Origin of the sequence: Modicisalibacter tunisiensis, assembly GCF_020148005.1 — a bacterium.
GTDB lineage: Bacteria > Pseudomonadota > Gammaproteobacteria > Pseudomonadales > Halomonadaceae > Modicisalibacter > Modicisalibacter tunisiensis.
The window spans coordinates 858,883-914,824 of record NZ_JAGXFD010000001.1; the positions used below are offsets into that span (position 1 = coordinate 858,883).

Annotated in this window: 50 protein-coding genes and 1 other RNA gene (1 of these 51 cut by a window edge); 24 read left to right on the top strand and 27 right to left on the bottom strand. The window is 68.2% G+C overall.

Annotation, left to right across the window (positions count from 1 at the left end):
- Together KGQ91_RS03935 and uraH are read right to left on the bottom strand one after the other, a co-directional pair.
- Window positions 1-1,055 carry the 5' portion of a urate hydroxylase PuuD gene (locus tag KGQ91_RS03935; RefSeq protein WP_224416195.1) on the bottom strand. It extends 238 nt beyond the left edge of the window, so the window shows 1,055 of its 1,293 coding nt (coding positions 1-1,055); its start codon is at window positions 1,053-1,055; its stop codon lies off the left edge, out of view.
- Window positions 1,056-1,108: 53 nt separating this feature from the next.
- Window positions 1,109-1,462, bottom strand: coding sequence for a hydroxyisourate hydrolase (gene uraH / locus KGQ91_RS03940; protein ID WP_224416194.1), 354 nt, complete (start codon window positions 1,460-1,462; stop codon window positions 1,109-1,111).
- Between the two features lie 191 nt (window positions 1,463-1,653).
- Between uraH and uraD the strand changes: the two genes are divergently transcribed.
- Window positions 1,654-2,181 carry a 2-oxo-4-hydroxy-4-carboxy-5-ureidoimidazoline decarboxylase gene (gene uraD / locus KGQ91_RS03945; protein ID WP_224416193.1) on the top strand — a complete coding sequence of 176 codons (528 nt, stop codon included), beginning with the start codon at window positions 1,654-1,656 and terminating at the stop codon, window positions 2,179-2,181.
- A gap of 111 nt (window positions 2,182-2,292) precedes the next feature.
- Window positions 2,293-3,132: an IclR family transcriptional regulator domain-containing protein gene (locus KGQ91_RS03950; RefSeq protein ID WP_224416192.1), complete on the top strand. Its 840-nt coding sequence runs from the start codon at window positions 2,293-2,295 to the stop codon at window positions 3,130-3,132.
- Here the strand turns inward: KGQ91_RS03950 and KGQ91_RS03955 are convergent, their stop codons facing one another.
- Window positions 3,133-4,008, bottom strand: a complete 876-nt coding sequence (locus KGQ91_RS03955) for an SDR family oxidoreductase (RefSeq protein WP_263478939.1) — start codon at window positions 4,006-4,008, stop codon at window positions 3,133-3,135.
- 139 nt (window positions 4,009-4,147) lie between these two features.
- On the opposite strand from KGQ91_RS03955, the gene pyrB reads away from it, so the two are divergent.
- Window positions 4,148-5,179 (top strand): aspartate carbamoyltransferase, encoded by a 1,032-nt coding sequence (gene pyrB / locus KGQ91_RS03960; RefSeq protein WP_224420314.1) that lies wholly within the window; start codon window positions 4,148-4,150, stop codon window positions 5,177-5,179.
- An 84-nt stretch (window positions 5,180-5,263) separates the two neighbouring features.
- Here the strand turns inward: pyrB and ruvX are convergent, their stop codons facing one another.
- The 8 genes from ruvX to KGQ91_RS04000 all read right to left on the bottom strand — a co-directional run bounded on the left by ruvX (window position 5,264) and on the right by KGQ91_RS04000 (window position 11,306).
- On the bottom strand, window positions 5,264-5,710 hold the full coding sequence (gene ruvX, locus KGQ91_RS03965; RefSeq protein ID WP_224416189.1) for a Holliday junction resolvase RuvX: 447 nt from the start codon (window positions 5,708-5,710) through the stop codon (window positions 5,264-5,266).
- Entirely contained in the window at window positions 5,707-6,264 is a 558-nt protein-coding gene (locus KGQ91_RS03970) for a YqgE/AlgH family protein (RefSeq protein WP_163650217.1), read from the bottom strand. Before KGQ91_RS03970 ends, ruvX begins: the two co-directional genes overlap by 4 nt.
- Window positions 6,265-6,278: 14 nt before the next feature.
- Entirely contained in the window at window positions 6,279-7,205 is a 927-nt protein-coding gene (locus KGQ91_RS16790; RefSeq protein WP_224420315.1) for a cell envelope integrity TolA family protein, read from the bottom strand.
- A 15-nt stretch (window positions 7,206-7,220) separates the two neighbouring features.
- On the bottom strand, window positions 7,221-8,189 hold the full coding sequence (gene gshB, locus KGQ91_RS03980; RefSeq protein WP_224420316.1) for a glutathione synthase: 969 nt from the start codon (window positions 8,187-8,189) through the stop codon (window positions 7,221-7,223).
- 282 nt (window positions 8,190-8,471) lie between these two features.
- On the bottom strand, window positions 8,472-9,212 hold the full coding sequence (locus tag KGQ91_RS03985; protein WP_224420317.1) for a CvfB family protein: 741 nt from the start codon (window positions 9,210-9,212) through the stop codon (window positions 8,472-8,474).
- Between the two features lie 314 nt (window positions 9,213-9,526).
- Complete coding sequence (locus tag KGQ91_RS03990) at window positions 9,527-10,255, bottom strand: 16S rRNA (uracil(1498)-N(3))-methyltransferase (RefSeq protein WP_224420318.1); 729 nt, start codon at window positions 10,253-10,255, stop codon at window positions 9,527-9,529.
- A gap of 98 nt (window positions 10,256-10,353) precedes the next feature.
- The gene (secB, locus tag KGQ91_RS03995; protein ID WP_163650212.1) at window positions 10,354-10,839 is read right to left on the bottom strand and encodes a protein-export chaperone SecB; all 486 of its coding nucleotides are present in this window, start codon (window positions 10,837-10,839) and stop codon (window positions 10,354-10,356) included.
- A gap of 47 nt (window positions 10,840-10,886) precedes the next feature.
- Window positions 10,887-11,306, bottom strand: a complete 420-nt coding sequence (locus KGQ91_RS04000) for a rhodanese-like domain-containing protein (protein ID WP_163650211.1) — start codon at window positions 11,304-11,306, stop codon at window positions 10,887-10,889.
- A 232-nt stretch (window positions 11,307-11,538) separates the two neighbouring features.
- Here KGQ91_RS04000 and gpmI point away from each other — a divergent pair, with 232 nt between their 5' ends.
- From gpmI to KGQ91_RS04015, 3 genes are all read left to right on the top strand, one after another.
- A complete protein-coding gene (gene gpmI, locus KGQ91_RS04005; protein ID WP_224420319.1) occupies window positions 11,539-13,113 on the top strand; it encodes a 2,3-bisphosphoglycerate-independent phosphoglycerate mutase in 1,575 nt (524 codons plus the stop codon).
- 7 nt (window positions 13,114-13,120) lie between these two features.
- Window positions 13,121-14,281 (top strand): murein hydrolase activator EnvC family protein, encoded by a 1,161-nt coding sequence (locus tag KGQ91_RS04010; RefSeq protein WP_224420320.1) that lies wholly within the window; start codon window positions 13,121-13,123, stop codon window positions 14,279-14,281.
- 237 nt (window positions 14,282-14,518) lie between these two features.
- Complete coding sequence (locus KGQ91_RS04015) at window positions 14,519-15,850, top strand: S41 family peptidase (RefSeq protein WP_224420321.1); 1,332 nt, start codon at window positions 14,519-14,521, stop codon at window positions 15,848-15,850.
- A 117-nt stretch (window positions 15,851-15,967) separates the two neighbouring features.
- On the opposite strand, the gene KGQ91_RS04020 is transcribed toward KGQ91_RS04015, so the two are convergent.
- The 4 genes from KGQ91_RS04020 to KGQ91_RS04035 all read right to left on the bottom strand — a co-directional run bounded on the left by KGQ91_RS04020 (window position 15,968) and on the right by KGQ91_RS04035 (window position 20,479).
- Entirely contained in the window at window positions 15,968-17,206 is a 1,239-nt protein-coding gene (locus tag KGQ91_RS04020; protein WP_224420322.1) for a UbiH/UbiF/VisC/COQ6 family ubiquinone biosynthesis hydroxylase, read from the bottom strand.
- A 26-nt stretch (window positions 17,207-17,232) separates the two neighbouring features.
- Window positions 17,233-18,435 carry a 2-octaprenyl-6-methoxyphenyl hydroxylase gene (gene ubiH / locus KGQ91_RS04025; RefSeq protein ID WP_224420323.1) on the bottom strand — a complete coding sequence of 401 codons (1,203 nt, stop codon included), beginning with the start codon at window positions 18,433-18,435 and terminating at the stop codon, window positions 17,233-17,235.
- A 75-nt stretch (window positions 18,436-18,510) separates the two neighbouring features.
- Window positions 18,511-19,848, bottom strand: coding sequence for a Xaa-Pro aminopeptidase (pepP, locus tag KGQ91_RS04030; protein WP_224416176.1), 1,338 nt, complete (start codon window positions 19,846-19,848; stop codon window positions 18,511-18,513).
- Between the two features lie 37 nt (window positions 19,849-19,885).
- Window positions 19,886-20,479 (bottom strand): UPF0149 family protein, encoded by a 594-nt coding sequence (locus KGQ91_RS04035; protein WP_163650205.1) that lies wholly within the window; start codon window positions 20,477-20,479, stop codon window positions 19,886-19,888.
- Window positions 20,480-20,617: 138 nt separating this feature from the next.
- Between KGQ91_RS04035 and KGQ91_RS04040 the strand changes: the two genes are divergently transcribed.
- The 3 genes from KGQ91_RS04040 to KGQ91_RS04050 all read left to right on the top strand — a co-directional run bounded on the left by KGQ91_RS04040 (window position 20,618) and on the right by KGQ91_RS04050 (window position 21,822).
- Complete coding sequence (locus KGQ91_RS04040; protein ID WP_224416175.1) at window positions 20,618-20,920, top strand: cell division protein ZapA; 303 nt, start codon at window positions 20,618-20,620, stop codon at window positions 20,918-20,920.
- A gap of 67 nt (window positions 20,921-20,987) precedes the next feature.
- Window positions 20,988-21,172: non-coding RNA, 6S RNA (gene ssrS / locus KGQ91_RS04045), on the top strand.
- A gap of 29 nt (window positions 21,173-21,201) precedes the next feature.
- Complete coding sequence (locus KGQ91_RS04050; protein WP_224416174.1) at window positions 21,202-21,822, top strand: 5-formyltetrahydrofolate cyclo-ligase; 621 nt, start codon at window positions 21,202-21,204, stop codon at window positions 21,820-21,822.
- A gap of 359 nt (window positions 21,823-22,181) precedes the next feature.
- Here the strand turns inward: KGQ91_RS04050 and ilvA are convergent, their stop codons facing one another.
- Window positions 22,182-23,984 (bottom strand): threonine ammonia-lyase, biosynthetic, encoded by a 1,803-nt coding sequence (ilvA, locus tag KGQ91_RS04055; protein ID WP_318010243.1) that lies wholly within the window; start codon window positions 23,982-23,984, stop codon window positions 22,182-22,184.
- On the opposite strand from ilvA, the gene rpiA reads away from it, so the two are divergent.
- On the top strand, window positions 23,866-24,537 hold the full coding sequence (gene rpiA / locus KGQ91_RS04060; RefSeq protein ID WP_224420324.1) for a ribose-5-phosphate isomerase RpiA: 672 nt from the start codon (window positions 23,866-23,868) through the stop codon (window positions 24,535-24,537). The two genes, ilvA and rpiA, sit on opposite strands and share 119 nt — an antisense overlap.
- A gap of 1 nt (window position 24,538) precedes the next feature.
- Here the strand turns inward: rpiA and waaA are convergent, their stop codons facing one another.
- Genes waaA through KGQ91_RS04075 form a run of 3 tightly spaced genes read right to left on the bottom strand, consistent with a single transcriptional unit; the run spans window position 24,539 to window position 28,347 of the window.
- Window positions 24,539-25,831, bottom strand: a complete 1,293-nt coding sequence (waaA, locus tag KGQ91_RS04065; protein ID WP_224420325.1) for a lipid IV(A) 3-deoxy-D-manno-octulosonic acid transferase — start codon at window positions 25,829-25,831, stop codon at window positions 24,539-24,541.
- A 3-nt stretch (window positions 25,832-25,834) separates the two neighbouring features.
- A complete protein-coding gene (gene hldE, locus KGQ91_RS04070) occupies window positions 25,835-27,265 on the bottom strand; it encodes a bifunctional D-glycero-beta-D-manno-heptose-7-phosphate kinase/D-glycero-beta-D-manno-heptose 1-phosphate adenylyltransferase HldE (protein WP_224420326.1) in 1,431 nt (476 codons plus the stop codon).
- A complete protein-coding gene (locus KGQ91_RS04075) occupies window positions 27,262-28,347 on the bottom strand; it encodes a glycosyltransferase family 9 protein (RefSeq protein ID WP_224420327.1) in 1,086 nt (361 codons plus the stop codon). Before KGQ91_RS04075 ends, hldE begins: the two co-directional genes overlap by 4 nt.
- A 19-nt stretch (window positions 28,348-28,366) precedes the next feature.
- Here KGQ91_RS04075 and KGQ91_RS04080 point away from each other — a divergent pair, with 19 nt between their 5' ends.
- On the top strand, window positions 28,367-29,077 hold the full coding sequence (locus tag KGQ91_RS04080; protein ID WP_224416169.1) for a 3-deoxy-D-manno-octulosonic acid kinase: 711 nt from the start codon (window positions 28,367-28,369) through the stop codon (window positions 29,075-29,077).
- Between the two features lie 14 nt (window positions 29,078-29,091).
- Here KGQ91_RS04080 and KGQ91_RS04085 read toward each other — a convergent pair whose 3' ends face one another.
- Window positions 29,092-29,694, bottom strand: coding sequence for a YrbL family protein (locus tag KGQ91_RS04085; protein ID WP_224416168.1), 603 nt, complete (start codon window positions 29,692-29,694; stop codon window positions 29,092-29,094).
- A 357-nt stretch (window positions 29,695-30,051) separates the two neighbouring features.
- On the opposite strand from KGQ91_RS04085, the gene KGQ91_RS04090 reads away from it, so the two are divergent.
- On the top strand, window positions 30,052-31,035 hold the full coding sequence (locus tag KGQ91_RS04090) for a glycosyltransferase family 9 protein (protein ID WP_224416167.1): 984 nt from the start codon (window positions 30,052-30,054) through the stop codon (window positions 31,033-31,035).
- Between the two features lie 115 nt (window positions 31,036-31,150).
- Here the strand turns inward: KGQ91_RS04090 and KGQ91_RS04095 are convergent, their stop codons facing one another.
- Window positions 31,151-32,200, bottom strand: coding sequence for a glycosyltransferase (locus tag KGQ91_RS04095; RefSeq protein WP_224416166.1), 1,050 nt, complete (start codon window positions 32,198-32,200; stop codon window positions 31,151-31,153).
- Between the two features lie 118 nt (window positions 32,201-32,318).
- Here KGQ91_RS04095 and KGQ91_RS04100 point away from each other — a divergent pair, with 118 nt between their 5' ends.
- Both KGQ91_RS04100 and KGQ91_RS04105 read left to right on the top strand, forming a co-directional pair.
- On the top strand, window positions 32,319-33,092 hold the full coding sequence (locus tag KGQ91_RS04100) for a glycosyltransferase family 2 protein (RefSeq protein ID WP_224416165.1): 774 nt from the start codon (window positions 32,319-32,321) through the stop codon (window positions 33,090-33,092).
- A gap of 74 nt (window positions 33,093-33,166) precedes the next feature.
- The gene (locus KGQ91_RS04105; RefSeq protein WP_224416164.1) at window positions 33,167-34,744 is read left to right on the top strand and encodes a sulfatase-like hydrolase/transferase; all 1,578 of its coding nucleotides are present in this window, start codon (window positions 33,167-33,169) and stop codon (window positions 34,742-34,744) included.
- Between the two features lie 47 nt (window positions 34,745-34,791).
- Here the strand turns inward: KGQ91_RS04105 and waaF are convergent, their stop codons facing one another.
- Together waaF and rfaD are read right to left on the bottom strand one after the other, a co-directional pair.
- A complete protein-coding gene (gene waaF, locus KGQ91_RS04110; RefSeq protein ID WP_224416163.1) occupies window positions 34,792-35,838 on the bottom strand; it encodes a lipopolysaccharide heptosyltransferase II in 1,047 nt (348 codons plus the stop codon).
- Complete coding sequence (gene rfaD, locus KGQ91_RS04115) at window positions 35,831-36,802, bottom strand: ADP-glyceromanno-heptose 6-epimerase (protein WP_224416162.1); 972 nt, start codon at window positions 36,800-36,802, stop codon at window positions 35,831-35,833. The genes waaF and rfaD overlap by 8 nt, the downstream gene beginning before the upstream one ends.
- Window positions 36,803-36,932: 130 nt before the next feature.
- Between rfaD and glyQ the strand changes: the two genes are divergently transcribed.
- The 5 genes from glyQ (at window position 36,933) to KGQ91_RS04140 (ending at window position 44,044) form a co-directional block, all read left to right on the top strand.
- Window positions 36,933-37,880, top strand: coding sequence for a glycine--tRNA ligase subunit alpha (gene glyQ / locus KGQ91_RS04120; protein ID WP_224416161.1), 948 nt, complete (start codon window positions 36,933-36,935; stop codon window positions 37,878-37,880).
- A gap of 2 nt (window positions 37,881-37,882) precedes the next feature.
- Window positions 37,883-39,949 (top strand): glycine--tRNA ligase subunit beta, encoded by a 2,067-nt coding sequence (gene glyS / locus KGQ91_RS04125; protein ID WP_224420328.1) that lies wholly within the window; start codon window positions 37,883-37,885, stop codon window positions 39,947-39,949.
- 169 nt (window positions 39,950-40,118) lie between these two features.
- Complete coding sequence (gene gmhB, locus KGQ91_RS04130) at window positions 40,119-40,685, top strand: D-glycero-beta-D-manno-heptose 1,7-bisphosphate 7-phosphatase (protein WP_224420329.1); 567 nt, start codon at window positions 40,119-40,121, stop codon at window positions 40,683-40,685.
- A gap of 12 nt (window positions 40,686-40,697) precedes the next feature.
- Window positions 40,698-41,576 (top strand): LysR family transcriptional regulator, encoded by an 879-nt coding sequence (locus KGQ91_RS04135; RefSeq protein ID WP_224420330.1) that lies wholly within the window; start codon window positions 40,698-40,700, stop codon window positions 41,574-41,576.
- A 95-nt stretch (window positions 41,577-41,671) separates the two neighbouring features.
- Window positions 41,672-44,044, top strand: a complete 2,373-nt coding sequence (locus KGQ91_RS04140) for an FdhF/YdeP family oxidoreductase (protein ID WP_224420331.1) — start codon at window positions 41,672-41,674, stop codon at window positions 44,042-44,044.
- Window positions 44,045-44,156: 112 nt separating this feature from the next.
- Here KGQ91_RS04140 and gyrB read toward each other — a convergent pair whose 3' ends face one another.
- From gyrB to dnaA, 4 genes are all read right to left on the bottom strand, one after another.
- On the bottom strand, window positions 44,157-46,577 hold the full coding sequence (gene gyrB / locus KGQ91_RS04145) for a DNA topoisomerase (ATP-hydrolyzing) subunit B (RefSeq protein WP_224420332.1): 2,421 nt from the start codon (window positions 46,575-46,577) through the stop codon (window positions 44,157-44,159).
- A 19-nt stretch (window positions 46,578-46,596) separates the two neighbouring features.
- Window positions 46,597-47,688 carry a DNA replication/repair protein RecF gene (gene recF, locus KGQ91_RS04150; protein ID WP_224420333.1) on the bottom strand — a complete coding sequence of 364 codons (1,092 nt, stop codon included), beginning with the start codon at window positions 47,686-47,688 and terminating at the stop codon, window positions 46,597-46,599.
- A 46-nt stretch (window positions 47,689-47,734) separates the two neighbouring features.
- Window positions 47,735-48,838 (bottom strand): DNA polymerase III subunit beta, encoded by a 1,104-nt coding sequence (dnaN, locus tag KGQ91_RS04155; protein WP_224416155.1) that lies wholly within the window; start codon window positions 48,836-48,838, stop codon window positions 47,735-47,737.
- 71 nt (window positions 48,839-48,909) lie between these two features.
- Window positions 48,910-50,382, bottom strand: a complete 1,473-nt coding sequence (gene dnaA, locus KGQ91_RS04160) for a chromosomal replication initiator protein DnaA (protein ID WP_224416154.1) — start codon at window positions 50,380-50,382, stop codon at window positions 48,910-48,912.
- A 607-nt stretch (window positions 50,383-50,989) separates the two neighbouring features.
- Between dnaA and rpmH the strand changes: the two genes are divergently transcribed.
- The 5 genes from rpmH to KGQ91_RS04185 all read left to right on the top strand — a co-directional run.
- Entirely contained in the window at window positions 50,990-51,124 is a 135-nt protein-coding gene (rpmH, locus tag KGQ91_RS04165; RefSeq protein WP_163650180.1) for a 50S ribosomal protein L34, read from the top strand.
- 10 nt (window positions 51,125-51,134) lie between these two features.
- The gene (gene rnpA / locus KGQ91_RS04170) at window positions 51,135-51,518 is read left to right on the top strand and encodes a ribonuclease P protein component (protein WP_224420334.1); all 384 of its coding nucleotides are present in this window, start codon (window positions 51,135-51,137) and stop codon (window positions 51,516-51,518) included.
- Window positions 51,519-51,579: 61 nt separating this feature from the next.
- On the top strand, window positions 51,580-53,265 hold the full coding sequence (gene yidC / locus KGQ91_RS04175; protein ID WP_224420335.1) for a membrane protein insertase YidC: 1,686 nt from the start codon (window positions 51,580-51,582) through the stop codon (window positions 53,263-53,265).
- Between the two features lie 106 nt (window positions 53,266-53,371).
- On the top strand, window positions 53,372-54,748 hold the full coding sequence (gene mnmE / locus KGQ91_RS04180; protein WP_224420336.1) for a tRNA uridine-5-carboxymethylaminomethyl(34) synthesis GTPase MnmE: 1,377 nt from the start codon (window positions 53,372-53,374) through the stop codon (window positions 54,746-54,748).
- Between the two features lie 213 nt (window positions 54,749-54,961).
- On the top strand, window positions 54,962-55,942 hold a 981-nt coding region (locus KGQ91_RS04185; protein WP_224420337.1), incomplete at its 3' end, for an IS481 family transposase.

The following is a 55,942-nucleotide window of genomic DNA, read 5'->3' on the forward strand; positions in this document are numbered from 1 at the left end:
CCCTGCCCCTCTGCCGAGGCGGACGAGCCGGCGGAGGCGCTGGATGCCGCGGCATCGGCTGACGCCGGTGCCTCGCTCGCGGCCCGGGCACTGCCGGTGTCGGCCGCCCCCTTGTCGACCGGCGCCGACGACGGCGCGGCGAACCAGATGGCCACCAGGATCAGCGCCACGCCGGCGGCCGGATAGGCCGGACGGATGCGCCCGGCATGCATCAGCACGAAGAACTGACGGATCAGCGCCCCGGAGAAGATGAACAGCACCATGATCACCCAGGCATGGGGATGCGAGTAGGTGAAGGAATAGTGGTTGCTGAGCATCAGGAACACGACCGGCAGCGTGAAGTAGGTGTTGTGCACCGAGCGCTGCTTGCCGCGCTTGCCGTCGAGCGGGTCCGGCGTCTCGCCGGCCTTCATCGCCTTCACCATGCGCCGCTGGCCGGGGATGATCCAGAAGAACACGTTGGCCGACATGGCGGTGGCCATCACCGCCCCGGTCAGCAGGAAGGCGGCACGCCCCGAGAAGATCTGCGTGCTCAGGTAGGCGACGATCACCATCATCACCGCCACGGCGATGCTCAGCAGCCCGTCCCGGGTCATGTCGGGGCTGATGCGCTTGCACAGCTCGTTGTAGACCAGCCAGCCGCCGAACAGGAAGGCCAGCGCCAGCAGGTTGGCCTGCCAGCCGGCCAGGCTGGCCGCCCAGGCCCAGTCGCTGGAGTGGTTGATCAGGTAGAAGTCCGGCTTGGCGAGATACAGCAGCAGGAACAGGCCGAACCCGGACAGCCAGGTGGTGTAGGCCTTCCAGAATGACCAGTGCAGGTCCGCGGGCAGCTTGGCCGGCGCGCTGGCGTATTTCTGGTTATGGTAGAAACCGCCGCCGTGCACCGCCCACATCTCGCCGAAGACCCCCTTGCTCTGGTCCTCGGCGGCCTTGGGCGGACGCAGGCTGTTGTCCAGCATGACGAAGTAGATCGATTCGCCGATCCAGGCGATCGCCGCGATGACGTGCAGCCAGCGCAGCAGCAGGTTTCCGAAGTCGATGAGGTACGCTTCCATCAGCCAATACTCGTGTTATGCGTTGTTATTGCTTGCCGGCCCCGTGGCGGGCGTCAACTGCCGCGATAGGTCGAGTACCCATACGGCGACAGCAGCAGCGGCACGTGGTAGTGCGCCTCGGCGTCGGCCACGCCGAAGCGCAGCGGAATGCGGTCCAGGAAGCGCGGTGAGGCGCCCGGCGCCCGGCACGCGTCCAGATACTCGCCGGCATGGAACAGCAGCTCGTATTCACCGGCCGTGAAAGCCTCACCCTCCAGCAGTGGCGCATCACAGCGGCCGTCGTCGTTGGTGTGCACTTCCCCCAGGCGGGTGCGCGTGTCGCCCTCCAGGCGGAAGATCTCGATACGCAGGTTGCTGCCCGGGGTGCCCCGGGCGGTGTCCAGCACATGGGTGGTCAGACGTCCCATCGGTCAGCTCTCCTGAAAGTCGACAAGTCGGCAGGGGCGCGATGCACGCCCAGCAGGCATGCAGACAGTTTTAGCGCGACAAAGAGTACATTTCAAAATTTTTTTGTATACAGTTTAATGGTTAACCTGTTCTACACTGGGGGCGTCGCACCGACTCACCCCGTTTGTCATCGCTATCAGGAGCCTCCTTAATGACCGACGCGCTTCTCGACCCTCGCCCCAGCACCCTGGATCGTGCCGCCTTCGTCCGCCAGTTCGGCGACGTCTACGAGCACTCGCCGTGGATCGCCGAGCAGGCCTGGGACATCGGCCTGGACGCCCGCCACGACACCCCGGCGGGGCTCGCCGACGCACTGGCCGCGGTGCTCGACGCCGCCGACACCGAGCGGCAACTGGCGGTGATTCGCGCCCACCCCGACCTGGCCGGGAAGGCCGCCAAGAGCGGCGCCCTGACCGCCGACTCGACCCGCGAGCAGGCCGGCGCCGGGCTTGATCAGTGCAGCGAGGCCGAATACGAACGCTTTCACCGCTATAACGATGCCTACAAGGCACGTTTCGGCTTTCCCTTCGTGATGGCCGTGAAGGGCAGCGACCGTCACCGGATCCTGGCCGCTTTCGAGCAGCGCCTCGAGCATACCCCCGACGAAGAGCGGCGGACCGCCATCGAACAGATCCACCGCATCGCCCTGCTGCGCCTGAACGACCGCGTCACCCGCTAGCGCCGCATTGCGACCCGGAAAATGGAAGCCGTTTCCGTTGGCGGCGGACAGCCCCGGCGGGAGTGTGTATCCTTGTGCGCCAATAGACCGAGTCGCAATGGAGAACGGGGCGTGACAGTAGAGAATCGACGCAAGCCGGTCGGTCGGCCGGCCGGGTCCGGCAAGAGCAGCGGCGGCCACAGCCAGTCGCTGGTGCGTGGCCTGAACATTCTCGAGGGCCTGGCGGCGGCACCCGGCGGGCTGGGCCTGTCCGATATCGCGCAGATCGTCGGGCTGGCCCCCTCGACCACCCATCGTCTGCTGCAGGCCCTGCACAAGCAGGGTTTCATCACGCACGATGCCGAGCTGGGCCTGTGGAAGGTCGGCGTCAAGACCTTCCAGATCGGCAATACCTTCCTCGAGGCCCGCGACTTCGTCGCCACCACCCGCCCCTTCCTGCGCAGCCTCACCCAGGACAGCGGCGAGACCGCCAACCTGGCGATCCGCGACGACGGTCTGGCGGTGTTCCTGGCCCAGAGCGAGTCCTCGCAGATGATGCGCATGATCACGCGCCTCGGCTCGCGGGCCCCCCTGCATGCCTCCGGCGTGGGCAAGGCGCTGCTCGCCTGGCTGCCGGACAAGGAGGTCGAGCGCATCCTGCAGAACCGCGGCCTCAACCGGGTGACGCCCAACACCCTGGACACCCCGGCCCGGCTGCGCGAGAGCCTGGCCGAGATTCGCCGCCAGGGCTACGCCTGCGACCGCGAGGAGCATGCCATCGGCCTCAACTGCGTGGCCGCCTCGCTGCACGACGAGCACGGTGCCCCGCTGGCGGCGATCTCGGTATCCGGGCCGGTGGCGCGCATCCCCGAGTCGCGCCTGGCGGAACTGGGCGGCATGGTCAGCCGGGCGGCCCGCGAGATCACCACCCAGATCGGCGGTCAGATGCCGCGCGTCGAGGACTGGTCCTGATCAAGTATTGAGGATGACGCCGCCGTTGAGGTGCAGCGTCTGCCCGGTCATGTACGAGGACTCCTCGCTGGCCAGGTAGACGTAGGCCGGCCCCATCTCCGCGGGCTGGCCGGGGCGGTCCATGGGCACCTGGGCGCCGAAGCCGGCGACCTTCTCCTCATCGAAGCTGGCGGGGATCAGCGGCGTCCACACCGGCCCCGGGGCCACCGCGTTGACGCGAATGCCGCGCCCCACCAGCGACTGCGCCAGCGAGCGCACCAGCCCCTGAATGGCCCCCTTGGTCGCCGAGTAGTCGATCAGCGTATTGTTGCCCTTGAAGGCATTGACCGACGAGGTGGCGATGATGGTGTCGCCCTCGCCCATGAGCGGCACCACCTGCTTGGCCAGGTAGAAATGGCTGAAGATGTTGGTCTGGAAGGTACGCGTGAGCTGATCGTCGGGGATCTGGGTGACATCGTCCCAGTCGTGCTGCTCGGCGGCGTTGTTGACCAGGATGTTGACGCCGCCGAACACCGCTCGGGCGCGCTCGACGATCTCGCGACAGAAACCGGGGTCGCCGACGTCGCCACGCATCAGTTCGCAGCGCCGCCCCTCGGCATGTACCCGCGTGCGGGTTTCCTCGGCGTCCTGTTCCTCGTCGAGATAGGCGAGCACGCAATCCGCGCCCTCGCGGGCGAAGTGCAGCGCCACGGCGCGGCCGATGCCGCTATCGCCGCCGGTGATGATCGCCATCCTGCCGGCGAGCTTGCCGGTGCCCTGGTAGCTGTCGCGGATGAACAGCGGCTCGGGACGCATCGCGGCCTCGACGCCGGGCTGCCGGTCCTGCTCCTGCGGGGGTTGCTTGCGTTCGCTCATGGCCGTCACTCCTGTGTGCATGGCGCGCCGTCTCCCTGGCGCGGCCGGTCACTGCAAGGTAGATGCGCCCCGGCGCCGACTCAAGCGGCCGGCGCGTGCCGAGACGCCTTGCGGCCGCTACACTAGCGCCCGACATTTTGCCGACCGCGAGGCCCTGCCGATGACGTCCCACCTGCTTTCCGTCGATTCCCTCTCCCGCGACCACGTCGACCACCTGCTGCGCGTCGCCGGTCGCATGGAGCCCATCGCCCAGCGCCGCAAGGTCACCCGCGTGCTGGAAGGCGCGGTACTCGGCAACCTGTTCTTCGAGGCCAGCACCCGCACCCGGGTGAGCTTCAACGCCGCCTTCTGCCGGCTGGGCGGCAGTGTCTGCGACACCACCGGCTTCACCTTCTCGTCGATGGCCAAGGGCGAGTCGCTCTACGACACCAGCCGAGTGCTGGGCGGCTACTGCGATGCCCTGGTCATGCGCCATCCCGACCAGGGTTCGGTGGCCGAGTTCGCCGACGCGATCAACGTGCCGGTGATCAACGGCGGCGACGGCCCGGGCGAGCACCCCAGCCAGGCGCTGCTCGACCTCTACACCATCGACAAGGAATTCACCCGCCTCGGCAAGCACCTGGCCGGCGCCCACATCCTGCTCACCGGCGATCTGCGCCACGGGCGCACCGTGCACTCGCTGATCAAGCTGCTGTCGCTCTACGACCCGCTGCGCATCACCCTGGTGTCGCCGCCGGGGCTGGAGATGCCGCGCGCGCTGATCGACCTGGCGGCCTCGCGCGGCCACCGGGTCGAGGAACGCGAGAGCCTCGACAGCGACTTCAGCGACCTCGACGTGGTTTACACCACGCGCATCCAGAAGGAACGTTTCACCGAGGAGTTTTCCGAGAGCTTCGCCGGGGTCTCCCGGGACTTCCACGTCGACAAGGCGTTTCTCGACCGCCACTGCAGCGCCACCACCGTGGTCATGCACCCGCTGCCGCGCGACAGCCGGCCCGGCACCAACGACCTCGACGTCGACCTCAACGGCGACCCGCGCCTGGCGATCTTCCGCCAGACTGACAACGGCATCCCCGTGCGCATGGCGATCTTCGCCACCCTGCTCAAGGTCGAGGAGCTGATCGAGCAGGACCTGCGCGACGTGCGCTGGTTCGTGCCGAAGACCGTCGGCGTCGACGACCGCACGCTCTGACGGCGGTCCAGAACGACGCACGGCCGGCCCTTTCAGGCCGGCCGTCTTGCTTTCTGGGCAGGGGAAGTGGAAAGGCGCGCGGGATCAGCCGAGCGGGCGCGCCGGCAGCCCCTCCCCGGCGGCAAACCAGCTTTCGAGGATCAGCTGCGCGGCCAGGCCGTCGACGCTTTCCTCACGATAGTTGCCGCGATGCCCCCGCTCGCGGGCGATGCTCTTGGCCTCGCGGGTCGAGCCGCGCTCGTCGACCATCTCCCAGGGCTTGCCGTAGCGGCCGTAGAGGCGCTTGCCGAACTTGCGCGCGCGCGTGCTCATGGTCGTCTCGCTGCCGTCGTTGTCGATCGGCAGGCCGACCACGAACAGGTCCGGGCGCCACTCCTCGACCAGCCGCGTCACCACGGCCCAGTCGGGAATGCCGTCGCGGGCCGGCAGCGGCTCCAGTGCCGTGGCGCGGCGGATCAGCTCGTTGCCCACCGCCACGCCGATGCGCCGGGTGCCGAAATCGAAGGCCAGGATCAGGCGTTCGCCGCTCAACTGTGGCCTGCCTCGCCGGTCAGCAGGTTGAGGTCGATGCCGAGGATCCCGGCGGCGGCGTTGAGGCGCTGTTCCGGCGGCAGGTCGAAGATCACGCCGGGCTGGGCCTCGACGGTCAGCCAGGTGTTCTCCTTGAGCTCGCTCTCCAGCTGGCCGGCCTCCCAGCCACAGCAGCCCAGGCAGACGATGAACTGCTCCGGGCCCTCGCCGCGGGCCAGCGCCTTGAGCATGTCCATCGACGTGGTCAGGGCGATGTCGTCGGCGACCTGGATGCTCGAGTCCCAGGGCTCGGCGCTGCCGCGATGCAGGATGAAGCCGCGGTCGCGATGCACCGGCCCGCCGTAGTAGACCGGCTGGTCCCGCGCCGGGCAGGCATCGGCATCGATGTCGAGCTGCTCGAGCAGGGCGTCCAGCGTCAGCTCCAGCGGATGGTTGACGATCACGCCCATGGTGCCGTCATCGTCGTGATCGCACAGATAGCTCAGGCTGCCGGCGAAGTTGGGATCCTCGAGATGAGGCATCGCCAGCAGGAAATGGTTGCGCAAGCTTTGCATGGGCCTCCCGGGCGTCAGCGCACGCCGAAATTGTTGCCTTTGCCGTACCGCCAGACCCGCGTGATGGTGAGGCTGTCGCGCGCACCCATGCCCTTGTCGAAGGGCCGGTAGGGCGCGGCGCCTCGCACGGTGTCGAGGGCGGCCTGGTCGAGTCGGGGCTTTCCGGAGGATTGTATCACCTCTGCCTGGCGCAGCTGACCGTCGCGGCCGATGACCACGCGGATGCGCAGCTGGCCGTCGAGATCCGGCGGCGCCGGGTAGAAGCGGTTGCCGTAGGTTTCCACGCGCCGCGTCCAGTCCTCCTCGTAGCGCGCCTCGGCGGCCTTGCGGGCGGCGCGCTGGCTGGCATCGCCCTCGCCGCCGCCGGCCGGGGCGGCGTCGAAGCCGCGCTCGCGGACGCTGGACGTGGCCTGGGCCAGCAGGTCCCGGCCGCTCGCCGCCGACGCATCGCGCCGCGGTTTCGGTGGCTCGTCAGGAGACGGCGGCGTCGGTGCTGAATCCGGTGCCGGCGCGGGCTCGGGCGCCGGAGCCGGGGGGGGCTCGGAAGGCGCCGCCGGTTCATCGGGGGCGGTCGGCTCGGGCGGCGGTGCCGGCGAGTCGGTCGCCGCGGGCGGCGGCGGGGACGACGCCGATTCCGGCGCAGGCGGCGAAGACGGCGAAGACGGCGCGGCGGGCGTGTCGTGACCGGCCGACGCCGGCCCCGAGGCCGTCTGCGCGGCCTCGGCGATGGCCCGGGCCGCCTGCGGGTCAACCGCGGGCTGGCGAGTCAGCACCACGTCGATCGCCGGCGGTGGCTCGGGGGGCGGCGGCGACCACGTCAGCCCGGCGACCCCCGCCAGCACCAGCGCATGCAGCGCCAGCGCCGACGCGCCGGCCAGCCACTGCCGATAGCGGCGGCTGACTGGGGCGTAGTCGTGCGGGTCGCTCACCGGCGCCGTCACGGCCGCGTTCCCGGCTCAGTGACGACGCTCGGCGAGCCGCCGCTCGATGGCGTCTATCAGCTCGCCGGCGATGTCGGTGCCGCGCTGGTCGTCGATCTCGCGCACGCAGGTCGGGCTGGTGACGTTGATCTCGGTGATGTAGTCGCCGATCACGTCGAGCCCCACGAACATCAGCCGCTTCTCGCGGATCACCGGCTGCACCTGCCCGATCAGCCAGTGATCGCGCTCGGTGAGCTCGCGACTCACCCCGCGACCGCCGGCGGCCAGGTTGCCGCGGGTCTCGCCGGCCAGCGGCACCCGCGCCAGCCCGTAGGGAATCGGCTCGCCATCGACCAGCAGGATGCGGGTGTCGCCGTCCTTGATCTCCGGGATGTAGCGCTGGGCCATGATCTGGCGCCGGCCACGCTCGGTGAGCATCTCGAGGATGGAACCCAGGTTGCGCCCCTCGGGGCGGACGTGGAAGATTCCCGAGCCGCCCATGCCGTCCAGCGGCTTGAAGATCACGTCGCCGTGCTCGGCGTGGAAGGCGCGCAGCACCCTGGCGTCGCAGGAGACCACGCTGGGCGGGATGCACTGCGGGAACTGCTGGGCGAAGAGCTTCTCGTTGCACTCGAGCAGCGCCCGGGTGGGGTTGACCACCAGCACGCCTTCCCGCTCGGCGAAGCCCAGCAGGTACACGGCATTGAGGAAGTGGCCGTCGACCGGCGGATCCTTGCGCATCAGGATCACGTCGAGCTCGGCCAGCGGCGTGGCCTCGGGCTCGTCCAGGGCGTACCAGCACTCGGGGTCGCGATACACCTCCAGCTCGCGCAGTCGGCCCATGGCGCGGCCGTCGCGCAGGTAGAGGTCCTCCTGTTCCAGATAGTACAGCGAGGCCCCCCGGTCCTGGGCGGCCCAGAGCATGGCCAGGGTGGTATCCTTCTTGTAGGCGATCGCGGCGATGGGGTCCATCACCACGCCGATCTTGAGGGGGCGTTGGCTCATCGGTCTACTCGTCGGCGCCGGATCGGTCCGGCGGGAAATGATGGCTTGCAGTATGCCGCAGGCCGGCGGCGGACTCCAAGGCACCCGCCGCCGTCACTCGGGTTATCACAGACAGCGGCCGTATGACTCAGGCCGGCCCGGGCAACAGGTCCACGGGGGCGCTATGAACCCCTCCATGGGCGCTACTTTGGCCATCCATGGCCCAAACCCCTCTACGACCTGTTCCCGGCTCCGTCGAAATGGGCCAACTGCAATAGCCCGGCTACCGGCCCACCACGGGCTTCACCGGGCGTCGCCGGATGGAGTCCCGTCGTCGACGCGGTGGATACCGTCGGCCTCGAGCCGGATGCGGCGCTGCTTGTAGAGTCCGCCGATCGCCTCCTTGAAGGCGCTCTTGCTGACCCCCAGCCGGGCCTTGACCACCGCCGCCGGGCTCTTGTCGGTGAGCGCCAGGAAGCCGTCGCCCTCGTCCAGCGCGGCCAGCACCCGCTCGCGGGCCTGGTCGCGCCGCGCCCCGCCCAGCGGCGCCAGCGACAGGTCGAGCCGCCCGTCCTCGCGGACCCGGCGGACATAGCCGTCGAGCCGCTCGCCGCGCCGCAGGGCCCGGGGCAGGTCGTCCTGATAGAGCAGCCCCCAGACGCGATGCTCGACCACCGCCTTGACGCCCAGCGGTGTACGGTCGGCAACGACCAGCGTCACCGCATCGCCCGGCGCCAGGTCGTCGCCGGTGTCGGCGATGAAGCGATTGAGGCGCATCGAGGCCACCGGGCGGCTGCGTTCGTCGACGTTGATCTTCACCAGCACATGGCGCCCCGCCTCGGGCCGGCCGACCTGCTCGCCGAAGGGCAGCAGCAGGTCCTTGGGACGCCCCCAGTCGAGAAAGGCGCCGCTGTCGTTGACGCTGACCACGCGCAGCCAGGCGACCTCGCCGATCGCCGGGTGCGGCGCTCGGGAGTCGGCATCGGCATGTCGCGGGGTGTCGGCAGCGGCGGAAGGCGGGCGCGAAGGGGCGCGTCGGGACATGACGGAGTACCTGCAAAGCAAGGGAAGGATGGCAATGGCCATTATGCGGCCGGGCAGCGCCCGCGGGCAAAGGGCGTTGACGGCGGCGGCCCGGTGGCGAGCTCATCGCGACCGAAGTCGCTCCCACAGCATCCGGCCGCAACGACCCTGACCAGGCCGGTCAGCCTGGTGGGTAGACTTGTGGGAGGGGATTCATCCCCGACGGCGGTGCCCGGCGGCCGGTTCATCGCGACTGAAGTCGCTCCCACGGCCAGGCGCCGGATGAGCGACCTGCCGAGAGATCACGGCCAGCGCAGTCGTTTGCAGGCGCCCTCTCAGAGATCGCCGAAGTAATGCTGCAACAACGTCAGCGCCACCACCGGCGCGGTCTCGGTGCGCAGCACGCGCGGGCCCAGGGTCAGCGGCGCGAAACCGGCGTCGGTGGCGGCGGCCACCTCGGCCTCGGCGAGCCCGCCCTCGGGACCGATCAGCAGGGTCGCCGTGTCGATGCCGTCGCGTGCCTGCCAGGCGGTCGGGGTGGCCGGGTGCAGCACCAGGCGCAGCGTCTCGTCGCGCACGGCGAGCCAGGCGGCGAGCGTCATCGGCGGATGCACCGGCGGCACGGTGGCACGCCCGCACTGCTCGCAGGCACTCGCCGCCACGCCGCGCCAGTGGGCCAGCTTCTTCGCCTCGCGCTCGCCCTTGAGGCGCACGTCGCCGTGATCGGTGTAGAGCGGGGTGATCGCCGCCACGCCCAGCTCGACGGCCTTCTGGATGGCGTAGTCCATGCGATCGCCCTTGGAGATCGCCTGACCCAGGTGCACGGCCAGCGGCGACTCGCCGGCTCCCGGCGCGACCGTGTCGACCCGCGCCACGACCCGCTTGCGGCCGACCTCGACGAGCTCGGCGGCGGCCTCGAGCCCCCGGCCGTCGAACAGCGTCAGCCGCGCGCCCTCGCGCAGGCGCAGTACCGCCGCCACGTGGCGTGCCGCACTGTCGGGCAGGGTCAGGGCATCACCGGGGTGCAGCGTGGCATCGACATGAATTCGCGGGCCGGGCGTCACGACGCGGGCTCTCCATCGGCTGGCGCTCGGTGAGCGGCGTCACCGGGGCGGTGAAGGGACGGCGTCGCGGGGGCCGGGCGCCCCCGCGAACGAGGCGCTTACTGGGTGGTTTCGCTGCCCTGCGCTTCGCGCTGCTTCTTCTGGGCGTACATCGCCTCGAAGTTGACCGGCGCCAGCATCAGCGGCGGGAAGCTGCCGCGGTTGACCAGGCTGTCGATGCACTCGCGGGCGTAGGGGAACAGCACGTTGGGGCAGAACGCGCCCAGGGTGTGGTCGAGCTGGTCACCCTCGAGGCCGGCGATGCGGAACAGGCCGGCCTGCTCGACCTCGACCAGGAAGGAGGTGCTGCCGCTGTCGGCGTGGGACACCTGGGCGGTGACCTTGACCACGACCTCGTAGAGGTTCTCGCCGACCTCCTCGTGGGTGGTGTTCAGGTCCAGGCCGACCTTCGGCTTGAACGGCTGCTGGAACACCGCCGGCGCGTTGGGCGACTCGAAGGAGATGTCCTTGACGTAGATCCGCTGCAGGGAGAACTGCAGCTGCTGCTCCTGGCCCTGAGCGGCCTGATTGTTGTCTTCTGCCATCTTGTAGGTTCCTCAAGCTGCATTGGCGACGACCGCGAGGCCGTCGTTCATTTCTTGACCACCGGCAGGTTGTCGGCCTGCCACTGCGCCATGCCGCCCTTGAGCTTGGTGGCCCGGGTGAACCCGGCCTTGCTCAGCTTGGCGACCACGGCGCCGGCCGACTGGCCATGGCGGCAGACCACGACGACCGGCTTGTCCTTGAACTTGTCGAGCTCGGCCAGACGGTCGTCGAGCCGGTTCTGGGGGATGTTGCGGGCCCCGGCGATATGCCCGGCCTTGAACTCCTTGGACTCGCGGATATCGACGATGATGCCGTCATCGCGATTGACGAGCGAGGTGGCCTCACTGGTGCTGACACCGTGATTGCCGGTCATGAATTCGTAGGCCAGCCAGGCGATGAGCACCACGACGAAGGCGCCCACCAGCAGCGGATGATTCTGCACGAATTCGAACAACTGATCGATCATGGTCCGGATAACTCTGCTGGGAAATCGGGGTTGGAAATCGGTGCACCGCACCACCCGAGAATCGGGCGGGCGCCCAGTATACACAAGCCGCCTTGCGGCGTCCGTGGCCGGGCCGCGACTGTGACGGCCCCTGCCGCGCTGCGGTATGATGCCATCCGGAGACGTGAGTCGCGAGGACCCGGCGCGCCGACGGCCCGCCGGGAGTCGCCATCACCAACGACGAGGCCCCTTCATGTCAGATGCCACGGTTACCCGGCCGCGCCCGGTCGCGCTGATCATCCTCGATGGCTACGGCCACAACGAGTCGCCCGAGAACAACGCCATCCTGGCTGCCGACACGCCGGTCATGGACGGCCTGAAGCAGCGCTACCCGCATGCGCTGGTGCATACCGACGGCCGCTTCGTGGGGCTGCCCGACGGCCAGATGGGCAACTCCGAGGTCGGACACATGAACCTCGGCGCCGGCCGCGTCGTCTACCAGGACTTCACCCGCATCACCAAGGCCATCGCCGACGACGAGCTGGGCAATATCGCCGCCCTGACCACGCCGATCGACGCCGCGGTGGCCGCCGGCAAGGCGGTGCACCTGCTCGGCCTGCTCTCGCCCGGCGGCGTGCACAGTCACGAGAATCACATCCTGGCCATGGCCGAGCTGGCCGCCCGGCGCGGCGCCGAGCGCATCTACATTCATGCCTTCCTCGACGGCCGCGACACCCCGCCCAGGAGCGCCCGGGCCTCCCTCGAGCGCGCCGACGCCCGGCTCGCCGAACTGGTCGGCGCCGACCACGGCTTCGTCGCCTCGCTGATCGGCCGCTACTACGCCATGGACCGCGACAACCGCTGGGACCGGGTCGAGCAGGCCTACCGGCTGATCACCGAGGGCGTCGGCGAGCATGTCGCCGAGTCCGCCGTGGCGGGGCTCGAGGCTGCCTACGCGCGTGACGAGAGCGACGAGTTCGTCACCGCCACCAGCGTGCGCCCGGCAGGCGAGGCGATCGCCATGGCCGACGGCGACGCGGCGATCTTCATGAACTTCCGCGCCGACCGGGCCCGCGAGCTGACCCGCGCCTTCGCCGAGGACGACTTCACCGGCTTCACCCGTCAGGCACGCCCCCGGCTCGCCGGCGACGGCCTGGTGATGCTCACCGAGTACGCCGCCGACATCCCGGCGAGCTGCGCCTTCCCTCCGGCGGATCTGGTCAACACCCTGGGCGAGGTGGTCGCCGAACGCGGCATGACCCAGCTGCGCATCGCCGAGACCGAGAAGTACGCCCACGTGACCTTCTTCTTCTCCGGCGGCCGCGAGGCCGGGTTCGCGGGCGAGACCCGCGAGCTGATTCCCTCGCCGCAGGACGTCAGGACCTATGACGAGAAGCCGGAGATGAGCGCCGTCGAGGTCACCGACAGGCTGGTCGCGGCGATCGAGTCCGGCACCTACGACCTGATCGTCTGCAACTACGCCAACGGCGACATGGTCGGCCACACCGGCGACTTCGCGGCCGCCGTGAAGGCCATCGAGACGCTCGATGCCTGTGTCGGCCGCGTGGTCGAGGCCCTCGAGCGCGTCGGCGGCGAGTGCCTGATCACCGCCGATCACGGCAACGCCGAGCAGATGGTCCACCCCGAGACCGGCGCGCCGCAGACCGCCCACACCACCTTCGAGGTGCCGCTGATCTACGTCACGCCGCGCCAGGCCCGGCTCGCCGACGACGGCCGGCTGTGCGACATCGCCCCGACCCTGCTGGCGATGATGGGCGAGGCGGTGCCCGGCGAGATGACCGGCAACGTGCTGGTCAGCTACCCCTGATCGCCGCGTGAGCCACGGCGTCCCGCATCGCCGGCGCCTGCGCGGCGTGGCGGCCGTCCTGCTGGCGAGCTGGGCGGCGCTGGCCGTCGCCCAGGACGACGAGCAGGCGGAGACCCGGGCCCGGGTCGACCGCCTCGGCCAGGCGCTGCAGGCGCTCGACGCCCGCCTCGCCGACTCCCGCCAGGCCCGTGACGCGGCCACCCGTCAGCTCGAGCAGGTCGAGTCGGCACTCACCGCGGTCCATCAGCGCCTGGACTCGCTGCGCCGGACCCGGGCACAGCTCGATGACGAGATCCACGATCTCGAGGCGCAACGCCGCCAGCTTCAGGCACGGCGCCGGGCCCAGCGCCAGGCGCTGGCCAGCCAGCTGCGCGCGCTCTATCGACTGGGCGAGGCACCGCAACTCAAGCTGCTGCTCAATCAGGACGACCCGGCCCGGCTGGACCGCCTGCAGACCTACCTCAACCACCTGAGCCGAGCGCGCACCCGACGCCTCGACGCCATCGCCGCGCTGGACGACCGGCTCACCGACACCGGCGAGCGTCTCGCCCAGCGCCGCCAGCGCCTGACCGCCACGCAGCAGGCGCTCGAGGTGCAGCGACGCACCCTCGACCAGCGCCAGGCGGAACGCGAGCAGCTCGTCGCCAAACTCGACACCCGAGTCGAGGACGACCAGAGTCGCCGCCGCCGGCTGGCCGAGGCCCGCGACGCGGCGGAAAAGCGCCTCGCCGAGATCCGCGAACGGCTCAAGCGACTCGAGCAGTCGCCGCCGTCCACCGCCATCGAGCGCACGCGCGGCGACCTGCCCTGGCCGGTGGCCGGACGGGTGGTCGCGGGCTTCGGCGACGGCGACGGGGTCGACCGCAACGGCCTGCTGATCGCCGCCCCGGCGGGTACCGAGGTGCAGGCCGTGCATGCCGGCCGGGTGGTGTTCGCCGACTGGATGCGCGGCTACGGCAACCTGCTGATCATCGACCACGGCGACGACGTGATGACCCTCTACGCCCACCTGCAGACCATCGCCGTGCCGGTCGGCGCCCGCGTCGCCGACGACCAGGTGGTGGCCAGCGTGGGCAACACCGGCGGGCGCTCGCAGTCTGCGCTGTACTTCGAGGTGCGCCGCGGCGGCGAGCCCATCGACCCCAAGCGCTGGGTCCGCCGGCGCTGACGACCCGGGGCCACGACCGCCACATCGCGAGAGGCGCCGGGGACAGGTCAGAGAGGGGGTCCTCGGCCAGGGATGGCCGAGGTAGCGCCCAGGGAGGGGTTCACAGCGCCCCCTCGTCGGCCTGTCGCCGGATCAGCCTCGAGCGGTCCCCCGCCACCGGCCGGCCGCGCGCGGGCTGGCCGCGGCCCCGCCGCTGACGCTATGCTGTGGGCTCGTTCGTCGCGTCCCGGAGTCCGCATGCGCGCTTCCCGTTTCCGCTGGCTGCTGCCGGCCCTGTTCCTCGGCGTCACCAGCCTGACCCTTCCCGCCCAGGCCGCACCGCAACCCGCCGCCGGCGGCGACGACGCCCTGCCGGTGGCCGATATCCAGACCTTCGCCGAGGTCTTCGAGCGCATCAAGCGTGCCTATGTCGAGAAGGTCGACGACGCCACCCTGCTGCGCAACGCCATGCGCGGCATGCTCGGCCAGCTCGACCCGCACTCCGCCTATCTCGACAAGCAGGCCTTCGAGGCGCTGCGCGAGACCACCGAGGGCCAGTTCGGCGGCGTCGGCATCGAGGTGGGCATGCAGGACGGCCAGCTGACGGTGATCGCGCCGATCGACGACACGCCCGCGGCACGTGCGGGCCTCCAGCCGCAGGACACCATCCTGCGCATCGACGACACGCCCACTGATCGCCTGTCGCTGCAGGAGGCGGTCAACCTCATGCGCGGCGAGGCCGGCACCTCGATCACCCTGACCATCCTGCGCCAGGGCGAGAGCACGCCCCGCACCCTGACCCTCAAGCGTCAGATCATCCAGACCGACAGCGTCAAGCACGAGTGGCTGGCGCCGGGCTACGGCTACCTGCGCGTCAGCCAGTTCCAGAGCCGTACCGCCGACCAGGTCGATGCGGCGCTCGACGACCTGACCGCCAAGGGGGCGCTCAAGGGGCTGGTGCTGGACCTGCGCAACAACCCCGGCGGGGTGCTCGACAGCGCCGTGGACGTGGCCGACGCCTTCCTTGATCACGGGCTGATCGTCTACACCGAGGGGCGCCTGCCGGACAGCAACCTGCGCTTCTCGGCCAAGCCCGGCACCCGCGCCGACGGCGTGCCCATGGTGGTACTGATCAACGGCGGCAGCGCCTCCGCCGCGGAGATCCTCGCCGGCGCCCTGCAGGACCGGCACCGCGCGGTGATCATGGGCACGCGCAGCTTCGGCAAGGGCTCGGTCCAGCAGGTCATGCCGCTGGGCAACGGCGACGGCCTGAAGCTGACCACGGCGCTCTACTACACGCCCAGCGGGCGCTCGATCCAGGCCCAGGGCATCACCCCGGACATCGAGGTGCGCCGCGGCCACCTGGAGATCGCCAAGGACAGCGGCCTCGCCATCAGCGAGTCCGACCTGACCGGGCGCCTGGCCAATCCCAACGGCAGCGCCGGCACGACCGCCGCCGGCGGCGACCGGGCGCCGCTGGAGGACTATCAGCTCGGCGAGGCGCTCAACCTGCTCAAGGCGCTCAACGTGCTCGGCGACACGGCGGTCATCCCCCGCCCGCCGGCGGGCGCCGCGGCAGCGGCCCGGTAGCACCGGCATCGCGACGGAAGTCGCTCCCACAATCACCGTGGCCATGCCGCTCGTCCTGGTGGATGGGCTTGTGCCAGACTCCGGATAAACAATCTGCCGGGCTATCACGCCTGGCACCTAGCGGCAGGTCCGGGGCAGGCGCCCCCGCTCCCCCACCGCCTGGCGCATCATCAGCCGCTTGAGCGGCGTCAGGCGATCCACGCCCGACAGCCCCAGGTTGCGCACCAGGCGCAGTGCCGGGTTGCCCGCGCCGAACAGCCGGCGGAAGCCGTCCATCAGCGCCAGCATCGCGGCATTGTCGCCGCGCCGGCGCCGCGCGTAGCGGGCGAGGATGCGCACGTCGCCCGGCGCGATGCCCCGGCGGCGGGCCTCGACGAGTTCCTCGGCCAGCACCGCCGCGTCCATGAAGCCCAGGTTCACCCCCTGGCCGGCCAGCGGGTGGAGGCTGTGTGCGGCATCGCCGACCAGCGCCAGCCCCGGCTCCACGTAGTGCTCGGCATGGCGCTGCACCAGCGGGAAGCGATGCACCTCACCGACCACCGCCACCGTTCCCAGCGAATCGCCGAACGCCTGGTGCAGCGCCTCCCCCAGCTCGGCCGCCGGCAATGCCGCCAGCCGCTCTGCCTCCGCCGGCGTGGTCGACCAGACGATCGAGCAGTAGTGCGGGCCGTCGTCCAGCGTCAGCGGCAGGAAGGCCAGCGGCCCGGTGGGCAGGAACACCTGCCGGGCGACGCCGCCGTGGGGGCGGTCGGTGCGCACGGTGGTGACCAGCGCCGCCTGTCCCGTGTCCCGGCTGCTCATGGCGATGCCGGCCAGTTCGCGCAGCTGGGAGCGGGCACCGTCGGCGGCCACCACCAGGGGCGCCCACCGGCGCCGCCCGTCCGCGAGCACCAGACGCCGCCCGCGGGCGGGCGTCTGCAGGGCGCTCAGCCGGGCCCCGTAGTGACAGCGAACACTCGGCAGCTCGGCCAAGCGGTGCTCGAGCGCGGCCAGCAGCACCTCGTTCTCGACGATATGCCCCAGCACCGACACCCCGGCCTCGTCGGCGTGAAAGCGGATCTCGCCGCTGCCCTCGCCATCCCAGACCTGCATGCCCCGGTACGGGGTCACCCGGCGCTCGGCGGCCCACTGCCAGGCGCCCAGATGGGTCAGCAGGCGCTCGCTGACCGGGGTGATCGCGCTGACCCGTGCCGCGGCCTCGCCCCTTCCGACCGCCTCGGCATCCAGCGCCGACGGCCGGGCATCGAGCATGTCCACCGTCATGCCGGCCTCGCCCAGCAGCGCCGCCAGGGTGGCGCCGACCAAGCCACCACCGACGATGATCACGTCCGCGTCGTTCGTTTCCGTCTGTGTCATTTCCGCTCGATCCTTGTGTGGTTCCGCTAGCGCTCGACGCCCATCGCCCGGCGCGCCAGCGTGCGTCGCAGCGGGCCGACCAGGTTGAGCCCGACCAGCCCGGCGGCACGGGCATGCGACAGCAGCGGATGGTCGATGCCGAACAGCCGGATCAGCCCGTCGCTGAAGCGGATCACGTTGTGCCGATCCGCGGCGCGGCGCGCCTCGAAGTCCTGCATCACCGCCATCTCCCCCGGCGCCAGGCCGTCGGCCAGCCCGTGCTCCAGGGCGGCGACCAGATCCATCACGCCGCGCAGGGCCAGGTTGAAGCCCTGGCCGGCCACCGGATGCAGGGCGTGGGCCGCGTTGCCGAGCACCGCCAGTCCGGGACGCACCGGTTCGCGCGCGGTGACCAGCGACAGCGGATACACGTGCCGCCGCCCGACGCGGGTGAAGCGCCCGGCGCGCTCGCCGAAGGCCCGCTGCAGGCGTGCCAGGAAGTCACCGTCGGACAGCGCCAGCGTGGTCTGCTCGGCACCCTGCTCATGGGTCCACACCAGCTCCATGCGCCGCCCCGGCATGGGCAGCAGCGCCAGCGGGCCGTCCGGCGTGAAGCGCTCGTAGGCGATGCCGCGATGCGGCCGACTGACCTCCAGCGTGGCGATCAGCGCGCTCTGCTCGTAGGGCGTGGCGTCGCTGTCGATTCCCAGCCGCTCCTTGAGCCCCGAGCGGCCGCCATCGGCCAGCACCGTCAGGCCGGCATCCAGCGTATGACCATCCGACAGCGTCAGGCGATGCCCGCCGTCGCGCGGGGTCAGCGACTCGACCGTCGCCGGACAGTGCCAGCGCAGCGGCAGTTCGCCCAGGCGCTCGTGCAGCACCCGCCCCAGCCAGGCATTGGGCAGCACGTAGCCCAGCGCCTCGACGCCCATCTCGGCCGCGGTCAGGCGCACCGCGCCCAGTCGCCCGCGTTCGCTGACGTGGATGGTGCCGATGGCGGTGGCCTCGCGAGCCAGGGCCGGCCACAGGCCAAGCGCCGCGAAGTGGCGGCGCGACCCCTGGGCGATGGCGCTCGCCCGCGCATCGAAACTCGGCTGGTAGTCCGCCGTGCGCGACTCGCCGAGCGGCGCCGCCTCGATCACCGCGACGCGCAGCCCCGCCCGCCGGATCAGCGGCGCCAGGGCGCAGCCCAGGCTGGCGCCGACCAGCCCGCCGCCGACAATGGCGATATCCACCGACTCACTGGCCATCCCACCTCCCGATGTAATCATTGATACGAAATTACGATCATTACGTATAGCGCGAACCCGACGTGGTCGCGCTGGTCAATTATTGACCATCAGGGCCTCGATGTCCGCCACCCGCTTGGGCACGTCGGCCGTCAGCACCTCATGCCCCGACGCCGTCACCGCCACGTCATCCTCGATGCGGATGCCGATGCCGCGCAGGGCTTCGGGGATGTCGTCGTCCGCGGGGATGTAGAGCCCGGGCTCCACGGTCAGCACCATGCCCGGCGCCAGCGGGCGGGGCTCGCCGTCAACGCGGTAGTCGCCGACGTCGTGGACGTCCAGCCCCAGCCAGTGCGAGGTGGAGTGCAGGTAGAAACGACGATAGCTGCCGTCCTCGATGCGCGCCTCGAGCTCGCCCGCCAGCAGGCCCAGCTCGATCAGCCCGCGGGTCAGGTCGCGCACCACGCCCTGGTGGATCTCGCTCAGGGTGGCGCCCGGGCGCACCGCCGCCACGGCGCGCTCCTGGGCGGCCAGGACCACCGCGTAGACGGCGCGCTGGGCGTCGCTGAAGCGCCCCGACACCGGGAAGGTGCGGGTGATGTCGCCGGCATAGCCCTCGAACTCGGCCCCGGCGTCGATCAGCACCAGGGTGCCCTCGGCCAGCGGCGCGGCGTTCTCGACATAGTGCAGCACGCAGGCGTTGGCGCCGCCGCCGACGATGGTGCCGTAGGCCGGCCCGGCGGCGCCCTGCCACAGGAACTCGTGCTCGATCTCGGCCTGCAGCTGGTATTCATGCCGCCCGGGGCGCGCCGCCTGCATCGCGCGCACGTGGGCCTGCGCGGAAATCCGGCCGGCATGGCGCATCAGCGACAGCTCGGCATCGCTCTTGATCAGCCGCTGTTCGTGGAGCCCGGGGGCGATGTCGGCCAGCGCCCGTGGCGCCACGGCCCCCCGCCGTGAGCGGGCCTTGAGAGCGCGCCGCACGTCCTCGGCCAGGGCCACGGCCTCGGGGTCATCGAGGGGCAGGTAGAGGGTCTCGCGTCCGTCGAGCAGTGCCGTCAGGCGCTCCTCGCGCTCGGCATTGGCGAACGCCTGGTCGACGCCGAAGCGCTGCGTGGCGGCCTCGGCGCCGATGCGGATGCCGGTCCAGGCCTCCTGGGCCGGGTCCTTGTCGAGACAGAACAGCACGCTCTCGCCCTCGGCACGGCCGGGCAGCAGCACCAGCAGGGCGTCCGGCTCGGGAAAGCCGGTCAGGTAGTGGAAGTCGCTGTTCTGGCGGAAGGGATACTCGCTGTCGTTGCTGCGCGTGACCAGCGCGGCCGCCGGCAGCAGCACGGCGCTCGCGGCGGGCAGCCCGCGCATCAGTGCCTCGCGGCGGGCGCGGTATTCGTCGGGCCCGATGGCGCACGGGCGGGCGAGGGGTTCGGGGGCCATGATCGCTCCTGGACAGGAATGGGCGGCGTGAGGGGGCTCAGTTCGACGGCGTCGTGTCGTCGCTCGGCTCGGCCTGCTCGACCTGCGGCTTGCCGGGGTGCTGCTCGGTGTAGAGCAGCATCGCCGCCATGCGCGCATGCTCGGTCAGGGTGAACAGGTCGTTCTCGTTTTCGGGCGTGTCGTCGATCGCCAGCTCGTCGAGGTTGGCCAGGGTTTCCAGGTCCTCGATCGCCTCGCGCAGGTTGGGCGACCAGGCATCGCGCGCCTCGGCCCCGACCTCGCCGACCACCTCGAGAAAGCCCAGCGTCCATTCGCGCAGCCCACGGGCCCGCTCGGCCAGCGAGAACAGCTCGTCCGGCAGCAGGGGCTCGTAGTTGAGCGACGCGGCGGACAGCGCATCGAGTGCCTGGCGCCGCCAGGCCAGCAGCACCTCGGCGTCGTCGCGGTCGCGGGGCTGCTCGACCCCCATCGCCTGGCACACCGTCTCGAGCCAGGCGTCGGCGGACAGGTCGTGAAGCGCCAGCGCGGCGGCCAGGCGACCGTCCAGGAAGGCCGGTGACTGCAGGCTGCCGTGGGCGAGGAAGACATCGGCCACGGTGGAAAAGTCGAGTTGCTCGTTGATGATGGACATGCCGGTCTCCCGTGATTGGCGAGAGGCGGCGCGGCACGCCTTCCCGGCGCGTTGACCCGCTATCGGCGCCTCTCTATAGTGCTCGAACCGTTTCATCTTATCGCACGGGCCAGGGCTTGGCCCCTCCAGGAGACTGGCATGAGCGACGACAACCGGTCGACCGTCGAGATCACCCTGCTGGGACGCAGTTTCGTGATTGCCTGTCCTCCCGACCAGGAAGCCGGGCTGCAGCGCGCGGCGCGCTATCTCGACCGGGCGCTGCAGGGCGTTCAGACCCACAGCCCGACGATGGCCACCGAGAAGGTCGCGCTGATGACAGCCCTCAACATCAGCCACGAGCTGCTCCAGGCACGCGACGAGAACCAGGCTCGCGAGGCGCAGCTGGAACGTCTCGATCAGCGCCTGGCCCGCGCCCTGGGCAATGCCACGCCCTCGTCGTGACCCGCTCCGGGACACTCGTCGCAAAAACAGCCCTTTGGCCGGCAGCGTGGCTCTGATAGGATGAAGAGGTTCCCTGGTGTGTACGCCAGTCGTTGACGTCCCTCGAGCCTATGCGCAGTACCCAGGGGGCCAAATGCTAGACAGGCCCGTGTGCATGTCCGTGCGACGGAAAGCCTGACGGTCTGTCTGCGGCCACCCACCTTGAACCTATGGGTTCAAGGGCCAGAACGACAGCGGCACTCCGGGGAACTCCACTGAACACCTGCCGCCGATGGAATCCCGTGACCGAGCCTGTGACCCGTGACGCCCAGCGCCGCGCTTTTCGACGCACCCTGCGTCAGCGTCGTCGCGCCCTGAGCCCGCGCCAGCAGCGCCAGGCCTCCGAGGCCCTGTGTCGACGCCTGCGCCGCCTGCCGGAAGTGCAGCGGGCCCGGCACGTCGCCCTCTACCTGCCCAACGACGCCGAGATCGATGCCACGCCGCTGATCGACTGGCTGCGCCGCCGGGGCGTCCGCGTCTACCTGCCGGTGCTGCGCCCCCTGGCCGAGAATCGCCTGTGGTTCGTTCACTACCATGCCGGCACGCCGATGGTGAGCAACCGCTTCGGCATCCGCGAGCCCGACACCCGCCATGGCGCGCACCACGCGCGTCAGCTGCCGCCCTGGGCGCTGGACCTGGTGCTGATGCCGCTGGTCGGCTTCGACGATCACGGCAACCGCCTGGGCATGGGCGGCGGCTTCTACGATCGCAGTTTCGCCTTCACGCGCCGGCGCCGCCCGCGACCACGGCTGATCGGCGTGGCCCACGACTGCCAGCGCGTCGACGAACTGCCCGTGGCCGGCTGGGATATCCCTCTCGACGCCATCGTCAGCGACCGTCGTGTGGTGCGCCCCGAGCCCTGAGCGGCCCCTTTCAGCCTGACTGAAACGACACCGCCGCCGTGGCAGGACCACGGCGGCGGTGTCGTGTGGCGGGGAAAGGTGGCGATCAGGTACCGATCAGCGTCTGTGCATAGCCGGTGGCCACCACCCCGAAACCGAAAATGAGTACCAGTGCCATGACCAGGTCAGGCTTGCGCTTCATGACCGCTCCCCAGGTTGTCGTGTTAACAGCTTATTGTTGAATGATGCGCACGACTATAGGGCTGAGCCATAAGGATGACAAGCCCTTCTCATTCCAGGAAATCGGGAAACCCCGCAAAAGGCGGGGCTTTTGACGTAAGCAAGCACACACACCGGGGAAATGGCCCCGCCTTTGGGCGCTATTCCATGAATAGCCGGTAGGCCACGTTGTCGGTTTCCTTCCAGAAGCGATAGCCGATGCGCTCGAAATACTCCTCGACGTGTGCCCGATCGCCGTTGGGCACCTGCATGCCCACCAGCACGCGCCCGTAGGCGGCACCGTGGTTGCGATAATGGAACAGCGAGATGTTCCAGTCGGCCGGCAGGTGGGTGAGGAAGTTCATCAGCGCGCCGGGACGCTCGGGAAACTCGAAACGGTAGACCTCCTCCTCGAAGTGCTCCTTGGGGCGTCCGCCGCCGAGATGGCGGATATGCAGCTTGGCCAGCTCGTTGTCGGTGAGGTCCTCGACCGGGTAGCCGGCATCGCGCAGCTTGCGGATCACCTCGGCCCGGTCGTCGCCGCCCGGCTTGACCTGTACGCCGACGAAGATATGGGCGTGCTCGAGATCAGCGTAGCGGTAGTTGAACTCGGTGACCATGCGCTTGCCGATGATGCGGCAGAACTTCTTGAAGCTGCCCGGCCGCTCGGGAATCGTCACCGCCAGGATCGCCTCGCGCTGCTCGCCGAGTTCGGTGCGCTCGGCGATGTGCTGCAGGCGATCGAAGTTGGTATTGGCCCCGGAGTTGATGCAGACCAGCGTCTCGCCGGAGGCGCCGGTCTGCTGGATGTACTTCTTGAGCCCGGCCAGCGACAGCGCCCCGGAAGTCTCGGACACGGCGCGGGTGTCCTCGAAGATGTCCTTGACCGCGGCGCACATCTCGTCGGTATTGACGGTGATCACCTCATCGACCAACCCGCGCAGGATGGCGAAGGGCGCCTCGCCGATTTGGGCGACCGCGACCCCTTCGGCGAACACCCCGACCTGATCGAGCACCACCCGCTCGCCGGCCTCCAGGGCGGCCTTGAGGCAGGCGCTGTCCTCGGACTCGACGCCGATCACCTTGACCTCGGGGCGCAGGTACTTGACGTAGGCGGCGATGCCGGCGATCAGGCCGCCGCCACCCACCGGCACGAAGATCGCATCCAGGCGCCCGGCGTTCTGGCGCAGGATCTCCATGCCCACCGTGCCCTGGCCGGCGATCACGTCGATGTCATCGAAGGGCGGGATGTAGGTGTAGCCGTGCTCGGCGATCAGCGTCTGGGCATGTTCCTGCGCCTCGCTGAAGGCATCGCCCTTGAGCACCACCTTGGCGCCGCGGGCGCGCACCGCCTGGACCTTGATCTCCGGGGTGATGCGCGGCATCACGATCACCGCCTTCACGCCCAGCTGCCTGGCCGCCAGTGCCAGCCCCTGGGCGTGGTTGCCGGCGGAGGCGGCGATCACGCCCTTGGCCTTCTGCGCGTCACTGAGCAGGGCCATCTTGTTGTAGGCGCCGCGCACCTTGAAGGAGAAGACCGGCTGCAGATCCTCGCGCTTGATCAGAATCTGGTTGTCGAGACGGCGGGACAGGAAGGGAGCGGGAGAGAGGGGGGTTTCGCGGGCCGCCTCGTAAACGCGGGCCTGGAGTATCTTCTTGACGGTGTCTTCGAGCATCCTGGTTTCCTGAGAATCGCGCGTCGCGTGGGCCTTGCACCCGGAATGGTGAACATCTATTGGTAGCAGACTAAAGGGGAACTCGTCCAGTTGGCAGCGCCGGCCGTGCCATCCACAGCCGCCGCCGGCTCGCCTATAATGGCGCCGCCATCCACCAACGAGCGCCATCATGACCCAGGACGAACTCAAGCAGGCCGTCGCCGACGCCGCCATCGACGAGATCCGCCCGCTGCTCGCCGCCGACACGGTGATCGGTGTCGGCACCGGCTCCACCGCCAACCGCTTCATCGACGCGCTGGCCCGCCTCAAGCACGACTTCCGCGGCGCGGTGGCCAGTTCCGAGGCCACCGCCGAGCGCCTGCGCGGCCACGGCATCGAGGTCGTCGAGCTCAATCATGCCGGGCCGCTGCCCGTCTACGTCGACGGCGCCGACGAGATCAACGCACGCCTGGAGATGATCAAGGGCGGCGGCGCGGCGCTGACCCGCGAGAAGATCGTTGCCGCCTGCGCCGAGCGCTTCGTGTGCATCGCCGATGCCTCCAAGCGGGTCGAGGTGCTGGGCGGCTTCCCGCTGCCCATCGAGGTGATTCCGATGGCCCGCTCCTGCGTGGCCCGGGAACTGGTCAAGCTGGGCATGACGCCGGTCTATCGCGACGGCGTGGTCACCGACAACGGCAACCAGATCCTCGACTGCTACGATGCGCTGTTCGAGGAGCCCGCGCGGACCGAGGCCGAGCTCAACAACCTGGTCGGCGTGGTCACCAACGGCCTGTTCGCGCGGCGCGGCGCGGACGTGCTGCTGCTGGGCACCGCGCAGGGCGTGGAACGCTACACGCGCTGAGTCACGCCCCGGCGGGGCCCGCCAGCGCGCGCTCGAAGCGAGCACTCACGGCGCCCAGCGTCCGCGCCAGGGCGCCGCGGTTGGCGTCCACCACCGCCCGGCCGGCCTCGCCCAGGCGGCGGCGCGCCGCGTCATCGTCGAACAGCTGGATCAGTGCCTCGGCCAGCGCCTCGGCGTCGGCGACCTCGCGCCGCGCTCGGGCCTCGGCGAGCGTCGCGGCGATCTCGCGCAGGTTGTCGAGGTGAGGGCCACTGAGCACCGGGGTGCCCACCGCCGCCGGCTCGAGCAGGTTGTGCCCGCCCACCGCCACCAGGGAGCCGCCGACGAAGGCCGCGTCGGCGGCGGCATAGAAGTGCATCAGTTCGCCCATGGTGTCGCCGAGCAGCACGCGGGTGCCGGCGCCGGGGGCCTCGCCGCGGGAGCGACGCGCCACCCGCTCGCCCCGCGCCCGGCACAGCTCGGCCACCGCCTCGAAGCGCTGGGGGTGGCGGGGCACCAGCACCAGCAGCGCCTCGGGATAGCGCCGGCAGACGCGGGCATGCGCCGCCAGCACGGCCTCTTCTTCCCCGGGGTGGGTCGAGCCCGCCACCCACACGAAGCGCCGACCCCAGGTGGTTCGCAGGCGCTCACTTTCCTCGCGCAGCCGCGCATCGACCTGCAGGTCGAACTTGAGGGCACCGGTGACCTCGACACGCGCATCCGGACAGCCCAGCGCCCGGAAGCGTTCGGCATCGGCCGGCGCCTTGGCGCCGATCCAGTCGACGTGACGCAGCATGTCGCGACTCAGTGTGGCGAAGCGCCGATAGGTGCGAAAGGCGCCGTCGCTGAGCCGGCCGTTGGCGATCGCTACCGGCACGCCGTGAGCGGCACAGGCATGCAGCAGGTTGGGCCATAGCTCGGTCTCGGCGATGATCGCCAGGGTCGGCGCCAGCCTAGCGAGGAAGCGCCGCGTGGCGCCGGGGAAGTCCAGCGGCAGAAAGTGATGACTCACTTCGGTGCCGAACAGCGATTCGACGCGCGCCGCCCCGGTCGCCGTCATGGTGGTGACGACCAGATCGGCCTCGGGGTGCCGGGCCAGCAGCGCCCGGATCAGGGGAGCGGCGGTGACCACCTCGCCCACCGAGGCGGCATGCACCCACAGGCGCGGCCCGGGCGGGCGCGCCGGTATCAAGCCGAGCCGTTCGCCCCGCGGGCGAGTGGGCACCGACTCACGCCAGATACGCCGCCAGATCAGGGGCGAGGCCAGGTACAGGGCGCCGTCGTAGGCGGCGCGAACCCAGTCGGCACGGCGCACGACTCAGCGCTCGCGGTCGAGGATGGTGCCAATCATGGCGGTGGTGGAGACACCGTCCTCGAAGCCCAGCACGCGCACCTCGCCGCCGTTGGCGATGACCGCCTCGCCGCCGGCGATCGCCTCGGGGCGATAGTCGCCGCCCTTGACCAGCACGTCGGGCAGCACCGCGCCGATCAGCGCGGCCGGGGTATCATCGCTGAAGGGCACCACCCAGTCGACCGCCTGCAGCCCGGCCAGCACCTGCATGCGCCGCTCGAGCGGGTTGATCGGCCGGCGCGGTCCCTTGAGGCGTGCCACGGAGGCGTCGTCGTTGACCGCCACGATCAGCCGGTCGCCGAGTGCACGGGCCTGCTCGAGGTAGGCGACATGGCCGGCATGCAGGATGTCGAAGCAGCCGTTGGTCATCACCACCCGCTCGCCGCGGGCCTGGGCGGCACGCACCGCCTCGCGCAGCGCCGCGGGCTGGATGGCCCCGAACTCGGCGAGCTTGTCGCCGTGCAGGGCAGTGTAGAGCTCGGCGATCGACAGCGTCGCGGTGCCCGGCTTGGCCACCACCAGCCCGGCGGCCAGGTTGGCCAGCGTCATCGCCTCGGGGAAGGCGTGGCCGGCGGCCAGCGCCAGGCCCAGCACGCCGATCACGGTGTCGCCGGCGCCGGTGACGTCGAAGACTCCGCGCGCCCGGGTCGGCAGGTGAAGCGGCGCGTGATCGGCGCGGATCAGGGTCATGCCCTTCTCGCTGCGGGTGATCAGCAAGGCCTCGAGCTCGAGCTCGGCGCGCAGCCGCTCGCCCTTCTCGGCCAGCTCGACCTCGTCACGGCAGGGACCGACGACCGCCTCGAACTCGCCGAGGTTGGGGGTGATCACGCTGGCGCCGCGGTAGCGACGGAAGTCGCGCCCCTTGGGGTCGACCAGCACGCGCTTGCCGGCGGCCCGGACCATGCCGATCAGCGCCTCGACGCGTCCCAGCGTGCCCTTGCCGTAGTCGGAGAGGATGACCAGATCGGTTTCCGCCAGCGCCGTCTCGACGCGGGCCAGCAGCTCCGTGGTGTCGACCTCGGCCAGGGACTCCTCGAAGTCCAGGCGGATCAGCTGCTGATTGCGACTCATCACCCGCAGCTTGGTGATGGTCGGAATCGCGGCGCTGGACTGAAAGTGAGTCTTCACGTCACAGGCATCGAGACAGCGCGCCAGCAGCCGCGCATTGTCGTCGTCGCCGACCAGGCCGGCCAGCGCCGCGTGGCCTCCCAGCGAGGCGATGTTGAGCGCCACGTTGGCCGCGCCGCCGGGGCGATCCTCGGCCTCGCCGACCCGCACCACCGGTACCGGCGCTTCCGGCGAGATGCGCGAGGTGCCGCCATGCCAGTAACGGTCGAGCATCACGTCACCCACCACCAGCAGGCGGGCCTGTTCCAGGGCGGTCAGGTCGAACTTCATCGGGCAACTCCGGCAGCAGGGTCGGTGGACGCCAGCAGCGCATCGGCGCGTGCCGTCACGTCCTCGGTACGGATCAGGCTCATGGCATCGGGATGGCGCACCCGCTGCCCCCAGGGGACCTCATCGGGGGCCTTGTGCAGGAAGGTGCGCACGGCATCCGGGTAGCGGTTGACCACCGCCTGCCGCCAGCAGTAGGGGGCGGCCCGATCGGGGTTGGTGGTGGCGTAGAGGCCGACGGTGGGCCGGCCCAGGGCGTTGGCCATGTGCACCGGCCCCGAGTCCGGCGCGATCACCAGCCGGGCCTGGTCGATCAGTGCCAGCAGGCCCTTCAGCGAGCTGCCGCCGATGGCGTCGATCACGGCCTCGGCGTCGACCAGGGCGCGGATGCGCTCGCCCATCTCGCGTTCCTGAACGCTGCCGCCGCCGGTCAGCACGCTCTTCAGACCATGCTGGCTCCACAGATGCTCGATCACGCTGGCATAGCCCTCGGCCGACCAGTTGCGGAAGTTGCGCAGCCGCGGGTTGGCGCAGGGACTGATCAGCGCATAGGCGGCCTCGCCGGAGAGACGCCGGGCCTCGTGACGGGCCGCCTCGGGGATCGGCAGATCCCAGCGCGGGCGCGTGTCCTCGACCCCCAGCAGCCGCGCGAAGTCCATGAACGACTCGAGCACGTGGGCCCGCTCGCGGGGGGCGATCTGGCGGTGCGTGAACCAGTGCTGGGCATCCTTGGCCCGGGCCTTGTCATAGCCCACCCGAACCCCGGCCTTGAGGCCCAGCGACAGCACGCTGGCACGCAATGCCTGCTGCATGTGCAGCAGCACGTCGAAGCGGGTGTCGGCGAGCTGGCGCCAGATCGCCCGCATCCCGGCCAGCCCGGTCGCCTTGTCGTAGACGACGAACTCGACCCCGGAAAGGCCGGTCAGTAGACTGTGCTCCCCCTTGCCGATGATCCAGGTGATCCGGACATCGGGCCACTGGCGCTGCAGGGCACGCACGGTGGGCACCAGGTTGCAGACATCGCCCAGCGCGGAAAGTCGCAGTATCGCGATGTGCGCGGGCCGGGCAGGCAGAGGATGCTTCATGCGGTTGGCAACGTTTCGGATGGGAAAAGATTTCATCTTACATGATGCCGGCATTCTATGGGACGCCGAGCGGCCGCCACAAATCAGCCCGGCCTGGTTCAGCAGCGCCTTCTGGAAGGCGCGCGATGCCATCACCGGCCAGGCCCCGGGCCGCGGTGCCAGCCTGTTCGTCGATGCCGCGGCGGTGGGCGTGGCCGACGAAACCTGGGTACTGCGACCGTACCGCCGTGGCGGCCAGGCCGCACGGTTCAGCGAGGACCACTACCTGTGGACCGGGGCCGAGCGCTCCCGCGCCTTCCGCGAACTGCGCCTGACCGCGACGCTGCACGCGCAGGGCCTGCCGGTCCCCCGCCCGGTGGCGGCCTGGGTCCACCGCCATCGCATCAGCTATCGCGCCGCCCTGCTGACGGTGATGCTGCCCGCTGCCCGCGCGCTGGCCGACTGCCTGACCGATGCCGATCCGGCGCTGCTCGAGCGTGTCGGCGCCACCCTTCGTCGCTTCCACGACGCCGGGCTCGATCATGTCGATCTCAATGCCCGCAACCTGCTGATCACCCCCGACGAGCGCATCTGGCTGATCGACCTCGACCGCTGCCGGCTGCGCCGCCCCGGCGGCTGGCGGCAGCGCAACCTGAAGCGGCTGGAGCGGTCACTCGGGAAGTTTTCGACGACCGCGGCCGACGACATGGCCGCCGTCGCCAGGGGGTATCGCGCCGCCTCGCCAGCGTGAGGCCGGCCCGGCCATCAGGCGGCGAGGGCGGTGCGGGTCCGGCGCTCGAAGCGCCGCCACTGGCGATTCACCTTGCGGCGCCCCAGGAAGGAGACGTGCGACGCCAGCTTGATGAAGTCCCGGTCGCCGATGCCATCCACGACATAGAGGTGCAGCCCCTCCCCGTCGGCCTCCGCGAGGATATTGCTGATGTGCAGATCGCTGCTGAAGATGCGGTTGCGAAGCAGGTAGTCATGCAGTTCCCGGAAGGCCGGTCGCAGCTCGTCCAGCGAGACCTGCCGATGCGCCAGCAGGGCCTCCACGCTAGGCAGCGGCCGCTGCCAGTCATCCTGAAGCAGGTCGAAGACCAGCCCCGGCCCGCGGTCCGTGGTGACCCAGCCGTGACAGCGCGGCAGGTGCGACCAGTCGACCCGGCGCCTGGCCAGGGTACGGAAGTACGCAAAATCCTTGGCATTCTGGTGCTTCAGATTCTGCCTGCGATGCGTCACCTTGATGCACAGATCCGTCCTGTCCGGATGGCGGTAACACTCCCTCTCCGTTCCCCGGCCGACGAGCAGGCCATCGTGCAGGGGCAGCTCGCCACGGTCTCCTTGCGGCGTCCGGCACGTCTCAAGCATAGCGATCCCTCAACGTCAGGACGTGACAGATCGCTAAATCTTAAGACAGCCTTAAGAAAAATTAAAGGTAGCAGACTAAATAAATCGGCAGACCGACAGGCCGAGCCACTCGCGGTACCGCTCGTCGGCCTCGTCGGCAAGATCAGAGAGCTTCTTACACAGCCTCAAGGTCGAGGCAATCCATGGCAAACAGTTCGCGGCCCGATGGGTAAGATCAGATCGTCCGCATCCCGAGCAGCCGGTCGACTTATCGTAGACAATGAACTCGACCCCGGATCGGTCTATTAGTAGACTATCATCCCCCCCCTATTTTTAAGCGATTCAAAGTAACTGCGAAAGCTGCAAGAAACATAACTTATGAGCGATTTTATGAAAAATGTGATTGGAATTTTTATCCGAAGCCGCCCTTTCTTTGGCTCTCAAATCACAACCTTACCCGCACTCTACTACCTAAAAAAAACCTACAACAATAACCCTATAAATTTATTCAGCAGATACGAGCTATCTTGGTTTTATGAGCAATGCCCATGGGTCGAAAGCTTCAGTTTTTCCAAAAACATACTCAGCGACTTGAGAGTTTTTCCAAAAAATTGTCATTTGCTAGTCTCTTTCCAACCATCTTCAGAAAGCCAGTCCATTGTAAAATTCATAAAGAGGCCTTCAGAAGCAATTGGATTCAAGCGAAAACAAGGAATATTTAGTCCATCATGGGACTTTGAGATACCTTTTAACGATAGTGAATATCGTGCTTCCCACTATCTTCGCCTTGTTAGCAAAAACAAACTAGACAAAAACTCAACTGAATTACCCCAACATCTTTCAGCTCCTTTTCATGAACTGGCAAAACACTCCAAGTATCCTATAAGCTATACTCCTTCGAGTACACGCATCGCTATAATGCCAGGAGGTGGAGCCGGAAACTTCAAGAAATGGGGATTGAAGAACTACTTAGAGCTTATAAATGCCATACGGGAAAACCATGGATCCGACATTATCTTTGACATTATCCTTGGGCCAAGTGAAACGGAAGAATTAAGCACTCTTAAAAAACAAAAAGCTAATTACATAAATCTTCACCACAACCTATCCCTTCCTGACCTCAGCAAAGTTGTGAATTTCTCACAACTTGTCATTGCGAATGACTGCGGCCCATCACATATTGCCCAATGCCTATCAAAACCTTATATAGGAATTTACGACAAACTTAAGCCAGAATGGATTTTTCAACACGCCGACTCAAAAATACTCACTCCCCCAACCGACAGCGCCCCTATATCATCCATTTCGGTAGAAACTGTTAAAGCTCATTTCTCAAACATGATATCACGCCTCTATAATTAAACCTGCACCTAGTCTCATAGAATACCCCAATGCTTTAATAACAGAGCCAGTGCTTTACCTGATTTATCAGAGGGGTGGAAAATCGTCAAAGCATCATCCAAGTGAACAGGCACTCTCAGGATCGGGCCACCCTCTCATACCGGAAAAGATAAGCGGCCGCCATCTGACGCGGGCTGAAGGCCTCCGCGCGGCGTCGCCCCCCGGTCGCGAGCTCGCGCCTCAGGGCGTTGTCATCATGGAGTCGCGCCAGGGCCTGCGCCAGGGCCTCGGCGTCACCCGCCTCGACCAGCAGGCCGGTTTCCCCGTCCGTGACCAGATCGGGGATTCCGCCGACGCGGGAGGCGACGACAGGCACCTCGCAGGCCATCACGTCCAGCAGCACCGATCCCAGCCCCTCGTTGCGCGAGGGGAAGGCGAACACGTCGAAACCGGCGATGTAGTCGACGACGTTGTCCTTGAAGCCCAGCCAGAACACGTTGTCCTGATCGCGGGATTCCGCCTGCAGCGCCTCGCCGTCCGCCCCGGCGCCCAGGAACACGAAGGCCATGTCGGGACAGCGTGTCTCGAGCCGGCGCGCCGCTTCCAGCAGCACACGCTGTCCCTTGTGGCGGTCGACCAGCGCCCCGGCGTGGCCGACGAGGAAGAGGCCGGCTTTCCGGCGGCCGGCGAATGACTCGCGGAAGGCCCGCGTCCTGGCCGGATCCGGCACCGGATCGGAATGGGCGCTGGGGATCCGCTCGACCGGCCCCCAGCCACGGGCGACCAGCTGCGCCTGGATGACCCGGGAGATCGCGACCCGACTGGCGGCGTGCCGATAGCTCCAGCGGTTGAGGGGCCTGTCGCCCACCGGCGTGTCCACCCGTCGCGTGATGACATAGGGCACCCGGCGCAGGCACCAGTGCAGCCAGGCCCAGTGGACGGCCTTGGCTTCATGGGCATGCACCACGTCCACCCGGCCGACGGCGCCATGCCCCGCCAGCTGATGGTCCGCGGTAACGACCGTCACACCGTTCACCCCGGCCAGCCTGTCACGCAGCGGCGAGTCCCGCCGACACACCAGCACCTGCTGGATGTGGTCGCAGCCCGCCAGCGCCTCGATCAGCAGCAGCGTCTGTCGCTCCCCGCCACGAAAGCCCTTGGCCAGATTCACATGCAGGATCTTCAAGACGTTACCCAGCGCGTGTCAGTTGCTATCATCGGAACGCGCCGGGCGGCGAGCCGGCCGGCGCATTTCCGCATTCGGTCCACGGTCAGCGACCGCCCACGATTCCCGAGACGTCGTCATGCAGCCCATCACCGGTATCGTCATCACGCTCAACGAGGCGGACAACATCGTCGACTGCCTGCGCTCGCTCAAGCGGGTGTGCGACGAGCTGATCGTCGTCGACTCGCTCAGCGAGGATAACACGGTCGCCCTGGCCGAGGCGGAAGGTGCCACGGTGATCGCCCAGGCCTATCTGGGTGACGGGCCGCAGAAGGCCCACGGGGTGCCGTTCGCGCGCCACGACTGGATCCTGGCGCTGGATGCCGACGAGCGCCTGGATGACGACGCCGTCGCCCTGATCGAACGCCTGGCGCTCGACGATCCGAACACGGCCTATGCCTTCCGCCGCAAGAACTACGTGGGGAAACACTGGATCCGCGCCGCCGGCTTCTACCCGGATGCCGTGACCCGGCTGTACAACCGCACCACCGCCGGCTACCTGCCCAAGAAGGCGCATTCGTCGGTCCGGGCCCCGCGGGTCGAGCAGACCCGGGCCCACCTGCATCACTTCACCTATACCGACCTGTCCCACTGGATCCGGCGCATCGACGCGCTCTCGACCCGCGACGCCTGGGCGATGAAGGAACGCGGCGTCGCCCCCTCGGCCGTCCGCCCGACGCTGCATGCCGGCATCGCCGCCCTGCGCAAGTGCCTGCTCAAGGGCGGCATCCTTCAGGGCGCCGACGGCATGCTGGTGACACTGACCACGGCCTTTCGTACCTACATGAAGTACGCCAAGCTCAACGAGCTCCACGAGAACGAGACGCCGCCCCCCACCGGCGATGCACCGTGACCCTGCCGCCGCGGTTATGACAACCGGGCTGCGCGCTTGCTAACCTGACGACATTGCCTGAAAGGATTCTCGCGATGTCGATTCGATTGCCTGCCCGCCGCTGGTGGGCACTGGGCTATCTGGGGCTGTGCATCGGTTACACGGCGACCACGGCCCTGGCCCTGCGCCATGCATGGACGCTGGCGGCTCTCCTGCTCTGGCTGGGGCTGGCCTGGCTGTTCCGCTGGGGGGACCCGCCCCACGCCCGCCGGGCCGCGAAAGCCTGGCCCTGGTCATTGCTGCCGCTGGCATTGTGGTGGGTCTACCTGTACCTGGCCGACACCTTCGGCAAGGTCGATGTCGGTGCGGTGGCCTTCCACCTCCAGGCCGGTATCGGCGAGAACGGCAGCGGCGAGCGCATCATCGCCGCCGTGGTCTACACCCTGGCCGGGCTGGTGATGCTCGGGGTCGTCACCTGGCTGGTCCGCGCGGATCACCGCTGGCGTCTGCTGGAGCGGCCGCTGGTGCTCTTCCTGCTGGCCTTTAACCCGCTGCTGTTCGGCCTCACCCTGCAGGGGGCCTCGATCGTCGCCGACGACGGCGCCTGGCTGGAGCGCCGCTACACGCCGCCGCGCATCGCCGCGCGCCCCGCCGACCCGCCCGATCTGATCTATCTGTACCTGGAAAGCACCGAGGCCACCTATGCGGACCGCGCGCGCTTCGGCGACGCCTACGCCGACCTGCGCAAACTCGGCGAGTCGGGGCTGGTATTCCACGGCATCCGCCAGCTCGACAACACCGGCTGGACCATGGCGGGGATGATCGCCAGCCAGTGCGGCACGCCGCTGATGCCGGCCGGGCTGATGCACGACAGCCAGTTCGAACCGCTGGAGCATGTGGTGCCGGGCGTCGACTGCCTGGGCGACCTGCTCGCCGACCAGGGCTATCACCTGACCTTCATGGGTGGCGCGAGCAACCAGTTCGCCGGCAAGGGGCTCTACTATCGCGAGCACGGCTTCGAGACCGTGCTCGGCCGCGACACGCTGCGCGGGCAACTGACCGATCCCGACTACCTCAACAGCTGGGGGCTCTACGACGACACGCTGCTCGACATGGCCGTCGACCGCATCCGTGATCTCAAGGCGCAACCGCAGCCCTTCGGCCTGTTCACCCTCACCCTGTCCGCTCATCCTCCCTACGGCCACCCGGCCCGCGCCTGCCGCGACCGCCAGGGCGCCTTCGACGGCGAGGACATCCTCTACTCGGTGAAGTGCACCGGCTGGCTGGCGCGACGCTTCGTCGAGCGGCTGCGTCGCGAGGGGCTGCTCGACAACACCCTGATGGTGGTGGCCAGCGATCACCTGTCGATGAAGAACTCTGCCTGGCAGTCGTTGATCGCCGGCCCCCGGGAGAACACCCTGATGCTGTTCGGCGACGGCATCCGCCCGGGCACGGTGCGGCGCGAGGCCTCGATGGTGGACGTGCTGCCCACCCTGCTCGAGGCGATGGGCTTCACGCTCCCCACCCACCGCGCCGGCCTGGGCGCCTCGCTGCTGTCGCCGGCCCGCACCCTGGTCGAGCGCCATGGCGTCGAGTCGCTCAACGAGCGCCTGCGCGCGGAGCGGGCCCTGCAGCGACGGCTGTGGCAGACCCCGTCGACAGAGTCCCCGTGAGGGCGACGCGCGGTGCCGGCCACGTCCGGCGATGGCCGCCATGACGATCAGCCCTGGCGGGCGATCGTCCGGCTGTCGCCGGTGATGGCCCGGAGCAGGCGCTCGGGCCGGATATGGTTGAGGCAGTTGGTATGACCCAGCGGGCAGGTGCGCTGGAAACAGGGCGAGCAGTCCAGCGCCAGGTAGTGGATCTCGGCGTTGTCGGTGAGCGGCGGCGTGTAGGCGGGCGACGACGAGCCGTAGATCGCCTGGACCCGGGTGCCGACGGCGGCGGCGACATGCATCAGCCCGGAGTCGTTGGTCACCACCTGCTCGCAGGCGGCCAGCAGGTCGACGGCATCGGCAAGGCGGGTGCGGCCGCAGAGGTTGACGACGTGATCGAGCCCCTGAGCGATGGCATTGCCGTCCTCGGCGTCCCCGGGGCCGCCCAGCACCCACACGGCATGGCCCGCCGCGGTCAGCGACGCGGCCAGTTCGCGGAAGTACGCGAGCGGCCACTGCTTGGCGGGCCCGTACTCGGCGCCCGGCATCAGGCCGATCGTCGGTCGCCCCTCGCCCAGTTCGAGCGTCTCGCGCAGCCGCTGCTGGTTGCCGGGGTCGACCCGCAGGCAAGGAGCGGGGATCGGAAAGTCGCCCGCTTCGGCCTCGGCGGCATCGCGTCCCAGCGAGACGAAGCGCTTGACGGTCTGGTCGAGCACGCGCTTGTCGAGCCGGCGGCGCTCGGGGAGCAGCACCACGCGCTGCTCGCCGGTGAAGCCGACCCGCTCGGGAATCCGTGCCAGGAACGGCACCAGCGCCGACTTCCACGAGCGCGGCAACACGATCGCCCGGTCGAAGCGCCCCCTGAGCGAACGGGCCACCTCCCGGCGCGTCGCCCACCCGAATTCGCCGTGGCCGACGTCGAGGGCGATCGCCTCGTCGACCTCGGGCATGCGCTCGAGGATCGGCAGCGACCAGCCCGGCGCCAGCACGCCGAGGTAAGCATCGGGATGGCGCTGCTTGAGGGTCATGAACAGGCTCTGCGCCATCACCATGTCGCCGACCCAGGACGGACCGACGACCAGCAGGCGCGGCGGCACGCGGCGATCACCCATGCAGCCAGTCCAGATAGGCCCGCACGCCCTCGCCCACGGTCCTGAACTCGGCCGTGTAGCCGGCCTCGCGCAGGCGCGTGATATCCGCGCGCGTGTAGCTCTGGTAGCGGCCCTTGAGTCCCTCGGGAAAGTCGATGTACTCGATCTCGCTCTTGGCCACGCCCTTGCTCGAGTAGTAGTCGATCACCGTCTCGGCGATCGCCTTGAAGGGCTCGGCCCGGCCGGTGCCCAGGTTGAAGATGCCGGAGACCTCGGGGTTGTCGAGGAACCACAGGTTGACGTCCACCACATCACCCACGTAGACGAAGTCGCGGCTCTGCATGCCGGCATCAAAGCCGTCCCAGGCCCCGAACAGCTTCGGATTCTCGCCCGCCTGTACCTGAGTGTGATGATGGAAGGCCACGCTGGCCATCTTGCCCTTGTGCTGCTCGCGGGGACCGTAGACGTTGAAGTAGCGAAAGCCGACGACCTGGCTGGTGAAGTCGTCCCAGCGGGCCCGCACGTACTGGTCGAAGAGCAGCTTGGAGTAACCGTAGACGTTGAGCGGCTTCTCGTGCTCCGGCGCCTCGACGAACACCTCGCTGCCGCCGTAGGTGGCCGCCGACGAGGCATAGAGGAAGGGGATGCGCTTGTGCTGGCAGTAGTGCAGCAGCACCTTGGAATACTCGAAGTTGTTGTCGAGCATGAACTTGCCGTCCCACTCGGTGGTGTCCGAGCAGGCGCCCTCGTGGAAGATCGCCTCGATCGGCGGCAGGCCGGCGGACTCGCCGCGCAGCTCGGCCTTCACCCGCGCCAGGAAGTCGTCCTTGTCGAGGTAGTCCCCCAGGGTACAGTCGGCCAGATTGACGAACTGGGTACCGTCCGTCAGGTCGTCGACCACCAGCACGTCATCGTGGCCGCGCGCGTTGAGCGCCTTCACCAGATTGGCGCCGATGAACCCGGCGCCGCCCGTCACTACGATCATTTCAGCAATCCTCTGTGGCATGAGCGTCCCGCGCCGCCCGCGGTGCAATTCGGCACGGTGCCTATAACCGATTAACCGCTAATTGTATACTTGGCGGTTCGTGAATTCATGGGCCAACGGTGACCCTCAAATGACACAGTCGACGCCAGACGTGACAACCTTTCAGGGCCTGATCCTGGCCCTGCAGCAGTACTGGGCCGAGCAGGGCTGCGTGATCATGCAGCCGCTGGACATGGAAGTCGGGGCCGGCACCTTCCATCCAGCCACCTTCCTGCACTCGATCGGCCCCGAAACCTGGAACGCCGCCTACGTGCAGCCCTCGCGCCGCCCCACCGACGGCCGCTACGGCGAGAATCCCAACCGCCTGCAGCACTACTACCAGTTCCAGGTGGTGATGAAGCCCTCCCCGGCCGACCTGCAGGCGCTGTACCTCGGCTCGCTCGAGCGTCTGGGCCTCGACCCGCTGGTCCACGACATCCGCTTCGTCGAGGACAACTGGGAATCCCCCACCCTCGGCGCCTGGGGGCTGGGCTGGGAAGTCTGGCTCAACGGCATGGAAGTCACCCAGTTCACCTACTTCCAGCAGGCCGGCGGCATCGAGTGCTACCCGGTCACCGGCGAACTGACCTACGGCCTGGAACGCATCGCCATGTACCTGCAGGACGTCGACAGCGTCTACGACCTGGTGTGGACGCTCGCCCCCGACGGCACCCGGGTCACCTACGGCGACGTCTACCTGCAGAACGAGAAGGAACAGTCGACCTACAACTTCGAGCACGCCGACGTGCCGGCGCTGTTCGCCAGCTTCGACCACCTCGAGAGCGAGTGCAGCAAGCTGATCGCGGCCAACCTGCCGCTGCCGGCCTACGAGATGGTCCTCAAGGCCTCGCACACCTTCAACCTGCTGGACGCCCGTCACGCCATCTCGGTCACCGAACGCCAGCGCTACATCCTGCGCGTGCGCACCATGGCCCGTGACGTCGCCCACGCCTATTACGAATCCCGCAAGGCGGCCGGCTTCCCCATGGCCCCGGACGCCCTGCGCCGCGAACTGCTAGCCGAACAGGGAGACGCTTGAGCATGGCTTCCAATACCCTACTGGTCGAACTGGGCGTCGAGGAACTGCCGCCGGGTGCCATCGATGCCCTGGCCGACGGCCTGGCCGACGGCCTCGTCGCCGGCCTGCGCGAGGCGGAAGTCGCCTTCGGCGAGGTCCAGGCCTACGCCACCCCGCGTCGCCTGGCCGTGCAGGTTCGCGAGCTGGCCGACAAGCAGCCCGACCGCGAGATCGAGCGCCGCGGCCCGGCGCTGGCCGCGGCCTTCAAGGACGGCCAGCCGACCAGGGCCGCCGAGGGCTTCGCGCGCTCCTGCGGCGTCACGGTAAACGAGCTGATCCACCTGGAAACCGACAAGGGCACCTGGCTGGGCTACCGCTACGAGCAACCCGGCGAGGCGGTCACCGCTCTGCTGCCGGATATCCTGACCAAGGCCGTCGCCGGTCTTCCGGTGCCCAAGAACATGCGCTGGGGCGCCTCGCGCATCGAGTTCTCGCGCCCCGTGCACTGGCTGGTCACGCTCTACGGCAGCGACGTGGTCGCGGCCGAGGTACTGGGCCTGGCGGCCGGCCGCGAGACCCGCGGCCACCGCTTCCATGCGCCGGCGCCCCTGAGCCTGGCCCACGCCGACGATTACCTGACGACCCTCGAGGACGCCTACGTGCTGGCCGACCGCCGGGTGCGCCGCGAGCGCATCCGCGAGCAGGTGCTGGCCGAGGCCGAGGTCCAGGACGCCACCGCGGTCATCGACCCGGCGCTGCTCGACGAGGTCAGCGGCCTGGTGGAATGGCCGGTGGCACTGACCGGCAGCTTCGACGACCGCTTCCTCGAGGTGCCGGCGGAATGCCTGATCTCGTCGATGAAGGCCAACCAGAAGTACTTCCACCTGCTGGACGCCGACGGCAAGCTCAAGCCGCTGTTCATCACCATTTCGAACATCGACAGCCGTGACCCGCAGCAGGTCATCGAAGGCAACGAGAAGGTGATTCGCCCACGCCTGGCCGACGCCGCCTTCTTCTACGAGACCGACCTTCGCCACAGCCTGGTCTCGCGCCGCGAGGGGCTGGGCAGCGTGGTCTTCCAGCAGCAGCTGGGCACGCTGGCCGACAAGGCTGACCGCAGCGAGGCGACGGCCCGCTTCATCGCCGAACGCATCGCCGGCGACGCCGAGCACGCCGGCCGCGCCGCCCAGCTGGCCAAGTGCGACCTGGTCAGCGAGATGGTCCTCGAGTTCCCCGAGCTGCAGGGCATCATGGGCTGCTACTATGCGCGCCACGACGGCGAGCCCGAGGAGGTCGCCCAGGCGCTGCACGAGCAGTACCTGCCGCGCTTCGCCAGCGACGCCGTGCCGGCCACCAAAACCGGACTGGCCCTGGCCCTGGCCGACCGCCTCGATACCCTGACCGGCATCTTCGGCATCGGGGCGCGCCCCACCGGGGCCAAGGACCCGTTCGCCCTGCGCCGGGCCGCGATCGGCGTGCTCAATATCCTGATCAAGGCCGAGCTCGACCTGGACCTGCGCGAACTGCTCGAAGAGGCCGCCGCTCAGCACCGCCACCTGCCCAAGGCCGAGGGACTGGTCGATACGGTACTCGAGTACATGCTCGACCGCTTCCGCGCCTGGACCCAGGACGAAGGTATTCCCGTCGAGGTCTATCTGGCCGTGCGCTCGCGCCCGGTCACGCGACCGCTGGATTTCGCCCGGCGCATCCACGCCGTCAGCGCCTTCAGCCACCGCGAGGAAGCCGCCGCCCTGGCCGCCGCCAACAAGCGCGTGTCCAACATCCTGGCCAAGCAGGCCGACGATGTCGCCGAAGAGGTCGATGCCACCCTGCTCGAATCCGATGCCGAGCGCGCCCTGGCCGACGCCCTGGCCGCCCGTCGCCGCGAGGTCGCGCCGCTGATCGCCGAGGCCCGCTACAGCGAGGCTCTCGATGCATTGGCGGCGCTGCGCGAGCCGGTGGACACCTTCTTCGACGAGGTTATGGTCATGGCCGACGATCAGGCGGTGCGCCGCAATCGCCTGGCGCTGCTGGCCGACCTGCAGGGGCTGTTCCTCGAAGTCGCCGATATCGCCGAGCTGCCGCAGTAAGCCTGCGGCTCATCTGCCAACCGAAACGCCGGTGCCGATGCACCGGCGTTTTTCGTTGGTGGGTTCCGCGATGTTTCACGTGAAACATCATCCCGCCTCTCGAGACCCGTAGCCCGTTGTTTCACGTGAAACACCCGCCTACACTGGCCTTTTGCGTCAGGTGCGCCCCATGACCGACAAGCTCGTCATCCTCGATCGCGACGGCGTCATCAATCACGACTCCGACGCCTACATCAAGTCGGCCGACGAATTCCGGCCCTATCCGCAGGCCGTCGACGCCATCGTCCGGCTCTGTCACGCCGGCTTTCAGGTCGCCATGGCCACCAACCAGTCGGGGCTCGCCCGCGGCTACTTCGACCGGGCCACGCTGGAGGCCATGCACTGCCGGCTGCAGCAGCGCCTCGCCGAGCGCGGCGCCCGGCTCGCCCACATCGCCGTCTGCCCGCATGGCCCGGACGACGGCTGCGACTGCCGCAAGCCCCGCCCCGGCCTGCTGGAAGACATTCGCCGCACCCTCGGCCTGCACTCGCTGAAGGGCGCCTGGATGGTCGGCGACAGCCTGCGCGACATCGAGGCCGGCCGCGCGGCCGGATGTCGCGTGGCGCTGGTACGCACCGGCAAGGGCACACGGACCCTCGAGCACCATGCCGAGGCGCTCGCCGAGGTACCCGTTCACGACGACCTCGCGGCCTTCGTCGAGGCCCTGCTGACCGGCCGCACCACCCGGACGAGCTGATCCGGAGCACGCATGGACCATCGTCAGCTGACCTTCCTGGTCGCCCTCGCCCGGGAGCGGCACTTCGGCCGGGCCGCCGAGGCCTGTCACGTCACGCAGCCGACGCTCTCGGCCCGCCTGCAGCAGCTCGAGGAGGAGCTGGGCACGCCGCTGATCCGGCGCAGCCGCCGCTTCGAGGGACTGACACCCGAGGGCCAGCGGGTGCTCGCCCATGCCCACCGCATCCTCGACGAATTCGATGCCCTGCGTGCCGACGTCGGCCCCGACACCGCGCCCAGCGGCTGCCTGAGCCTGGGCGTGATCCCCACGGCACTGTATGCCCTCGACGTACGGCTGCCGGCGCTGCGCCGCGCCTTTCCCCGGCTGCGCCTTCACGTTCGCGAACTGGCCACGCTGGCCCTCGCCCAGGGGCTCGAGGACGGCTCGCTGGATCTGGTGCTGGGCTACACCGACGCCCCGGCCATGGCCGGCTATGCGCACCGTGAACTCTACCGCGAACACCCGGCGCTGATCGCCTCGCCGGCCTATTTCTCGCTGCCCGAGGTACCCCACTGGCAGGCGCTCGGCCAGTGGCCGCTGTGCCTGCTGACGCCGGAGATGGAGCATCGCAAGCGGCTCGAGACACGGCTGGCCGAACACGGCATCGCGGTGGCCCCGGTCGTCGAGGCCAATTCGATCGCCACCCTGGAAGCCATGCTGCAGGCCGGCGTCGGTGCCAGCGTGCTGCCGGCGCACTTCGCCGAACGCGCTACCGGTCAGGCACCGCTGACCGCCCGCCGCCTGCCCGGCGACGGGGATCGCGTCGGCCTGCTGTGGCACGCCACCCGCGCGCCCAGCCGGCGTCTTCAGGCAGCCCTGTCGCTGTGGCAGGCCGACGCCGAGACGAGATGATCGGTGGCGTCTATCGCCTCATCCGTCAGAACAATTGGTCGCCGGAGCAGGATCACCGTAAGCTGAAAGGCTGAATCGACTGCCGGAGCTTGCCCATGAGCGACTCGTCCCTGCCGACCGACGACACCCTTCCCCAGGCCGAACCGCGCAAGACCCGCCATCCGCGCATCGCTCCCTACCCCGGCCCCGCCGGCGGCTGGGGCGCGCTGAAGAGCGTCGGCCGGCACCTGTTGCACAACCAGTCGCCGCTCAAGGGCAGCCGCTCCCTGTTGGCCACCAATCAGCCCGAAGGATTCGACTGCCCGGGCTGCGCCTGGGGCGACCCCAATCACGAATCCTCCTTCGAGTTCTGCGAGAACGGCGTCAAGGCCGTGGCCTGGGAGACCACCGCCAAACGAGTCACCCGGCGCTTCTTCGCGCAGCACACGGTCAGCGAGCTGCGAGATTGGGACGACTTCCGCCTCGAGGACCAGGGCCGGCTCACCGAACCGATGCGCTACGATGCGGGCAGCGACCGTTATCAGCCCATCGGCTGGGATGACGCCTTCGCCCTGATCGCCGAACAGTTAGCCGCCATCGATCCCGACCGCGCGCTGTTCTATACCTCCGGCCGGGCCAGCAACGAGGCGGCCTACCTCTACCAGCTGTTCGCCCGGGTCTATGGCACCAACAACCTGCCGGACTGCTCCAACATGTGCCATGAGGCCAGCGGGCTGGGCATGACGGCCAGTCTCGGCGTCGGCAAGGGCACGGTGTCGCTGGAGGACTTCGAGCACGCCGACGCCATCTTCGTGTTCGGCCAGAACCCCGGCACCAACCACCCGCGCATGCTCGGCGACCTGCGTCGCGCCGCCGAGCGCGGCGCGGCGATCGTCACCTTCAACCCGCTGCGCGAACGGGGGCTGGAGCGCTTCGCCGACCCGCAGAACACCCGCGAGATGCTGCGCGGCGGCAGCCACCGCATCAGCTCGCACTACTTCCAGCCCAAGCTGGGCGGCGACATGGCCGCGGTGCGCGGCATCGCCAAGGCGCTGTTCGCGATGATCGACGACGGTAATTACACCCCCGACCGGGCCTTCCTCGACAGCCTGACCGAGGGCCTGGACGCCTGGCGAGCCCGGGTGGAGGCCACCGACTGGGCACGCATCGAGGCCCAGTCCGGCCTGGGCCGCGACGATCTCACCCGCGCCGCGACGGTCTATGCGCAGTCCCGGCGCGTCATCGCTACCTGGGCGATGGGCATCACCCAGCACGTGCATTCGGTCGACACCGTGCGCGAGATCGTCAATCTGCTGCTGCTGGGCGGCCACGTGGGCCGCGAAGGCGCCGGACTGTGCCCGGTTCGCGGCCATTCCAACGTCCAGGGCAACCGCACCGTGGGCATCGACGAGAAGGCCCCGGGCTGGCTGATCGACGCCCTCGAGGCCCGCTACGGCCTGACCCTGCCGCGCCGCCCGGGGCACAATACGGTGTCGGCGATCGGCGCCCTGGAAAGGGGCAAGGCGAACGTATTCATCGCTCTGGGTGGCAACTTCGCCCGCGCAACGCCGGACACTCCGCGCACCGAGGCGGCACTGGGCCGGACCCGGCTCAACGTGCAGATCAGCACCAAGCTCAATCGCAGCCACCTGATGATCGGCGAGGAGGCACTGATCCTGCCCTGCCTGGGACGCAGCGAGTTCGATCGTCAGGGTCCAGACGGCGACGTGCAGGCGGTCAGCGTCGAGGATTCCATGTCGATGGTGCACGCCAGCCGGGGGCGCATGGAGCCGGCCTCGGCGGCGCTGCGCTCGGAGCCGGCGATCGTCGCCGGCATCGCCGAAGCGACCCTCGCCCTCACGCATACCCTGCGTGAGGCGACCGGCCAAGCCCTCGACTGGCGGGGCTGGGTCGACGACTACGATCGTATCCGCGCGGAAATCGAAGCGGTGATTCCCGGCTTCGAGGCGTTCAACGCTCGTCTGCGTCGGCATCGGGGGTTCGCCCTCGACAACCCGGCCCGGCAGCGGCGCTTCGTCACGCCCTCGGGCAAGGCGGTCTTCTCGAACGCCGAGCTGCCCGACGCGGTGATGCACCAGCGGCTTCATGAGCGTCGCGATGCGGGCTGGCTGACGCTGCAGACCCTGCGCAGTCACGACCAGTACAACACCACGGTCTACGGTTACGATGACCGCTACCGGGGCGTTCACGGCCAGCGCCGGGTGCTGTTCATCAACGCCGAGGACCTCGAGCGCCTGGGGCTGCGTGATGGCGACTGGGTGGATCTGGTCGGCGAATCGCATGGAGATCGCGAACGCCGGGCGGACGCCTTCCGCCTGGTCAGCTACGCCATCCCGGCCGGCTGCTGTGCGGCCTACTACCCCGAGACCAACCCGCTGGTGCCGCTGGAAAGCGTCGGCATCGGCTCCGACACGCCGACCTCCAAGGCGGTGGCGATCCGACTCGAGCCCAGCCGCCGCCTCGCCTGACGACATCGCCAACCGTACTTACGAAAACGCCCCGGCCGAAGCTTTCGACCAGGGCGTTTTCCGGACGGCATGTTTCACGTGAAACATGCCGACGGGCGGTGGACTCTCGGGGTCAGACGTCGAGGTTGGCGACCAGCGCGTTCTTCTCGATGAAGTCGCGACGCGGCTCCACCTCATCCCCCATCAGGGTGTTGAACATCATGTCCGCGGCCACCGCGTCCTCGATGGAAACGCGCAGCATGCGCCGGGTCTCGGGGTCCATGGTGGTTTCCCACAGCTGCTCGGGGTTCATCTCGCCCAGCCCCTTGTAGCGCTGGATCGAGAAGCCGCGCTGCGCCTCGCCCATCAGCCACTCGAGGGCCTCGTAGAAGGTGGTCACGGTGCGGCGGCGCTCGCCGCGGGCCACATGGGCGCCCTCGCCCAGCAGGCCGTTGAGGGTCTCGCCCAGCGCCGCCATCCGGCGGTAGTCGGCACTGCGGAAGAAGTCGACGCCCCACACGTAATCGGTGGTCACGCCGTGCGCGGTCAGCGCCACGCCGGGCAGCAGCAGGCCCCGCTCGCTGTCCTCGTGCAGCTGGAAGACGTAGCGCGGGCCACCTTCGTAGTCAACCAGGGCATCCATCTCCGCCTGCAGGAAGGCGATCCAGTTCTCCATGGTGACGCGATCGCGCAGGCTGTCCTCGCCGTCGAGCGTCGCGGCGTGGACGATCTTGCGCAGCACCTCGCTGGGATACACCCGGGACAGGCGATCGATGCGCTTCATCACGTCGCGGTACTGGGTGACCAGCGCCTCGAGGCGTTCGCCGCTGATGCCCGGGGCGTCGGCGTTGACGTGCAGACTGGCACCGTCCAGCGCGGTGGTGGTCAGGTAGTCGAGCAGCGCCTGCTCGTCCTTCAGGTACATCTCCTGCTTGCCGCGCTTGATCTTGTACAGCGGCGGCTGGGCGATGAACACATGGCCGCGCTCGATCAGCTCGGGCATCTGACGGAAGAAGAATGTCAGCAGCAGCGTGCGGATGTGCGAGCCGTCGACGTCGGCATCGGTCATGATGATGATCGAGTGGTAGCGCAGCTTGTCCGGGTTGAACTCCTCGCGCCCGATGCCGCAGCCCAGGGCGGTGATCAGGGTGCCGACCTCCGCCGAGGAGAGCATCTTGTCGAAGCGCGCCTTCTCGACGTTGAGGATCTTGCCCTTGAGCGGCAGAATCGCCTGGGTCCGGCGATCGCGGCCCTGCTTGGCGCTGCCGCCCGCCGAGTCGCCCTCCACCAGATACAGCTCGGACAGGCTCGGGTCCTTCTCCTGGCAGTCGGCCAGCTTGCCGGGCAGCCCGGCGATGTCCAGCGCCCCCTTGCGCCGCGTCATCTCGCGGGCCTTGCGCGCCGCCTCACGGGCACGGGCGGCATCGATCATCTTGTTGACGATTGACTTGGCCTCGTTGGGATGCTCGATCAGGTAGTCGGAGAACTCGCGCCCCAGTTCCTGCTCCACCGCCGTCTTCACCTCGGAGGACACCAGCTTTTCCTTGGTCTGCGAGGAGAACTTGGGATCCGGCACCTTGACCGAGATGATCGCCGTCAGCCCCTCGCGAGCATCGTCGCCGGAGGTGCTGACCTTGGCCTTCTTGCTCAGCCCTTCCGCCTCGATGTAGTGATTGAGGGTCCGGGTCAGGGCCGCGCGAAAGCCGGCCAGGTGCGTGCCGCCGTCGCGCTGGGGAATGTTGTTGGTGTAGCAGAAGATGTTCTCGGCGAAGGTGTCGTTCCACTGCATGGCCACCTCGACGGCGATACCGTCGGGGCGCTGGGCCTCGAAGTGGAACACCGGGTTGAGCGTGCTCTTGTTGGTGTTCAGGTGGTCGACGAAGGCCCGAAGCCCGCCCTCGTAGTGGAACAGCTCTTCCTTGCCGCTGCGCTCGTCGGTCAGGCGGATGGCCACGCCGGAGTTGAGGAACGACAGCTCGCGCAGGCGCTTGGCGAGGATGTCGTAGTGAAACTCGATGTTGGCGAAGGTCTCGGCGGAGGGCCGGAAGTGCACACGCGTGCCGCTCTTCTGCGTCTCCCCCACCACCGTCAGCGGCGCGTCCGGCACGCCGTGATGGTAGAGCTGCTCGTGCACCTGGCCGGCTCGCCAGATGGTCAGCTTGAGTTCCTCGGACAGGGCGTTGACCACCGACACCCCGACCCCGTGGAGGCCACCCGATACCTTGTAGGAGTTGTCGTCGAACTTGCCGCCGGCATGCAGCACGGTCATGATGACTTCCGCGGCGGAGACCCCTTCCTCGCTGTGGATGTCGGTGGGCACCCCGCGGCCGTTGTCGCTGACCGTCACCGACTCGTCGGGATGGATGATCACGCGGATCTCGCTGCAGTAGCCCGCCAGCGCCTCGTCGATGGAGTTGTCCACCAGCTCGAACACCATGTGGTGCAGGCCGGTGCCGTCATCGGTATCGCCGATGTACATGCCGGGCCGCTTGCGCACGGCATCCAGCCCCTTGAGGACCTTGATGCTCGATGAGTCGTAAGCCTGTTCGCTCATTGACTACTCCGTCGTGAAGTCATGTTCCGTGTGCTGTCAGTCGGCCCTGTTTCACGTGAAACATCGCCATGGCCGTGCCCGGTTGCCACGCCTCCACCAGCGCCTCGGCATCGACGCTGGTGATGAAGACCTGGCACTGCATGCGTGCCAGCCAGTGGCAGAAGAGGCGGCGGTGGGCGGCGTCCAGCTCGGCCGGCAGGTCGTCGATCAGGTAGACGCAGGTCCGGCCCGTGCACTGCTCGAGCAGCCGCCCCTGGGCCAGCTTCAGCGCGCTGACCACGAGCTTCTGCTGTCCGCGGGAAAGCACCTCGACCGCCGGCCGGCGATCGACCCGGATGCGCAGATCGGCACGCTGCGGCCCCTGCTGGGTGAAGCCCATCTGCCGATCCGTCAACCGGCCCTGCGCGAGCAGTTCGGCGAGATCGCGCTGACGGTCCCAGCCGCGGTGGTAGCGCAGCACCAGCCCCGGCAGGGGCAGCAGCTCGGCCAGCGTCGCCTCGAAGACCGGCAGGAAATCCGCCATGTAGGCGCTGCGCAGCGCGTCCAGTCGCTCGCTCCAGTGCACCAGCTCCCGTTCCCAGACGGTCATCGACTGATCGTCCATTCTATCATGCCTGAGCAGGGCGTTCCGATGTTTCAGTGCCCGGCGCATGCGCCGCCAGGCCTCGAGGAAATCGTGTTTCACGTGAAACACGCCCCAGTCGAGAAACTCGCGACGCGCCGCCGGCGACCCCTCCAGCAGGCGGAAGGCGTCGGGGTTGATCAGCTGCAGGGGCAGCGCCTCGACGAGCCGGGCGACCCGCCCCACTCGCTCGCCGGCCATGCGCATCTCCAGCTCCGCCTGCTGGCGGTGGCGCCGAACCCCCAGGGGCACGGGGGGATCGCCCATCAGTCGCCCGTGCAGGGTGACACTGTCGTGGTCGTGATGGATGGCGTGCTTGAGCTGCTGGGTGCGGAACGAGCGGCCCATGCCCAGGATGTGGATACCCTCGAGCAGGCTGGTCTTGCCGCTGCCGTTGTCGCCGCTGATCAGGTTGACGGTGGCCGAGGGTCGCATCTCCAGCGGCGCCAGATTGCGCAGGCCCTGAAACGAGAGGCGATCGAGAGGCATGGAGGATTCCGGGAGCGCCCGGAGGCGCTCCGTCGCGGTGGGCGGATTACAGACGCATGGGCATGACGACGTAGAGGGCGTCGCCGCCGCCGGGCTCTTCCATGATGGCGCTGCTGTTGGGATCGGACAGGGTCATCTGCATGCGCTCGTTGTCCAGCGCGTTGAGCACGTCGATCAGATAGCCGACGTTGAAGCCGATCTCCATGGCATTGCCGTCGTATTCGATGGCCACGTTCTCCTCGGCTTCCTCCTGCTCCGGGTTGTTGGCCAGTACGCGCAGGTTGCCCTCCTCGAGGTTGAGGCGCACGCCGCGATACTTCTCGTTGGAGAGGATCGAGGTCCGCGAGAGGACCTGGCGCAGCTCGGCGCGGTCGGCGATGAAGGTCTTGTCGCCGCCGCGCGGAATCACCCGCTCGTAGTCGGGGAACTTGCCGTCCACCAGCTTGGAGGTGAAGGTGAACTCGCCGGTGTGGGCACGCACGTGGTTGGCACCCAGCGTCAGGTTGACCGGCTCGTCGCTGCCGTCGAGCAGCCGTGACAGCTCGAGCACGCCCTTGCGCGGCACGATCAGCTTCTGGGCCGGCTCGACGTCGATCTCGGCGCTGCGCGTGCACATGGCCAGGCGATGGCCGTCGGTGGCCACCGTGCGCACCAGGTGATGGCCGAACTCCAGCAGCATGCCGTTGAGGTAGTAGCGCACGTCCTGCTGGGCCATGGCGAAGCCGGTGGCATCGATCAGGTGCTTGAGCGTGCCCCGCGCCAGGCTCAGCTCCTGGCTGGCCTGACCGTCCTCGATGTTGGGAAACTCGGCCACCGGCAGGGTGGAGAGCGTGAAGCGCGAACGCCCGGCACGCAGGATCGCGCGCCCGTCCTCCAGCGAGAAGGTGATCTCGGACTGCTCGGGCAGCGACTTGCAGATGTCCATCAGCTTGCGCGCGGGCACCGTCGCCGAGCCGGGCTCGTCGACCTGGGTGGGCTCGGCGCGGCCGATCAGCTCCACCTCGAGGTCGGTGCCGGTCAGGGCCAGACGGGCGTCCTGCACCTCGATCAGCACGTTGGACAGCACCGGCAGCGTCTGGCGGCGCTCGACGACGCCGGCCACCAGCGACAGCGGGCGCAGCAGGGCTTCGCGGGCGATGGAAAATTTCATGAGGGCTCCACTCTATGTCCTGAATATCAAGGCGATGTTCGTGCCGCCGGTTCGGCGGGATGCTCGTCGTCTCAGCTGGTCAGCAGGCGCAGCAGGTTCTTGTAGTCCTCGCGGATGTCGGCGCTCTCTTCCTGCAGGGCCTGCACCTTGCGGCAGGCGTGCAGCACGGTGGTGTGGTCGCGGCCGCCGAAGGCATCGCCGATTTCCGGCAGGCTGTGATTGGTCAGCTCCTTGGCCAGCGCCATCGCCATCTGGCGCGGCCGGGCCACGGAGCGCGAACGCCGCTTGGAAAGCAGGTCCGCCACCTTGATCTTGTAGTACTCGGCCACGGTGCGCTGGATGTTGTCCACCCCGACCTGCTTGTCCTGCAGCGCCAGCAGATCCTTGAGCGACTCGCGGATGAAATCCTGGGTGATCGGCTTGCCCATGAAGTGCGAGTCGGCGATCACCTTCTTCAGCGCGCCCTCGAGCTCGCGGACATTGGAACGGATCTTCTGGGCGATGAAGAAGGCCGCGTCGTGCGGCAGGTCGACCTTGGCCTGGTCGGCCTTCTTCATCAGGATCGCCACCCGCGTCTCCAGCTCCGGCGGCTCGATCGCCACCGTCAGCCCCCAGCCGAAGCGCGACTTGAGCCGTTCCTCGACCCCGCTGATCTCCTTGGGGTAGCGATCCGAGGTGAGGATCATCTGCTGACCGCCCTCGAGCAGCGCATTGAAGGTATGGAAGAACTCTTCCTGAGAGCGCTCCTTGCCGGCGAAGAACTGGATATCGTCGATCAGCAGGGCGTCGACGCTGCGATAGAAGCGCTTGAAGTCGTTGATGGCGTTGAGCTGCAGCGCCTTGACCATGTCGGCGACGAAGCGCTCGGAATGCAGGTAGACCACCCGCGCGTTGTCGCGCTGCATGGCCAGCTGATTGCCCACCGCGTGCATCAGGTGCGTCTTGCCCAGCCCCACCCCGCCGTACAGGAACAGTGGATTGTAGGCGCCACCGGGATTTTCCGAGACCTGCCGCGAGGCTGCCCGGGCCAGCTGGTTGGACTTGCCCTCGACGAAGGTGTCGAAGGTGAAGTTGGGGTTGAGGCCGCTCTGGTGCTTGAGGCTGCCCTCCACCTGAACCTGGCGCTCGCCGTTCGAGCCACCGCGCCGCGCGGACTCCTCGCGCAGCGTCTCGATCTCCTGCTCGTCGGCGTAGTCGCCCCGCGGCGGGGTCTGCACCGCCGGGGCCGCGGGCTGACGAAAGCGGCTGGCCGACACCGGGTTGCCGAGTTCCCGGGGCTGGGGGCTGGGCGCGGCACGCCGGCTGCCCACCGCCAGCGCCACCTTGGGCGGCTTGGCTGGCGCCAGTTCACGCAGCAGCTCGTTGATGCGCTTCAGGTACTTGTCGCTGACCCAATCGCGCACGAAGCGATTGGGCGCCAGCAAGGTGAGCTCGTTGGACGCCGTATCTTCTGCCTGCAAGGGGCGAATCCAGGTATTGAACTGCTGCGAGTTCAGCTCGTCCTGCAGGTAGTCCAGACATTGTTGCCAAAGAGCGACCGACACGCGTGTGACCCATCCCGATTTGCGAATGACCGGGCATTGTAGCGTTCTCGAGGCGAGTTATCCACACGCCACCCGGCCACGATGGCTTTGTGGACAACTCGGGTACGGGAAGGTGGACGCGTCGGGTATCTTTCGGGGACAGGATGCGAACCGTGGATAACCCGTCATTTCATCCACAGGCTCCCGGCAGGAGAATCACCGTTTTCCAAACGACTGCACACACATTCATCAAACGCCCACCTGCATGATTCACAAGGAATCTATCAGGTTATCCACAATTTTTATCCCCAATAGTAATAACAACATCAGTCAAGAAACCCAATAATTGTAATAGGACCGTCGATCACGACGGAAGCACTGATCCGACGACGGTCTTCGCCCGGCTGACGGCTGGCATTTTTGGCAGGAAGGCGGCCACAGCACGGCGGCGAACAGCGGAACCGCCAGGCGCGTTGAAAGAACCTGTTGTGGATAATCGCGCGCAGAAATTGCACGTGGCTGGCGAATTCACTAGAATTTCCCGCCTTGAGCCAAATCCGTCCCGCTGCCCCGCCTGGGGAGGGGGGACAACTGTCACTTCCAATCCACCACGTGGGAATTCAACGTCATGAAACGCACCTTTCAACCCAGCGTTCTCAAGCGCAAGCGTGCGCACGGCTTCCGTGCTCGCATGGCCACCAAGAATGGTCGTCAGGTTCTGGCACGTCGTCGTGCCAAGGGTCGCAAGCGTCTGAGCGCTTGATCGGCCGCGAATGTCCTGTCAGGGCTTTCCCCGGCAACTGCGCCTGCTGAATGCCGGGGACTATCGATACGTCTTCGATCGCGCCACGTACAAGGTTCACGCCAGGGGCATCCTGGTTCTCGCCAGAGCCAATGCACTGGGGCATCCCCGTGTCGGCCTGGTGGTGAGCAAGAAGAATGTCCGTCGTGCCGTTGATCGCAATCGTCTCAAGCGCCTCGTGCGCGAATCCATCCGACTCCGGCAGCATCGCCTGCCCGCCGTGGATATCGTGGTCCTCGCCCGTCGCGGCGTCAGCGACCTGGATAACCCCACGCTGCACCGCCAGCTGCACGGCCTGTGGCGACGCCTGGAAAAGGAGGTTCGCAAGCAGGCGGCGGTCGCCTCGCCCTCCTGACCGGAACAGCGTGCTGGCCGAGTCGCCAGAGTGATCCAACTTCCCATCGGGCAGATCCCTAATGGACGTAAAACGACTGTTACTCGTGATTCCGCTCGCGGTTCTTGCCTACCTGCTGGTCATCCAGTGGAATCAGGACTACGGGCAGACCCCTGCCGAAACCTCCTCGCCCTCGTTCAGCAGCAGCGGTCAGCCGGCCGCCGGCGATGGCGGCGGCCAGCCCGCCGACGAGCAGAGCCTGGCTGCACCCTCCGGCAAGTCAGGGGGCAGCGCCAGCCCGACGATGGCGGACAACGCCGCCACCGACACTCGGCGCAGCCTGATCGACGTGAAGACCGACGTGCTCGACGTGCGCATCGACCCGCGGGGCGGCGACATCGTCTACGCGGCGCTTCCGCAGCACAAGATGAGCCGCAACGCCGAGCATCCCTTCGTGCTGCTCTCCGACGGCCGTACCCGCAGCTATGTCGCCAAGTCCGGGCTCCAGCTCGAGGGGCACAAGGGACGCATCGCCTTCACGCCGGAGAAGACCCAGTACACCCTCGCCAAGGGCGAGAAGTCGCTGACCGTCGACCTCAAGGCCACAGTCAACGGTGTTGACGTCATCAAGCGCCTGGTCTTCGACCGCGACAGCTACGCCGTCAAGGTCAGCTACCATCTGGCCAATCAGGGCGAAACCCCCGTCACCGCCCGCTTCATCGGCCAGCTGGCCCGCGACAACAGCCCCGACCCGTCCACCAGCGGCGGCATGGGCATGAGCTCGTACCTGGGCGCGGCCTATTCCTCGCCGGACAACCACTACGAGAAGGTCGGCTTCGACGCGATCAAGAACGGCGAGTTCAACAACCGTGACGTCGAGGGTGGCTGGGTCGCGATCATCCAGCACTACTTCACTTCCGCCTGGGTCCCGGCGCAGAACCAGCAGAACCTCTACTATGCGACCACCGATTCCCGGGACCGCAACGTGGTGGCCTTCGCCGGCCCCACCCAGAGCGTGGCTCCCGGCGGCGAGACCGACCTGAGCGCCACGCTCTACATGGGCCCCAAGGTCCAGGAGCGCCTGGCCGCCGTGGCCCCCAACCTGGAGCTCACCGTCGATTTCGGCTGGCTGTGGTTCCTGGCCAACCCGCTGTTCTGGCTGCTGGAGAAGATCCACAGCGTGATCGGCAACTGGGGCTGGTCGATCGTCCTGCTGACGGTCATCGTCAAGACCGTGCTGTTCCCGCTGTCCGCCAAGGCCTACAAGTCGATGGCGAAGATGCGCAAGCTCGGCCCCGAGATGCAGCGCATCAAGGAACGCTTCGGCGACGATCGCCAGAAGATGTCGCAGGAGATGATGAAGTTCTACCAGAAGGAGAAGATCAATCCTCTGGGGGGCTGCCTGCCGATCGTCATCCAGATGCCGGTGTTCATCGCGCTGTACTGGATGCTCAAGGAGTCCGTGGAGCTGCGCCACGCGCCGTTCATGCTGTGGATCAACGACCTGTCGGTGAAGGATCCCTACTTCGTGCTGCCGCTGCTGATGGGGCTGAGCATGTGGGTCCAGCAGTCGCTCAACCCGGCGCCGCCCGACCCCACCCAGGCGAAGATCATGAAGATGCTGCCGATCGTCTTCACCTTCTTCTTCATGTGGTTCCCGGCCGGCCTGGTGATCTACTGGATCGTCAACAACAGCCTGTCGATCCTCCAGCAGTGGGTGATCACCCGCAAGATCGTCGGCGACACCGCCCCTGCCAAGGGCAAGTAGCGCGTCACCGGCACTTCGCCACACCAGACCCCCGCCCTCGTGCGGGGGTCTGGCGTTTCAGTCCCGGATGACGACAATAGTCCCCACCCCTCAAAGAGCCCGCACCATGCCCGAAACGCCACTTTACACGCCGGACACCATCGCCGCCCTGGCCACGCCGCCGGGGCGTGGCGGCGTCGGGATCATCCGGGTCTCGGGGCCGGCCTGCCGGGCGATCGCCGAGGCGGTGATCGGCCACTGCCCCGCCCCGCGTCACGCCCGCTACGGCGCCTTCCTGGGCGCCGCGGGGCAGGTCGTCGACGAGGGCATCGCCCTGTTCTTCCCCGGTCCGCATTCCTTCACCGGCGAGGACGTGCTCGAGCTGCAGGGCCACGGCGGCCCGGTGCTCATGGACATGCTGCTCGAGCGCTGCGTGACGCTGGGCGCCCGCCTGGCGCGTCCCGGCGAGTTCTCCGAGCGCGCCTTCCTCAACGACAAGCTCGACCTGGCCCAGGCCGAGGCCATCGCCGACCTGATCGACGCCAGCTCCCGCGCCGCCGCCGAGAACGCCCTGCGCTCGCTGCAGGGGGCCTTCTCCGAGCGGGTATCGACACTGGTCGACTCGCTCATCGAACTGCGCATGTACGTCGAGGCGGCCATCGACTTTCCCGAGGAGGAGATCGACTTCCTCGCCGACGGCCACGTCGCCGGCAAGCTCGCCACCATCCGCGACGAGCTGGAGACGGTGCGCCGCTCGGCGAGCCAGGGCGCGCTGCTGCGCGAGGGCATGAACGTGGTGATCGCCGGGCGTCCCAACGCCGGCAAGTCCAGCCTGCTCAACGCCCTGACCGAACAGGACACGGCGATCGTCACCGACATTGCCGGCACCACCCGCGACGTGCTGCGCGAGCACATCCACCTCGACGGCATGCCGCTGCACGTGATCGATACCGCCGGGCTGCGCGACACCCCCGACGCCGTGGAACGCATCGGCGTCCAGCGGGCCTGGGAGGAGATCGAGAAGGCCGATCGGGTGCTGCTGCTGGTCGACGCCGCCACCACGCAGGCCACCGACCCCATGGCCATCTGGCCGGAGTTCGTCTCGCGGCTGGCCGATCCCGGACGGCTAACGCTGGTGCGCAACAAGATCGACACCCTCGGCGAGAACGCCGGCATCGACTTGTCCACAACCCCGCCGGTCATTCGCCTGTCGGCAAAGACCGGTGCGGGTGTGGATAACCTGAAGGATCACCTCAAGTCGGTGATGGGCTACTCGGCCACCACCGAGGGACGCTTCTCGGCACGGCGGCGCCATCTCGATGCCCTCGAGCGGGCCGGGGAAGCGCTCGACAACGGCGCCGCCCAGCTCGAGGGCATGGGCGCCGGCGAGCTGCTGGCGGAGGACCTGCGCGCCGCCCAGCAGGCACTCGGCGAGATCACCGGCGAATTCAGCGCCGACGACCTGCTGGGCAAGATCTTCGGCGAGTTCTGCATCGGGAAGTGAACCTCATTCTGAAGTGGTAAAGCCCCGTGAAACCTATCAAAACATATCAAAATAACTTATTGTTTTCTAAGGACAATATTCGCTTTTACCTCAAAAACCTTTTTCCCGCGTTTTCTTCTAATTGTAGGGTCCCGGATGATCAAATGAGTTATAGGAGTTATCCTCTGCTGGCAGCCAGAGAGCTTCTACAGCAATTCATTCGGGAGCCGATTCATGGACATCAAGCTGCATAAGCAGGCCACGACAACACCGAAGATCCGGTCCGAGATCCAGGCGGCGCCCTCCAGCATCACGGATAGCGAGCTGGCTCGCCAGTATGGCGTCTCCCCCGCGACGATCCGGCGCTGGCGGTACCGTGACGATGTCCATGACCGACCGCACACGCGTCACAACCTGCTGGCCACCCTCACGTCCGAGCAGGAGGCGGTGCTGATCGCCGCTCGCGAATTCCTGCGGCTCGGTCTGGATGACCTGCTCGTCGTGGCACGTGAGTTCCTGAACCCTCGACTGTCTCGCTCAGGCCTGCATCGCATGCTCCAGCGCCGCGAGGTGCCGACACTGGCAGAACTGGCTCGGCAGGACGCTGGTGATGATGGGAAGCCCCGGCACAAGCCCTTCAAGGACTACGAGCCCGGGTACGTGCATATCGACATCAAGCACCTGCCTCAGATGCCTGATGAGGAGCAGAAGCGCTACCTGTATGTCGCCATCGACCGTGCCACACGCTGGGTCTATCTGGAGGTCAGGCGTAGCCAGTCTGCCAAGGATGCCAAGGCGTTCATGAAGCGCGTGGAGGAGAAGGCGCCCTTCACGATCCAGACGGTGCTCACTGACAACGGCAAGTCGTTCACCGATCGCTTCACGCGGGCAGGTGAGCGCAAGCCCAGCGGCCGCCACCCCTTCGACCAGGAGTGCCAGGCCCATGGTATCGAACATCGCCTGATCAAGCCGGGAAGGCCACAGACGAACGGTATGGTGGAGCGGTTCAACGGCCGCATCAGCGACGTGCTGGCGACCCGGCGCTATACCTCAGGCGAGGACCTGGAGCAGACGCTCAAACGCTACGCTTGGCTATACAATCACCACATCCCTCAGAAGGCGCTGCATCATCAATCACCGATCACGGCGATGAAGGAGTGGCAGGCCAAGCGACCTGAGTTATTTACCAAACGGGTGGTTAATCACACGGGACCC

Coding starts and splice junctions, on each gene's coding strand:
- KGQ91_RS04080 (WP_224416169.1), top strand. CDS start 28,367: ATGGGAAAAGATTTCATCTTACATGATGCCGGCATTCTATGGGACGCC.
- rnpA (WP_224420334.1), top strand. CDS start 51,135: ATGTCCTGTCAGGGCTTTCCCCGGCAACTGCGCCTGCTGAATGCCGGG.
- uraH (WP_224416194.1), bottom strand. CDS start 1,462: ATGGGACGTCTGACCACCCATGTGCTGGACACCGCCCGGGGCACCCCG.
- dnaN (WP_224416155.1), bottom strand. CDS start 48,838: ATGAAATTTTCCATCGCCCGCGAAGCCCTGCTGCGCCCGCTGTCGCTG.
- ilvA (WP_318010243.1), bottom strand. CDS start 23,984: ATGAAGCGGTTGGCGGTGGAGCCGGTGCCGACACCGATCACCGTGTCG.
- KGQ91_RS03985 (WP_224420317.1), bottom strand. CDS start 9,212: ATGTCCCGACGCGCCCCTTCGCGCCCGCCTTCCGCCGCTGCCGACACC.
- yidC (WP_224420335.1), top strand. CDS start 51,580: ATGGACGTAAAACGACTGTTACTCGTGATTCCGCTCGCGGTTCTTGCC.
- KGQ91_RS04015 (WP_224420321.1), top strand. CDS start 14,519: ATGCGCGCTTCCCGTTTCCGCTGGCTGCTGCCGGCCCTGTTCCTCGGC.
- rpmH (WP_163650180.1), top strand. CDS start 50,990: ATGAAACGCACCTTTCAACCCAGCGTTCTCAAGCGCAAGCGTGCGCAC.
- glyS (WP_224420328.1), top strand. CDS start 37,883: ATGGCTTCCAATACCCTACTGGTCGAACTGGGCGTCGAGGAACTGCCG.
- ubiH (WP_224420323.1), bottom strand. CDS start 18,435: ATGGCCAGTGAGTCGGTGGATATCGCCATTGTCGGCGGCGGGCTGGTC.
- KGQ91_RS04075 (WP_224420327.1), bottom strand. CDS start 28,347: ATGAAGCATCCTCTGCCTGCCCGGCCCGCGCACATCGCGATACTGCGA.
- pepP (WP_224416176.1), bottom strand. CDS start 19,848: ATGGCCCCCGAACCCCTCGCCCGCCCGTGCGCCATCGGGCCCGACGAA.
- KGQ91_RS04020 (WP_224420322.1), bottom strand. CDS start 17,206: ATGACACAGACGGAAACGAACGACGCGGACGTGATCATCGTCGGTGGT.
- gmhB (WP_224420329.1), top strand. CDS start 40,119: ATGACCGACAAGCTCGTCATCCTCGATCGCGACGGCGTCATCAATCAC.
- KGQ91_RS04135 (WP_224420330.1), top strand. CDS start 40,698: ATGGACCATCGTCAGCTGACCTTCCTGGTCGCCCTCGCCCGGGAGCGG.
- uraD (WP_224416193.1), top strand. CDS start 1,654: ATGACCGACGCGCTTCTCGACCCTCGCCCCAGCACCCTGGATCGTGCC.
- glyQ (WP_224416161.1), top strand. CDS start 36,933: ATGACACAGTCGACGCCAGACGTGACAACCTTTCAGGGCCTGATCCTG.
- KGQ91_RS04085 (WP_224416168.1), bottom strand. CDS start 29,694: ATGCTTGAGACGTGCCGGACGCCGCAAGGAGACCGTGGCGAGCTGCCC.
- gyrB (WP_224420332.1), bottom strand. CDS start 46,577: ATGAGCGAACAGGCTTACGACTCATCGAGCATCAAGGTCCTCAAGGGG.
- KGQ91_RS03970 (WP_163650217.1), bottom strand. CDS start 6,264: ATGCAAAGCTTGCGCAACCATTTCCTGCTGGCGATGCCTCATCTCGAG.
- KGQ91_RS04035 (WP_163650205.1), bottom strand. CDS start 20,479: ATGTCCATCATCAACGAGCAACTCGACTTTTCCACCGTGGCCGATGTC.
- recF (WP_224420333.1), bottom strand. CDS start 47,688: ATGCCTCTCGATCGCCTCTCGTTTCAGGGCCTGCGCAATCTGGCGCCG.
- waaF (WP_224416163.1), bottom strand. CDS start 35,838: ATGGGTGATCGCCGCGTGCCGCCGCGCCTGCTGGTCGTCGGTCCGTCC.
- KGQ91_RS04100 (WP_224416165.1), top strand. CDS start 32,319: ATGCAGCCCATCACCGGTATCGTCATCACGCTCAACGAGGCGGACAAC.
- KGQ91_RS04090 (WP_224416167.1), top strand. CDS start 30,052: ATGAGCGATTTTATGAAAAATGTGATTGGAATTTTTATCCGAAGCCGC.
- rpiA (WP_224420324.1), top strand. CDS start 23,866: ATGACCCAGGACGAACTCAAGCAGGCCGTCGCCGACGCCGCCATCGAC.
- gshB (WP_224420316.1), bottom strand. CDS start 8,189: ATGAGCCAACGCCCCCTCAAGATCGGCGTGGTGATGGACCCCATCGCC.
- KGQ91_RS04105 (WP_224416164.1), top strand. CDS start 33,167: ATGTCGATTCGATTGCCTGCCCGCCGCTGGTGGGCACTGGGCTATCTG.
- gpmI (WP_224420319.1), top strand. CDS start 11,539: ATGTCAGATGCCACGGTTACCCGGCCGCGCCCGGTCGCGCTGATCATC.
- KGQ91_RS04140 (WP_224420331.1), top strand. CDS start 41,672: ATGAGCGACTCGTCCCTGCCGACCGACGACACCCTTCCCCAGGCCGAA.
- KGQ91_RS03955 (WP_263478939.1), bottom strand. CDS start 4,008: ATGCACACAGGAGTGACGGCCATGAGCGAACGCAAGCAACCCCCGCAG.
- pyrB (WP_224420314.1), top strand. CDS start 4,148: ATGACGTCCCACCTGCTTTCCGTCGATTCCCTCTCCCGCGACCACGTC.
- secB (WP_163650212.1), bottom strand. CDS start 10,839: ATGGCAGAAGACAACAATCAGGCCGCTCAGGGCCAGGAGCAGCAGCTG.
- hldE (WP_224420326.1), bottom strand. CDS start 27,265: ATGAAGTTCGACCTGACCGCCCTGGAACAGGCCCGCCTGCTGGTGGTG.
- KGQ91_RS04040 (WP_224416175.1), top strand. CDS start 20,618: ATGAGCGACGACAACCGGTCGACCGTCGAGATCACCCTGCTGGGACGC.
- rfaD (WP_224416162.1), bottom strand. CDS start 36,802: ATGATCGTAGTGACGGGCGGCGCCGGGTTCATCGGCGCCAATCTGGTG.
- mnmE (WP_224420336.1), top strand. CDS start 53,372: ATGCCCGAAACGCCACTTTACACGCCGGACACCATCGCCGCCCTGGCC.
- KGQ91_RS04000 (WP_163650211.1), bottom strand. CDS start 11,306: ATGATCGATCAGTTGTTCGAATTCGTGCAGAATCATCCGCTGCTGGTG.